44 protein-coding genes, 1 tRNA gene and 1 other RNA gene (1 of these 46 running past the window's edge) are annotated in these 57,671 nt (G+C 42.5%); 23 read left to right on the top strand and 23 right to left on the bottom strand.

All coding sequences use genetic code 11. The annotated features are described in order from the left end of the window. Positions 1–92 carry the beginning of a UPF0149 family protein gene (locus ACHUGF_RS13265; protein ID WP_394131867.1) on the bottom strand. The gene continues 478 nt to the left of window position 1, outside the view, so the window shows 92 of its 570 coding nt (coding positions 1–92); its start codon is at positions 90–92; the stop codon falls past the left edge of the window. 211 nt (positions 93–303) lie between these two features. Between ACHUGF_RS13265 and ACHUGF_RS13260 the strand changes: the two genes are divergently transcribed. The 3 genes from ACHUGF_RS13260 (at position 304) to ACHUGF_RS13250 (ending at position 1,546) form a co-directional block, all read left to right on the top strand. Further along, positions 304–612: a cell division protein ZapA gene (locus ACHUGF_RS13260; RefSeq protein WP_394131865.1), complete on the top strand. Its 309-nt coding sequence runs from the start codon at positions 304–306 to the stop codon at positions 610–612. A gap of 45 nt (positions 613–657) precedes the next feature. After that, a non-coding RNA gene (ssrS, locus tag ACHUGF_RS13255) (6S RNA) lies at positions 658–839 on the top strand. Between the two features lie 8 nt (positions 840–847). Continuing rightward, entirely contained in the window at positions 848–1,546 is a 699-nt protein-coding gene (locus tag ACHUGF_RS13250) for a 5-formyltetrahydrofolate cyclo-ligase (protein ID WP_394131863.1), read from the top strand. Here ACHUGF_RS13250 and ACHUGF_RS13245 read toward each other — a convergent pair. Both ACHUGF_RS13245 and folM read right to left on the bottom strand, forming a co-directional pair. Continuing rightward, positions 1,530–2,531 carry a hypothetical protein gene (locus ACHUGF_RS13245; protein WP_394131861.1) on the bottom strand — a complete coding sequence of 334 codons (1,002 nt, stop codon included), beginning with the start codon at positions 2,529–2,531 and terminating at the stop codon, positions 1,530–1,532. The genes ACHUGF_RS13250 and ACHUGF_RS13245 overlap by 17 nt on opposite strands. Positions 2,532–2,728: 197 nt before the next feature. Next, positions 2,729–3,454 (bottom strand): dihydromonapterin reductase, encoded by a 726-nt coding sequence (folM, locus tag ACHUGF_RS13240; RefSeq protein WP_394131859.1) that lies wholly within the window; start codon positions 3,452–3,454, stop codon positions 2,729–2,731. A 524-nt stretch (positions 3,455–3,978) separates the two neighbouring features. On the opposite strand from folM, the gene ACHUGF_RS13235 reads away from it, so the two are divergent. Next, positions 3,979–4,368, top strand: a complete 390-nt coding sequence (locus ACHUGF_RS13235) for a thiol-disulfide oxidoreductase DCC family protein (RefSeq protein WP_394131858.1) — start codon at positions 3,979–3,981, stop codon at positions 4,366–4,368. Positions 4,369–4,430: 62 nt separating this feature from the next. On the opposite strand, the gene ACHUGF_RS13230 is transcribed toward ACHUGF_RS13235, so the two are convergent. From ACHUGF_RS13230 to ACHUGF_RS13215, 4 genes are all read right to left on the bottom strand, one after another. Then, positions 4,431–7,571 (bottom strand): efflux RND transporter permease subunit, encoded by a 3,141-nt coding sequence (locus ACHUGF_RS13230; protein ID WP_394131856.1) that lies wholly within the window; start codon positions 7,569–7,571, stop codon positions 4,431–4,433. 13 nt (positions 7,572–7,584) lie between these two features. Further along, the gene (locus tag ACHUGF_RS13225; protein ID WP_394131854.1) at positions 7,585–8,760 is read right to left on the bottom strand and encodes an efflux RND transporter periplasmic adaptor subunit; all 1,176 of its coding nucleotides are present in this window, start codon (positions 8,758–8,760) and stop codon (positions 7,585–7,587) included. A 294-nt stretch (positions 8,761–9,054) separates the two neighbouring features. Further along, positions 9,055–9,990: a malate dehydrogenase gene (gene mdh / locus ACHUGF_RS13220; RefSeq protein WP_394131852.1), complete on the bottom strand. Its 936-nt coding sequence runs from the start codon at positions 9,988–9,990 to the stop codon at positions 9,055–9,057. Positions 9,991–10,191: 201 nt separating this feature from the next. Beyond that, positions 10,192–10,455, bottom strand: coding sequence for a hypothetical protein (locus ACHUGF_RS13215; protein WP_394131989.1), 264 nt, complete (start codon positions 10,453–10,455; stop codon positions 10,192–10,194). A gap of 466 nt (positions 10,456–10,921) precedes the next feature. On the opposite strand from ACHUGF_RS13215, the gene ACHUGF_RS13210 reads away from it, so the two are divergent. Both ACHUGF_RS13210 and ACHUGF_RS13205 read left to right on the top strand, forming a co-directional pair. Next, positions 10,922–11,362, top strand: coding sequence for a GNAT family N-acetyltransferase (locus tag ACHUGF_RS13210; RefSeq protein WP_394131850.1), 441 nt, complete (start codon positions 10,922–10,924; stop codon positions 11,360–11,362). 305 nt (positions 11,363–11,667) lie between these two features. Next, positions 11,668–12,426 carry a hypothetical protein gene (locus ACHUGF_RS13205; protein WP_394131848.1) on the top strand — a complete coding sequence of 253 codons (759 nt, stop codon included), beginning with the start codon at positions 11,668–11,670 and terminating at the stop codon, positions 12,424–12,426. Here ACHUGF_RS13205 and ACHUGF_RS13200 read toward each other — a convergent pair whose 3' ends face one another. Continuing rightward, complete coding sequence (locus ACHUGF_RS13200) at positions 12,427–13,200, bottom strand: ribonuclease H1 domain-containing protein (RefSeq protein WP_394131846.1); 774 nt, start codon at positions 13,198–13,200, stop codon at positions 12,427–12,429. A 235-nt stretch (positions 13,201–13,435) separates the two neighbouring features. Beyond that, positions 13,436–14,218: a DUF4097 family beta strand repeat-containing protein gene (locus ACHUGF_RS13195; protein WP_394131844.1), complete on the bottom strand. Its 783-nt coding sequence runs from the start codon at positions 14,216–14,218 to the stop codon at positions 13,436–13,438. Between the two features lie 369 nt (positions 14,219–14,587). On the opposite strand from ACHUGF_RS13195, the gene yjjX reads away from it, so the two are divergent. The 6 genes from yjjX (at position 14,588) to ACHUGF_RS13165 (ending at position 20,388) form a co-directional block, all read left to right on the top strand. Then, positions 14,588–15,154, top strand: a complete 567-nt coding sequence (yjjX, locus tag ACHUGF_RS13190) for an inosine/xanthosine triphosphatase (RefSeq protein ID WP_394131842.1) — start codon at positions 14,588–14,590, stop codon at positions 15,152–15,154. Positions 15,155–15,182: 28 nt separating this feature from the next. Continuing rightward, entirely contained in the window at positions 15,183–15,677 is a 495-nt protein-coding gene (locus ACHUGF_RS13185; protein ID WP_394131840.1) for a GNAT family N-acetyltransferase, read from the top strand. A 333-nt stretch (positions 15,678–16,010) separates the two neighbouring features. Further along, a complete protein-coding gene (locus ACHUGF_RS13180; protein ID WP_394131839.1) occupies positions 16,011–17,051 on the top strand; it encodes an NADP(H)-dependent aldo-keto reductase in 1,041 nt (346 codons plus the stop codon). A gap of 203 nt (positions 17,052–17,254) precedes the next feature. Further along, positions 17,255–18,523 carry an aminotransferase class V-fold PLP-dependent enzyme gene (locus ACHUGF_RS13175; RefSeq protein ID WP_394131838.1) on the top strand — a complete coding sequence of 423 codons (1,269 nt, stop codon included), beginning with the start codon at positions 17,255–17,257 and terminating at the stop codon, positions 18,521–18,523. A 209-nt stretch (positions 18,524–18,732) separates the two neighbouring features. Further along, positions 18,733–19,179, top strand: a complete 447-nt coding sequence (locus ACHUGF_RS13170) for a SufE family protein (protein WP_394131836.1) — start codon at positions 18,733–18,735, stop codon at positions 19,177–19,179. 45 nt (positions 19,180–19,224) lie between these two features. Further along, a complete protein-coding gene (locus ACHUGF_RS13165) occupies positions 19,225–20,388 on the top strand; it encodes a membrane dipeptidase (protein WP_394131834.1) in 1,164 nt (387 codons plus the stop codon). 131 nt (positions 20,389–20,519) lie between these two features. Here the strand turns inward: ACHUGF_RS13165 and cobA are convergent, their stop codons facing one another. Further along, entirely contained in the window at positions 20,520–21,329 is an 810-nt protein-coding gene (gene cobA / locus ACHUGF_RS13160; RefSeq protein WP_394131833.1) for a uroporphyrinogen-III C-methyltransferase, read from the bottom strand. Between the two features lie 278 nt (positions 21,330–21,607). On the opposite strand from cobA, the gene ACHUGF_RS13155 reads away from it, so the two are divergent. After that, complete coding sequence (locus ACHUGF_RS13155) at positions 21,608–22,432, top strand: phospholipase A (protein WP_394131987.1); 825 nt, start codon at positions 21,608–21,610, stop codon at positions 22,430–22,432. 81 nt (positions 22,433–22,513) lie between these two features. Here ACHUGF_RS13155 and ACHUGF_RS13150 read toward each other — a convergent pair whose 3' ends face one another. The 4 genes from ACHUGF_RS13150 to ACHUGF_RS13135 all read right to left on the bottom strand — a co-directional run bounded on the left by ACHUGF_RS13150 (position 22,514) and on the right by ACHUGF_RS13135 (position 29,201). Next, entirely contained in the window at positions 22,514–24,226 is a 1,713-nt protein-coding gene (locus ACHUGF_RS13150; RefSeq protein WP_394131831.1) for a hypothetical protein, read from the bottom strand. A gap of 626 nt (positions 24,227–24,852) precedes the next feature. After that, entirely contained in the window at positions 24,853–25,650 is a 798-nt protein-coding gene (locus ACHUGF_RS13145) for a phosphoadenylyl-sulfate reductase (RefSeq protein WP_394131830.1), read from the bottom strand. Continuing rightward, a complete protein-coding gene (cysI, locus tag ACHUGF_RS13140; RefSeq protein ID WP_394131829.1) occupies positions 25,643–27,334 on the bottom strand; it encodes an assimilatory sulfite reductase (NADPH) hemoprotein subunit in 1,692 nt (563 codons plus the stop codon). Before cysI ends, ACHUGF_RS13145 begins: the two co-directional genes overlap by 8 nt. A gap of 79 nt (positions 27,335–27,413) precedes the next feature. Beyond that, positions 27,414–29,201 (bottom strand): assimilatory sulfite reductase (NADPH) flavoprotein subunit, encoded by a 1,788-nt coding sequence (locus ACHUGF_RS13135; protein ID WP_394131828.1) that lies wholly within the window; start codon positions 29,199–29,201, stop codon positions 27,414–27,416. A gap of 435 nt (positions 29,202–29,636) precedes the next feature. Between ACHUGF_RS13135 and ACHUGF_RS13130 the strand changes: the two genes are divergently transcribed. The 3 genes from ACHUGF_RS13130 to ACHUGF_RS13120 all read left to right on the top strand — a co-directional run bounded on the left by ACHUGF_RS13130 (position 29,637) and on the right by ACHUGF_RS13120 (position 34,342). Further along, a complete protein-coding gene (locus ACHUGF_RS13130; protein ID WP_394131827.1) occupies positions 29,637–31,163 on the top strand; it encodes a Re/Si-specific NAD(P)(+) transhydrogenase subunit alpha in 1,527 nt (508 codons plus the stop codon). An 11-nt stretch (positions 31,164–31,174) separates the two neighbouring features. Continuing rightward, positions 31,175–32,662 (top strand): Re/Si-specific NAD(P)(+) transhydrogenase subunit beta, encoded by a 1,488-nt coding sequence (gene pntB / locus ACHUGF_RS13125; protein WP_394131826.1) that lies wholly within the window; start codon positions 31,175–31,177, stop codon positions 32,660–32,662. 294 nt (positions 32,663–32,956) lie between these two features. Further along, positions 32,957–34,342 (top strand): MipA/OmpV family protein, encoded by a 1,386-nt coding sequence (locus ACHUGF_RS13120; protein WP_394131825.1) that lies wholly within the window; start codon positions 32,957–32,959, stop codon positions 34,340–34,342. A gap of 101 nt (positions 34,343–34,443) precedes the next feature. Here ACHUGF_RS13120 and ACHUGF_RS13115 read toward each other — a convergent pair whose 3' ends face one another. Together ACHUGF_RS13115 and ACHUGF_RS13110 are read right to left on the bottom strand one after the other, a co-directional pair. Then, a complete protein-coding gene (locus tag ACHUGF_RS13115) occupies positions 34,444–34,923 on the bottom strand; it encodes a TetR/AcrR family transcriptional regulator (RefSeq protein WP_394131823.1) in 480 nt (159 codons plus the stop codon). A 275-nt stretch (positions 34,924–35,198) separates the two neighbouring features. After that, on the bottom strand, positions 35,199–36,248 hold the full coding sequence (locus ACHUGF_RS13110) for a hypothetical protein (RefSeq protein ID WP_394131821.1): 1,050 nt from the start codon (positions 36,246–36,248) through the stop codon (positions 35,199–35,201). Positions 36,249–36,390: 142 nt separating this feature from the next. Between ACHUGF_RS13110 and lpxL the strand changes: the two genes are divergently transcribed. From lpxL to ACHUGF_RS13090, 4 genes are all read left to right on the top strand, one after another. After that, positions 36,391–37,314: an LpxL/LpxP family Kdo(2)-lipid IV(A) lauroyl/palmitoleoyl acyltransferase gene (gene lpxL / locus ACHUGF_RS13105; RefSeq protein ID WP_394131986.1), complete on the top strand. Its 924-nt coding sequence runs from the start codon at positions 36,391–36,393 to the stop codon at positions 37,312–37,314. 193 nt (positions 37,315–37,507) lie between these two features. Next, complete coding sequence (locus tag ACHUGF_RS13100) at positions 37,508–38,425, top strand: L,D-transpeptidase family protein (RefSeq protein WP_394131820.1); 918 nt, start codon at positions 37,508–37,510, stop codon at positions 38,423–38,425. Between the two features lie 241 nt (positions 38,426–38,666). After that, a complete protein-coding gene (locus tag ACHUGF_RS13095) occupies positions 38,667–40,076 on the top strand; it encodes a M16 family metallopeptidase (RefSeq protein ID WP_394131818.1) in 1,410 nt (469 codons plus the stop codon). Beyond that, complete coding sequence (locus ACHUGF_RS13090) at positions 40,073–41,680, top strand: M16 family metallopeptidase (RefSeq protein ID WP_394131817.1); 1,608 nt, start codon at positions 40,073–40,075, stop codon at positions 41,678–41,680. The genes ACHUGF_RS13095 and ACHUGF_RS13090 overlap by 4 nt, the downstream gene beginning before the upstream one ends. 5 nt (positions 41,681–41,685) lie before the next feature. On the opposite strand, the gene ACHUGF_RS13085 is transcribed toward ACHUGF_RS13090, so the two are convergent. Together ACHUGF_RS13085 and ACHUGF_RS13080 are read right to left on the bottom strand one after the other, a co-directional pair. After that, the gene (locus ACHUGF_RS13085) at positions 41,686–42,825 is read right to left on the bottom strand and encodes a polymer-forming cytoskeletal protein (protein ID WP_394131816.1); all 1,140 of its coding nucleotides are present in this window, start codon (positions 42,823–42,825) and stop codon (positions 41,686–41,688) included. Positions 42,826–43,026: 201 nt separating this feature from the next. Further along, on the bottom strand, positions 43,027–43,941 hold the full coding sequence (locus ACHUGF_RS13080; protein WP_394131815.1) for a LysR family transcriptional regulator: 915 nt from the start codon (positions 43,939–43,941) through the stop codon (positions 43,027–43,029). 609 nt (positions 43,942–44,550) lie between these two features. Between ACHUGF_RS13080 and ACHUGF_RS13075 the strand changes: the two genes are divergently transcribed. From ACHUGF_RS13075 to ACHUGF_RS13065, 3 genes are all read left to right on the top strand, one after another. Continuing rightward, the gene (locus tag ACHUGF_RS13075) at positions 44,551–49,524 is read left to right on the top strand and encodes a S8 family serine peptidase (protein WP_394131813.1); all 4,974 of its coding nucleotides are present in this window, start codon (positions 44,551–44,553) and stop codon (positions 49,522–49,524) included. A 199-nt stretch (positions 49,525–49,723) separates the two neighbouring features. Further along, positions 49,724–50,149 (top strand): LexA family protein, encoded by a 426-nt coding sequence (locus ACHUGF_RS13070; RefSeq protein ID WP_394131985.1) that lies wholly within the window; start codon positions 49,724–49,726, stop codon positions 50,147–50,149. Next, positions 50,133–51,389, top strand: a complete 1,257-nt coding sequence (locus tag ACHUGF_RS13065; RefSeq protein ID WP_394131811.1) for a Y-family DNA polymerase — start codon at positions 50,133–50,135, stop codon at positions 51,387–51,389. Before ACHUGF_RS13070 ends, ACHUGF_RS13065 begins: the two co-directional genes overlap by 17 nt. A gap of 20 nt (positions 51,390–51,409) precedes the next feature. Here the strand turns inward: ACHUGF_RS13065 and ACHUGF_RS13060 are convergent, their stop codons facing one another. The 5 genes from ACHUGF_RS13060 to ACHUGF_RS13040 all read right to left on the bottom strand — a co-directional run bounded on the left by ACHUGF_RS13060 (position 51,410) and on the right by ACHUGF_RS13040 (position 56,632). Then, a complete protein-coding gene (locus tag ACHUGF_RS13060; RefSeq protein WP_394131810.1) occupies positions 51,410–53,074 on the bottom strand; it encodes an ABC1 kinase family protein in 1,665 nt (554 codons plus the stop codon). 75 nt (positions 53,075–53,149) lie between these two features. After that, the gene (locus ACHUGF_RS13055; protein ID WP_394131809.1) at positions 53,150–53,578 is read right to left on the bottom strand and encodes a DUF3127 domain-containing protein; all 429 of its coding nucleotides are present in this window, start codon (positions 53,576–53,578) and stop codon (positions 53,150–53,152) included. 191 nt (positions 53,579–53,769) lie between these two features. Next, entirely contained in the window at positions 53,770–54,690 is a 921-nt protein-coding gene (gene yegS, locus ACHUGF_RS13050) for a lipid kinase YegS (RefSeq protein WP_394131807.1), read from the bottom strand. A gap of 493 nt (positions 54,691–55,183) precedes the next feature. Then, positions 55,184–56,086, bottom strand: a complete 903-nt coding sequence (locus tag ACHUGF_RS13045; RefSeq protein WP_394131806.1) for a hypothetical protein — start codon at positions 56,084–56,086, stop codon at positions 55,184–55,186. A gap of 469 nt (positions 56,087–56,555) precedes the next feature. After that, positions 56,556–56,632 (bottom strand) — tRNA-Trp (locus ACHUGF_RS13040). Between the last annotated feature and the right edge of the window lie 1,039 nt (positions 56,633–57,671).

The raw sequence follows: 57,671 nt of genomic DNA, 5'->3' as shown, positions 1-57,671 counted from the left end.
GCGCCGTGAACTTCAACTGGATGTTGACCAATTTCCGCAGCATCTAAGGCCTGTTTTAGTTTTTCGATACAAAGTGAAGGTGGGGTTGCCATTGCCAATTTCCTACAAGGTATTAATGCCTTAATGCTACCAGAATTACTAAGGCTCACCAAACAATCCCCCGTTTGATGTCATATTAAAGTTGTGATTTGCTCAGACAAGCAGCAAATAGCCAAAAAGGCGTCACTGTACCTTGCTCTTTTAAATACAGCCCTATATAGTTCGCCAATATAGTGAATTAATTAAGGAACTCGTCGCTAGCTTATGAGTAACAGTGCAGTAGAAATTACCCTTCTCGGTCGCACCTACTCAATCGCTTGTCCTCAGGGACGCGAGGATGCTTTGCGCGCGGTTGCTGACAATGTTGAAGCTCAGCTAAACACCTTAAAAGCGCGAACTAATAATTTAAGCCGTGAAGAGTTAGCCATTATGGCGGCGCTCAACATTGGTAATGAACTGTTTGAAGAGAAACAGAAAAACAAACAGTATATGGCGCAAATGGACGAGCGTATTTCACTGCTTCAGTTAACACTTGAGAATTCGTTAATTGAACGTAGCCACAAGGACGACTAAAATAGAATTTCGGATGATTGCTTAGGCAATATCCAACCTTGTTTTTGCTCCCTGGGATATGCGTTAGTTGGTAATGTCCCTGTGCCGATATTTACAAACCCAGGGTGAACGCTTTTATTGACATTGTGCATGCTTGGCAAGTACCGAGAAGCCTTAGGATATAAACGTTTACCCGCCTTGAACCTACGGTTCAAGGGCTACACCGGCAGCGGTATCTTGGGGAGCATTCCAATTTATGTCCATCACTCGTTTCATGACTGAGCATTTACCTCACGCAAAACCTGACACTAAACCAACGCAAATTACGACTTTTTCGCATTCGACTGAACACGAAGCTGTATTTGACTGTTGTGATATGAGCCGTGACAGCATTCGTCGCCACATTCGCCAAGAACGCAATAGCCTTAGTCGTGAAGAGCAACTTCAACTTTCACTGATTGCCAGTCGGCATCTGCTGTCAGAAATTCAGCAAACGTCAGCCCAGCATGTCGCTTTATACCTTTCAAATGATGGTGAACTCGATACTAAACCAATTATCGAAGCGTTATGGAAGATTGGCGTAAAAACCTACTTACCCGTTATCCACCCATTCAGTAAAGGCAACTTACTGTTTCTGCGTTATGACAGTCACACTGACATGGTGAGCAATCGCTATGGCATCAAAGAGCCAAAGTTAGATGTCACCAGCGTGATGACAGCTGCGCAATTAGACATGATTGTGACACCGTTAGTGGCCTTTGATGATAAAGGTAATCGTATGGGCATGGGCGGCGGTTATTATGATCGCACCTTATCAAACCTCAGCCATTCAAAAACATTAGCCGTGGGGTTTGCTCACGATTGCCAACAAGCCAGTGAATTACCCGTGCAATATTGGGACATTCCTTTACCCGTCATCATCACCCCGACTCGTCGATTTACGCAGCCGGAGTAAGCTGCGTTTGTTGGTGATTAATCGCTTTGATCAATAACGCAGGTTGATCAACCCCTAAATACACATGGCAGCATCCATCTATTGGCGATGCAAGTGACAAGTGAACATTAGGGGCGCCAAAGCCATTAAAGCGTTTTACCCCACTACCTCTGTGGATAATATCTTGGTTTGGCAACGCAGCTTTAATCTGACTTATCGGCACAACCATGACATTCCACACGCCAAAGCGGATTAATAACGTCTGTTGATCAATCGATATCGGCCTGCGACTACACGCGCGATACTCGCCAATAAAAAACACCAGACTGATAATGGTCAATGCAGTGACGACATTGGCTGCCATTGGCGACCATAAAAAGTGTAGTAATAGGTGCGCTAATGGTACTTCAAAGGCAATAATGACAATAAAGCCAAGTAAATGACTTTGCATGCCATCTTTATGGTGATAAGTAAAATGTTGCTGACCTGCAAATGCTTGCATATTGATGCGATTAGCAAAGAGTGCATAGCTCCACACTCGGGTTTCGACGGCCATCACTTTGGCTATTATTCCTTGGCCAAAAAAGCGTGAAATAGGTTTTAGCATTGCTAAATCAGGGCAAATAGCTTGTTGTAGTGCACCTTTTACCGCCCATATCACCGAGCACATAGTGACCACTTCAAATGCCACAAAAGCCGCTAAAATGACATAACGCCCTTGGGTGAGATAATGCCAAATCAACTGCTCTTGCTGGGGAATAATCCAACTGCCCAGTAATACAATCAAACAAGAATAAGCAGCAATTTTGAGTATGGCTTGCTGACGGTCATCAATACATAACCAGCACACTAATGGCAGCACCAATAAACCATCGATTAACAAATATAGCTCTGACTTTACAGTGCCAAAGTCATTGTAGTAGTGATCACCGAGATAGTAATAGCTCCACCATACACTGATAATTACAAGCGCAATAAAGGGCAGTAGGGATTTAGTTAACCTCATTGCGACTCCTTGCAATGGTTGAACAAAACTCGCTACTGACTAGCATAACCAATATGGCGCCAACAATACATTAGCAATTGCTGAATAAACTTGAGATAAATGAGTGAATGCTTGGCAAGTTAAGCCAAGCTTTATGGGGGGTTAACTAAAAAGTGTGAGCTTACTTTAAAAGTGAATTTACTTAAGGCAGCGTGCGTTTAAACCAAGTGACGGCCACCATCAACGGCAAAACTTCTACCCGTCACATAATGGCTACTGAGAATGTATTCGATTAATGAAGTAATTTCTGCATTTCCAGCTTCTTTAGGCAATATCGCTTTTGACAATGCTTTTTGTTTGTAAGCATCATCATCGCCTTCATTAAACAGAATTAAGGCCGGTGCGATTGAATTAACCTTAACCTCAGGCGCTAACTTTGCAGCAAACGACAAGGTTAAGTTATGCAGTGCCGCTTTACTTGCAGCATAAGCAATGTGTTTTTTACTGCCCTTCTCTGCCACATAATCAGTGAAATGAATAATATTGCTCGCCCCAATCGTATCTGTTTTTGACTGGGCATTTACTTTAAGCAAATGGCTTAAACCTAAGTTAATTTGATACGGTGCATTCACATGGACTTGCATCATACGCTGCATCACTTCTGATGCCGGCATATCCGCATTATCAGGCAGCCAGTCTGAGGCATTATGGATAATGGTATCGAGCTTTTGATGCTGGCTGACTTGCTCAATCAACTGCGCGATAGCGCTGTCGTCATCTAAATCACATTGCAGTACGGTCGCGCCTAACTTGCTCAGCTGCTCAATGCTTTTATAGTGCGTTCTGTACGTGCCGATAACTTTATGGCCTTTGGCCAAGAAAAACTTTGCTAGGGCAAATCCAATACGCTTACCGACACCAGTAATTAACACTGTACGACTCATAATCCACTCTCACTTAAATCCATTAACTGTATGATGTCTGATCGCAACCAAATAAACCATTTCATTTTCATGAATTTATTCAATTTCTCGTTACTTTAAAGCATTCACCTTCACAAACTAAACAATTTGGTACGAATAAGGGATACAACAATACTTTTTATCGAAGCCACCGCTATTGAAGCAAGCTTTTTTGAATACGTCATCTTGCCCTTTGTTGTTCAAAAATCGTTCTTGGTTATTATGCTGAAAGCCGCTTGCTTGCATGGCATGAATACACCGGATAACGCAAGATTTTGACATCAATTAATCTAAATACCGTTTAGTAACGTATTATAGTAATCAAGCTCATAATCGATGAGTTATTTAGGTGAGCGAATTAAGTGATTAATAGGTCAGTGACTTTTAGATGATTAATTTATAGATAAATAATCTATAGGGGAATGATGTACCACTGCACATGCTAACGGTTACCACTAAGCACACCAGCGATAACAAAACCTTAAATCATCATCACAGGAGGCGGTATGACATTGACTATTTTTTATGACAGCGCATGCCCATTATGTAGCAGAGAAATGGCGCAGCTAAAGCATCATGATCGCTTCAACAAGATTCTGTTAGAAGATTTGAACGCCGAAGACATCAGTGAGCGTTATCCAATGTTAGATGTCGAAAGAGCCAATACGGTATTACACGGTATCACTGAGGATGGACAATGGTTGCTAGGGTTAGATGTGACCGCCCGAGCATGGGGATTAGTGGGCAAACACTGCTGGGTAAAACTATTGCGTTTGCCCTTAATAAAACCCATTGCTGACAAAGCTTACCTTTCTTTTGCCGCCAACCGTTATCAAATTTCTTATTGGCTTACTGGCCAAAAGCGCTGTGATAACGGTCAGTGCCAAATGAAATAGTCTATATACAACAATGCCCTGAACAATCAGGGCATTGGATATGCTAGTGTCACTCTGTATTGTTAGCCTTCAGCAGTCCCTGAGCTAGACTCAACTACTTTGCTTTTTACACGTTCACGCATCTTTTGCATAATCACGTAGAACACTGGCACCAGCAATGTCCCCACTAAGGTAGCAGCTAGCATGCCACCAAACACTGAGTAACCCAATGCTCGGCGACTACCTGAACCAGCACCAGATGCAATAACCAGAGGCAATACACCTAATAGGAATGAGAATGCTGTCATCAATACTGCGCGAAAACGTAGTCTAGCCGCCGTTTCTGCCGCCTCTAAAATACTCTTGCCTTCTTCACGAAGCTGCTTCGCAAATTCCACAATCAAAATCGCGTTCTTACATGCCAAACCAATCAGCAGTACTAGACCTATTTGCGCGTAGAGGTTTAAATCGCCTCCCATCGCGAGGGTATAGACAAACGCCCCTAATACCGCAATGGGGACCGCCAGCATGACGGAGAACGGGATAGTCCAGCTCTCATACTGAGCAACAAGGAATAAGTAGGTAAAGATTAGCGCCAGCGCAAAGATCACTGGCGCTAGGTTACCGGCTTTAATTTCTTGATATGTTTGTCCCGTCCATTCAAATGTATAGCCTGCTGGTAGCGACTCATTGGCAGCTCTTTCCATCGCAGTAATAGCGTCACCAGAACTAAACCCTGGTGCAGGGAAACCATTGATGGTTGTGGAGCTAAACATGTTGTATGAGTTCATCACATCAGGGCCAAGTATCGGCGTGACTCTAACCAAGGTACTCAAAGGCACCATTTCACCATCTGCTGAACGGACATAAAATTTTGCGATGTCTCTATCTGAGTTACGATACTCGCCTTCAGCTTGCAGCATCACCCTAAACACTTTACCGAAGCGGTTAAAGTCATTGACATACATTGAGCCAAGCATGGTTTGCATTGTGGTGAAAATCTCATTCAACGAAACTCCCATCGCTTTGGCTTTATCTCGGTCAACATGCACAAACATTTGCGGCACATCAGCACGGAAATTACTAAAGGAGAATGCAATTTCGGGCTGCTCATTAGCCTTCATGATCAAAGCGCGCATTACAGAAGATAACTCTTGTGGGGTTCGACCTTGTGTATCTTGCAGTACAAACTCAAAGCCACCGACACTACCAACGCCCGGAATAGGCGGCAATGAGAATGCCATCGCTTTCACCGAAGGGTTAGTTGCATATTTAGCTTGTAACTTAGCCACAATGGCAGACTCGGCCATTTCAGGGGCCGTACGTTCTTCCCAGTCAGATAGCGTCACAATCATCAAACCACCATTTGATGAAACGGAGCCAGTTAGAATACTGAAACCACTGGCGTGGATCACATTGTCGACGCCCGGCTCTTCAAGAGTAAGATTGACTAACTCACGCATCACATCTTCTGTACGGTTGAGTGATGCACCATCTGGTAATTGAATATCAACCATGAAGGCTTTCTTATCTTCCATTGGTACAAAACCAGAAGGTAAGATTTTCGCGATACCGCCAGTTAGACCAATCAAGACAATATACGCAACACCAACAATAGCCAATTTACGCACAAGACCTTTCACCAGCCCCATGTATTTGCCAGTGGCAATACCAAAATAATGGTTAAACTTTGCGTGAAAACCTTGAGTATGTTCCCTAGGAGGGCGGAGCACGGATGCACATAATGCTGGACTTAACGTCAGTGCGTTAATCGATGAAATCAATACCGAAATACAAATAGTGACCGAAAACTGTGCGTACATTTGTCCAGTAATACCTGGCATCACTGCGGTAGGCGCAAAGACGGCTAACAGCACCAAAGTTGTGGCAACAATCGGGCCTGTTACTTCTTTCATGGCCTTTGAAGTGGCTTCTTTGGGTGACAAGCCTTCTTCTTCCATTAAACGAGTAACGTTCTCCACCACTACAATGGCATCATCGACCACCACACCAATGGCTAAAATCAATGCAAATAGCGATACCGTATTGATACTCATACCAAATAGTAACAAGAACGCAAAAGTACCAATGAGTGACACAGGAATTGCAATCGCAGGTACCAATGTCGAGCGTACATCTTGCAAAAAGATGTATACCACAAATATCACTAACAAAATGGAGATAAATAACGTCTCAACGACTTCCTTAATAGACGTTTCAACGAATTCTGTCGTGTCGTATAACACGGCAAACTCTAGATCTTGTGGGAAGCGTTGTGACAGATTTTCCATTTCAGCTTTAATGGCATCGGCAACCTCCAATGCATTCGCATCAGGCGCCTGATAAATCGCAATAATGGCCGACGGTTTATTATTTAACTTACCTTGAGCATCATAGGTTTGTGAGCCTAGCTCAATACGTGCAACATCAGAGACAATGACTTTCGAACCATCGCTATTAGCTCTGATCATCACATTGCCAAACTCATCGACATCTGTGAGTCTACCTTTTGTTTGCAAGGTATATTGAAATTGCTGGTTAGGATCCACTGGCGCAGCACCAATACGACCTGCAGCAACCTGAATATTTTGCTCTTGTAAGGCGGCAATAACATCAGCAGCCGTGACACTAAAGCTAGCCATTTGATTGGGGTCTAACCAGATACGCATGGCGTAATCCATGCCACCAATAACCTGCACCTTAGATACCCCGCTCTGACGCGCTAGTGCATCTTTGATATTCAGACCGGCATAGTTGGTAATAAACAGTGAATCAAAGGTTTCTTTTGGCGAGTAAACATTCACCACCATTAGCATATTAGGGCTTTGTTTCTCAACCTTAACACCTTGACGGCTCACCTCTTCGGGCAAACGCGGCATGGCTTGTTGTACCCGGTTTTGTACTTTTACCTGAGCCATATCGGCATCAGTTCCCACTTCGAAGGTCACACTGAGTGAATATGAACCATCATTGGAGCTTTTAGACTCCATATAGATCATCCCTTCAACGCCATTTACTTCAGCTTCAATGGGTTGAGCAACGGTGTCTTTTACAATCGCGGCACTGGCACCTGAATAACTGGTGGAAACATTCACTTGTGGTGGTGCCATTTGTGGAAATTCTGCCACCGACAAAATCGGAATAGAAATCAGACCGACTAACGTCAATACTATGGAAATAACAAACGCAAATTTGGGTCTGTTAATAAAAAAATCACTAATCATAACAGTCCCCTACTTAGGCAGCTTCGGCGTTAGACTTATTCAGATCTTCGAACGGTTTCATGTCTTGTTCAACAGGGTTAACTTCGATGCCTGGACGAATTTTTTGTAGACCATCGACCACAATTTTTTCACCTTGCTCAAGCCCACTTAGCACTCGCCAGTCCACCCCAAATCGCTCACCTAACTCAATGACGCGCTTCTCAACCTGATTATTCTGATTGACCACCATAACAAACCGACCTTGCTGATCTTCTTGAACCGAGGCTTGTGGGATTAATATCGCCTGCTCAACGACTGGAGACTCAACTATCAATGTCACAAATAACCCCGGTAACATTAGACTTTCTGCGTTAGCGAACGCCGCGCGCAGCGTCAATGTACCGGTGGCAGCGTCCACACGGTTACTGATAAAGTCAATTGAACCGGTCTCATTAAATATCGTATCGTTAGGTAGGCGAAGCTTGATTAATACATCGCGCACCTTAATATTGGTTTCAGGATGTTTATCTAGTTCCTGCTGAAACGAAATTAATGCTCTTTCAGCTACTTGGAAGTTAACCCACATAGGCTGTAACTGAACCAAGCTCGCCATATCTGTCTGCGGAGTAATGATGTCACCGATACTGACTTTAGAGCGACTAATACGACCTGAAATTGGTGCATAAACTTTGGTATAACTTAACTGAAGTTTTGAAGATTCCACTGCAGCTTCCGCCTCCACAACGCCAGCTTCTGTAGTCAATTTGCGGCTAGTGAGTTCATCCATGTCTTGGGCACTGATCATGCCATCAGGTAATAATCGCTTGCCTCTTTCCCAATTCATAATTGCCACATCTCGCGAGGCGATCGCTTGCTTTAATACTGCTTGTTGCTGTGCAAGGTTTGCTTCATAGGTTGAAGGGTCAATTTCAAATAATAAATCCCCTGCCTCAACATCTTGCCCTTCTCGAAATACACGTTTGAGCAACTGGCCTTGAATTTGAGACTTAATCACGACATCTTCTGACGCTTGGGTTCTGCCCACTATTTCAGACATAGGCTTTATTTCCTGCAATGTTGCAGTATTCACCACTACACTAGGTAACTCAGCTGGAGCCTGCTGCACTGGAGCATCAGAACAAGCGGTTAGCATTATCAAACTAGCAAGTAATACACTCGTGCTCACACTCACATGGCGAAAAAGCGACATAAAAGCCTCCAAAGACTTCAAGTTAAATCAATACGATAAGATTAGAACAATTGAACCACTATTACACACCAATAACAATATATCTAACAGGGATAACATACTTTACACACCTTACTATCTGCCTATGAGGGTTTTGCTATCAAGAAAGATGAACAATAGCCTCTTATAAGCTTGCAGTTTCAGCGTTTAGCGCTAACAACATTTACCGCTAGAAAGTGTTAAGTAGTAGGTCTTTCAGGCATAAAAAAACGCGAAGTCTAGGACTTCGCGTTATTCATCATTCGGTGTAATGTATTATTTTACAAACTCAACACCGATTTTGATATCACCATTTAAGGTGTCTAGCATGGCATCACGAGCGTTAGCTTCAAACGCGCTCACATCACCATATGATAGTACTTCTTCAACACCATTTTTACCTAGAAGCACTGGTTGAGCGAAGAACTCAGCATGTTCGCTACCACCATCAACATAAGCACACTCAACTACATTCGCTTCACCTTGTAGACCACGAACAAGTGATAGACCAAAACGACAAGCTGCCTGACCCATTGATAATGTTGCGCTACCGCCACCGGCTTTAGCTTCTACTACTTCAGTACCTGCGTTTTGGATACGAGTCGTTAATGCAGCAACCTCTTCATCTGTGAAGCTAACACCTTCAACTTGAGAAAGTAATGGCAGAATAGTCACACCGCTGTGACCACCAATAACATTGATGTTGACGTCAGCAACGTTTAAGCCCTTTAATTCAGCAATGAAGGTTTCACTGCGGATAACGTCTAGTGTAGTTACACCGAATAAACGGTTCTTGTCGTAAACACCTGCTTTTTTCAGCACTTCTGCAGCAATAGCAACAGTCGTATTTACCGGGTTAGTGATAATCCCCACTAACGCTTTAGGACAAGCTGAAGCCACTTTTTCCATTAAGTTACGCACGATACCGGCGTTGATGTTGAATAGATCTGAACGATCCATACCAGGCTTACGCGCAACACCAGCAGAAATAAGTACCACGTCAGCAGCTTCTAGTGCAGGAGTTGGGTCTTCGCCAGCAAAACCTTTTACTTCAACAGCAGTAGGGATGTGGCTTAAGTCGACAGCAACACCTGGGGTGACTGGCGCGATGTCATATAGAGACAACTGTGAGCCCGCAGGCAATTGAGTTTTTAACAATAAAGCTAGAGCCTGGCCAATACCACCAGCAGCACCAAGTACAGCAACTTTCATAATTATCTCCATCAATTAAGGCAGTTTGTGACATAGATCTGATTTCTATGGGCGTCACATTACTTTAATGTCACACTAATTTCAATTATCCATTAGTGGAGTAGGCATAATTAAGTGTTTGCAATATTAGCTTTGCATAGAAGGCGTGAACAGCATATAACATGAGACGTTAACCCTGATTGATATCTTGATGAAATATTTTCACGCGTCTAGGTATTCACGTTGGCTTTCCTCTTTCGCTATTTTTATGGGATATAAAGCTGCAGGCGGTTGTTCACGCTCGATTAAATAGCTCCAGTAATCGTCATCTAGTGCACTAATAAAGCCATCATGACCGCGTGACTTCAAAATAATATACCACCAACAAACACCCCATAGGCCAAAGGTCACTAGGGTTAACAAAAAATGCATAGGATGATTGATTGAATTTCTCTCCCTTAATTGAGGAGGTTGTGATTTATTCACTGACTGAGTATGTGATTGACTTACACATTTACGCTGCTGATTTTGCAAAGAAGCTGATATCGAGTTACTGAGCTTACCAGCCCTAGTCTGACGAACACCGACTAAACGATGTACACGGAATCTATATTTGCGACTCGGTTTAATATGGCGTAAAAAGGACGCAAGTTGTTGGCTAGTTCGACTTGATTGCGTACTTGAATGGCGTGCATCTTGAGAATGACGATTTTCAAACGATTTTTGTTCAGACATCGCTGGCCTCACTTGGGTCTATGACCTTTTACTTTTACCTTTACATTGAGATTGTGCATGAAGCGCTTTTGACTAGCCCTATAACTCTCAAGCGTTCAAGGACTCGTGGTGAATCATTAACGCTCACAGCCTCACTTTCAGCACCGATTACAATAATAAGCATAGTAGACTTTAGTCTAATACCAAGGTCTATTTAACAACAAAATAGTGAACACATATGCAAATAAGACAAGCTAAACTTGCTGATAGCCATTGCCTGATTAACTTCAACCAAGCAATGGCACAAGAAACCGAAAATTTAACTTTAGATGGCGATACGCTTGAGAAAGGCGTTTTAGGCATGTTGCAGCATCCCGAGCGCGGCTTTTACCTAGTTGCCGAAATAGATGGTCAAGTGGTTGGCTCTTTGATGGTGACCTTTGAATGGAGTGATTGGCGCGCTCAACAATATTACTGGATCCAAAGTGTCTACATTTTGCCAGCGTTTCGCCGTCAAGGCATCTACTCAGCTTTATATAAACAAGTAAAAATCATCGCTGCTGAAAAAAGTGATGGCGACTGCTTTAGGCTATATGTTGAGCATGACAACCAGCGTGCACAGCGCACTTATGAAGCGTTAGGTATGAAGCAAAGTCATTACTTAATGTACGAAGAGTAAATGTACGAAGAGTGATAACCATAATTACGATGCTAAGAGAGTTGTTCACTGTCATTTTTTAAATGATAACTTATCAATTTATTTCTAGTTGAGCGTCTCTCCCAATTCAGGGCAAAGGTCATCCTGCGCCCTACAAATCACTTCCATACCAACAACAAACACACACATTCCCAACACCAAAACAACAACTATCACGGCAAATTATACATAATGTAATTTGTTACCTAGAACACTTCATTTTCACTGTTTTGTCAGTTAGATTGACCCTAATTGCATGCTAAATTTTGTTGTATTAGGTCGTGAATATGTCGTCGCCAACTAAGTCTTCTCATCAGGTTCAGGTTGAAACTGAAAACGCTCAATCACGAGCCAGCTCAGCATCAACCCAAATTAAACACAATGAGTACACTGCAACTGGCGCAACTCAGACACCGAATAAAAGCTTGAGACAGCGCAAAGCTGAAATACGCGAAGCTTCAGAACAAAAACGATATAGCGTAGGGACAACCCCAACGGTAACCGACACGCATCAAAATCAACAACAAACACAGCCGCTGGATGATGTTGAGCAGTTAATCCTTCATCAAGAAATTGAAGAACAAGAAGAAAAGCAAAATGTTCGTCGCGATCATATTACGCGGCTAGCCATACAAGGTTTCGATTTCATTAATTCAAACCAATTATCAAAAAAGTTAGCCATACAGCACAAATGCTCGGTTCAACAAATTCAAGATGATCTACAACAACTGACTGATCCCAAAGTATGGAAAAAGCACAAGCTGCGACTTAAACATTCAATACAGCAGCAACAGCTGCGTAAAGAAAAGTTGAAGCAGCACCGTAAATCTCAAGTCAGTGATTTCATGAATCAGTCTGTGGTATTTAGTACAGATTTACTGATCACCATGGCTAAACAGTTTGAGTGTCAACCCAGAAATATTGTTGAAGACATGATGCATTACAAAACCTTTGATAATTTGCACAAAACCTTTAAACAAGCAAACAGTAAGATGCCTGCAATAAGGGCGATCACCCGCTATACCAAACTAAATTTACGTTACTAATCAACCCGCTCTTAAACTGAGGATATCTTCTAGAATAATTGGGTCAGTGTATTTACAAAATGCAGTTTGTTGCTGATCAACCGCATAAATTGACATCCTATCAGCCAGCTCATTACCTTCAATGCCAATGTGAGCAGCTACATGTTCTAAGGTGATTTTCGAGCTAAGGTCATCAAATAATGTATGTGCTTGCTGGATCAAACTTAAGTTAGCAATCTCACCCGACTTTTTTGTCCAACCTTTGGCTTTCCAACCATAAGCCCACTGACTTATACAATTAATTGAATACTGTGAGTCGCTGAGAATATGTACCGACATGCCTCTCTCTATCGCTTGTTTTGCCATGAGTAACGCTTGATGAAGTGCATTAAGCTCCGCAGTATTGTTAGTACCATTAGCATCATAAAGCCCGTACCAGAGGCTAGTGAGTTTACCTTGCCGATAAACTGCGATACCAGAGCCAGCTTTACCCGGGTTAGGTTCGCAGCCACCATCAGTGAAAATCACCACATCTTTATTAGGTAGTTCAAAATCAGTGGCTTTGGGTTTTGCTTTTTTATTAGGGCTGGCTTTTGCCTTATTAGCAGCCGCAGAGCTAGTTTGACCTATGATTTTGTCAGCACTTTGACTAAATGCAGCTTTGGCTTCAGCTAAGGAAGGAAATGATTTGTACTTTGCTCCGGCAAACTTATCAACCTGCAGCTTTGCCTCATTCCAATTATCAAACACGCCGGGTTTTCTGCCTTGCCAAACCACATAATACTTTTTTGCCATAATCCCATTACTGCCTTAATAAATGTCTGATGAATAACCAATAGCCAACACCTTTGCAGAGCCAACAGATGCAGATGAAGCAGATCATGCCATGAAGTCGATAAAAGTGAAATCTCCCAATACCTTGCTCGGGGCTTTCTTTAATGGATTGCTTAAATATGAAACAACAAAAACGGCTATCTAATGATAGCCGTTGATGACACCTTTCGCTGGTTACCAGCTTATTGCTAGCAGCTTAATCTTTATTCATGCTAACAGGCCCATTGATATGTTCAAAATCAACACTACCTGAGCCATCAGAACCAATAGTAAGCCCTTGAGTATGAGCCACTTCAATACTGCCCGAACCATCGTTAATTGATACCATACCAGCAATATGCTCAATTACGATGCTGCCAGAACCGTCATTTACAGACACATTACCTTTTACGTGCTCAATTTCGATACCACCAGATCCATCAGCCACATTCACATTCCCCATGGCATGTTCAACTGTAATTGAACCAGAGCCATCGTTGATCGTGATGTCTTTACCGCCATGAATATCGATACTGCCAGAGCCGTCTTTGATATCAATCTGCCCCACCATTTTCTCAATATCTATTGAACCCGAACCATCTTCAATCTCCAGTGCCATATCCGCTGGCACTTTAAGCGTCACATCAATATAAGATGAATCAGAAGACATAGATAAAAGAGGACGGTCAATTTTGGCGACAAGACGAGCTTCATCTCCGTGAGACTTAAGCGATAAGTCAACGTCTACATTTTCAGTTTTATAAATATCTGCGACCAAAGTAATCTGTTCAACTTGTGCACCTTGCACTTTCAGTTTGCCAGCACCTGTTTCAGCAACCAAGGTATCCATCTGCGCTCGGTTAAGGGTGAGCTGTTGCTGATGATGATCTAATGAGTCGGCATGACTCGCTGGAATGTTAACGACACAACCTGTCGTAATTAATAGCACTGAAATGAGTGAAGTTGCGGTGAGGGTACGGCTTAAATGCAAAGCTGACATGTTTCTTTCCTTAATATTTTCAGCAATAAACGCCAAAAGTTCCTGTTAATAACTTTGCCATATTATTCATCAATGGCAAAGTGGTATGCCAAGTTAAAGCAAAAACTTTGCCAACAATTTTATGCTTTAAATACAATAGATTAAGTTAATTCGCAAAAATAGTACACACACATTGATAACACATATTGAGTCTTCTCACTCATATTTAATGAATTTAACCACCACTATATAAGCGAACCAATGCAACCCACAAAACCGCCATTAAAAGGATTCATTCCGGTCAATATATTGATATGCTTTTGTTAGGGTGCACTGACTCAGTGTACTGCAATATCCATTTCGAAATGCATGACAAATTGAGTATAAAGTATGACATCTGACACACAGCAACCGACTCTCACTATCATTGTTGGATCAAACAACCCTGTCAAAATCAATGCTGCCAAAGAAGCATTAAGTTTATATTATCCAAACCATGCTATTTTTTGCTCAGGCATGCATGCTCCGTCAGGAGTTGCAGATCAACCAATGGATGAGCAACAAACAAAATTAGGCGCAATTAACCGAGCTAAATATTGCCAGCAACAAGCAAAAATAGCCGATTACTACATCGCGATGGAAGGCGGCGTTGAAAAGTTTGAGCATGGCGCCGCCACATTTGCTTATATGGCCATCATTCATCAAGGGCAACTTTCGGTCGGCCGGAGTGCAGCTCTGCCTTTACCTGAGAAGGTATATGCAGCACTTGAAGCAGGAGATGAACTAGGAAATGTGATGGATGCGCTATTTAATACTGAAAATATTAAACAAAAAGGTGGGGCTATTGGCTTGCTAACCCAAGGCTTAGCCACACGTACAAGCATCTATACACAGGCAATTGTTTTAGCCATGGCCCCTTTTATTAACCCTAGCCTTTTTGAATCTCACCAGGTTTAACCCAACCGCTTATCGTGTAAGGAACGCCATGACGCCTATACCTGCAGACTTTACAATTCGCCTGATCCAGCGACAAGACAACCCGCAAGTTGCCAAAATTATAAGGCAAGTATCTGCTGAATATGGCCTCACGCCTGATAAAGGCTACGGGGTTAGCGATCCAACACTGGACAAGATGGCGCAAACCTACGCCGATGCAGGTGCAAATTACTGGGTCGTTTGCCAAGGTGATACCATATTGGGCGGTGCTGGCATCGCGCCACTGACACAACACAGTGACGTCGCCGAATTACAGAAAATGTACTTCAGCAAAACACTTCGCGGCAAAAAGATGGCATTACCGTTATACCAAATCTGTCAGCAATTTGCTCAGGACTATGGCTATCACACCCTCTACCTTGAAACCACAGCGATTCTGGTTGAAGCACTTGAGTTTTATACCCAGCTTGGATTTAAAACATGCCAACATCTGGGCGACACAGGACACGATGCATGTGAAATTGCAATGAAAAAAACCTTATAACAGAAAGGACTAGGCTTTTTATATAAAGCTTGTTAGCCTCAAGTTAGGGCCTGTTTATCTTTGTTGATTAGATTTTGTTCGAATTAAAAGCACTTTAATCGAGGCGTGAGCGATGACGTTTAGTCATCTAAACAAGTTCGCTCACAACAAAGAGTAAAGTGCTTTTAAACGAACCTTACAGGCACCACTTGTTGTCATTTCTACTGCGTTAACGACTCATCATGTGGAATTACCACACATCAAAGTCGTTGCCTTGTATAAACTTCCAACAAGTTGCTGCAAAAACAATCTTGAAAGGTCAACAGGCCCTAATCATTATTCTAGGAGGTCGCAATGAAATATCACCGACTTGGCCATTCCACATTAGAGGTCAGCGAGATCTGTCTCGGCACGATGACATGGGGCGAGCAAAACACACAAGCCCAAGCGTTTGAACAACTAGACTATGCTATTGGTCGTGGCGTTAACTTTATTGATACCGCTGAGATGTACCCGGTTCCCCCTCAAGCGACGACTCAGGGAGAAACAGAGCGGATCATTGGTCATTATCTGAAGGCGATGGGCAATCGCGATAATTTGATTATTGCCAGTAAAGTGGCACCAACAGTGATCAATGGCGATGCTATTCGTCCTGAAATGAAGCTGGACTGGCGTAATATCCACCAAGCTATTGATGCCTCACTGTCACGCCTACAAACAGATTATATCGATTTATATCAAGTTCATTGGCCTGAACGACAAACCAATTTTTTTGGGCAATTAATGTATGAACATGATGAAGATGACCACAGTACGCCAATTTTAGATACCCTAGAAGCGCTCGCTGAAATAGTGAAAAGTGGCAAAGTGCGTTATATCGGTATTTCTAATGAGACACCTTGGGGGATCATGAAATACCTCAAACTGGCGGAAAAACATGACTTACCCCGTATCGCCAGCGTACAAAATCCCTATAACCTACTTAATCGCAGTTTTGAGCTGGCATCTTCTGAGGTGTGTTTACGAGAGAATGTTTCATTACTGCCCTACTCGCCTTTAGCATTCGGGACTCTCACCGGTAAGTATTGCGATGATCAATGGCCAGCAAACGCAAGGTTAACACTATACAAACGCTTTAGCCGCTACAATGGCACTGATATGGCCAAAGCAGCTACGCAGGCCTATGTGGATTTAGCCAAAGAGTTCGGTCTAAGCCCTGCACAAATGGCGCTGGCATTTGTTAATTCACGCCAATTTGTGGCATCCAATATTATTGGTGCAACCAACCTTGAGCAGCTAAAAGAAAATATTGATAGCCATCAAGTCACCTTAAGTGATGAATTAATATTACGCATTAACGAGTTAGCTTTAGAATATCGCATTCCTTGCCCTTAACGCAGCGAATCTAAATACCGATTAATCATCTTTCAGTAATATCGCCATCTCACCTTATGTGGTGGCGATAAACTCACTGAATCAGCAAACCAATCGCTAATCTTCAGAGTTAGCAAGGTAAAATCATCGCAAAGGTTGCAAAGCGTCACTTTTTATCTGAAGATCTTATTTAACATGATTGCTTGCCACCGACTCTTCAAAATATGACACACGCTGACAATAGCTCATTAAAGCCAACATTTGACCATGACCTTATTCGTGCTCAATTCCCTGCATTGCATCAAATATTTGAATCAACACCACTGTGTTATTTAGACACGGCGGCGACCAGTCAAAAACCGCAGTCTGTGATTGATGCAATGAATGCTTATTATCAGTTGGACAATGCTAATGTGCACCGAGCGGCGCATCAGTTATCAGCAAGAGCGACTGTGCAATATGAAAAAGTACGTGAACAAGTCCAAGGCTTTATTAACGCCAAGCGAAGTCAGGAAGTTATCTTTACTCAAGGCACTACCAGCGCAATCAATATGATTGCACATGGCCTGCATGCGCAAGTAAATAAAGATGATGTGATACTGATAGATACCGCAGCACATCATGCCAACATCGTTCCTTGGCAGCAGTTGGCAACACGCGTGGGCGCAATCATAAAGGCGATTCCTTTAGATCAGCAACAACAAATAGATGTGGCTAGTTTTCAGCAATTAGTTAACCAACACCGCCCTAAGCTAGTGGCGCTTGCCCATGTCACCAACGCATTAGGTAGCCATAACCCAGTTGAACAACTCATTGAGATAGCAAAAGCAGCTGATGCAATAACCGTTGTCGACGGCGCTCAAGCTGTAGCGCACTTACCTGTAGATGTACAACAACTTGATTGTGACTTTTATGCTTTTTCAGGCCACAAAATGTACGGACCTACAGGCATTGGCGTGTTATATGGTCGCTTTCAAATACTCGATACATTAGTGCCCATGCTTACTGGCGGTGAAATGATTAAAACCGTGAGCTTTGAGCATACCGAGTTCGGTGACTTACCGAACCGATTAGAAGCAGGCACACCACCGATTGCTGAGGTTATTGGCTTAGGCGCTGCCATCAGCTTTTTGCAAAGTTTACCCAAACAGCAAATACGTGAGCACGAACAAGCTTTAATGCAATATCTTCAGCAACAATTAATAGAACTAGGCGATATTGAGTTATACGGTATAGTAAGTACAGCAGACGTAAGCAAAAGCAATATTGGTGCTGTTGCGTTTAATATCAAAGGTGAGCACCATCAGGATGTTGGCATCTTGCTCGATCAGCAAGGTATTGCAATTCGTTGTGGTCACCATTGTGCAATGCCCTTAATGCAACATTTAGCCATAAAAGGCTGCTGCAGGGTATCTATTGGGGTTTATACTAACAAGCAAGATATCGATTGTTTTATCAATGCGTTAAAAGAAGTTAAATCTATCTTGCTATAACGCTAACTTTCACCTTGAATAACTTATACCAATTAGGATAAATAAGTGATCAAATATTGCGTAGGAAAAATCGCTTAGAACAAGGCAGAAATTGCAGCTAGCTAGTTGCTCTAACTACAAAATTTTTAACGAAGTTATAAGCGATTTTAACCAGCAGGAATGATCACATACTTGTGCTAAAAGGTATTAACCCCTGAATAGAGAACACCATGCTCAAAACTGTCACACCACCTGCTACACTTTTTTGTGATTTAGCGGATGAGATCCACCAGGCGGTTACTTTGATTGAACAAGCCCCTAACTGGCAAGAAAAATACCGCCAAATTATGCTTGTTGGCAAAAAACTACCTAGCTTGCCAACAGAGTTTCAACTCGAACAAGCACAAGTTAAGGGATGTGAAAGTCAGGCATGGCTATATCACCATCAACATGACAAGCAGCATTATTTTCTCGCCTCGAGTGATGCCCGTATCGTAAAGGGCTTAATCGCGTTATTACTCGCAGCAACCCAAGGGAAAACTTCTGAAGAACTTGGGCGGTTTAATATAGAGCAATACTTTACACAGCTAGGATTAGATGGCCAATTAAGTCCATCGAGAACCAATGGGATTAACGCTCTCAACCAAGCCATTATCGACTTGAGTTCGGCAAACTAATCAGCACGCTCAAGCGACATAACCTTCTATGAATTAGGAAAGCAAATGACCCAAAAGCACTGCAACCACACACGCAGAAAATTGATAAAAGGTATTGGCGCAGCTACATTACTCAGCCCCTTTGCTTCCATGCCTGCATTTGCTCGTGCACGTAACTTGTATATCGATGGTTTATCTTTCCTTCCTGAAGATATCAATGATGTCCGCGCTTCAAAGTTAGACGCATTTATCGCTGATATCTCTGATATTGAGTCCATTACACAACCTGATGGCACCACCAATTACAAACGTACCTACAATGCTTGTATTAAGAGTATTGCGAAAGCCAATGCGACTGTAGAAGCCCATCCAGATGTGTATGTAAAAGGCCTATCAGGGTTAGATATTACTAAGGCTAAAGACAGTGACCGTACGGCAGTTTTTTTTCAAATTCAAGGCGCTGACTGTGTAGAAGGCGATAGTGATGCGAATAACTGGCAGCAACTTGAACAATTTAGACAACATGGTCTGCGCGTCTTACAGATGACACACCATTATGGCAATGAGTTTGCTGGCGGGGCATTAGATAACGATGGTATGCAGGGTCTCAACCTACCGCTTACTGATAAAGGCCACCAGCTGATAGCCGCGCTCAATCAAAAGAATATGCTGATTGATGTGAGCCACTCAAGCCCACAAACTGCGCTCGATATCGCTAAAATAACGCAGGCACCTATCGTTCAAAGCCATGGTGCAGCCCGCGGGATCGTCAATCATGCAAGGTGCTCTCCCGATGAAGTTATCCGCGCCATTGCCGATACAGGCGGCGTATTTGGTATTTTCATGATGAGCTTCTGGCTCACCAATAACCCAACGCCTAGTATTGATGATTTGATCCGCCAAATAGAGTATGTCAGTCGGATTGGTGGAGTACGCAGTGTGGCTATAGCTAATGACTACCCACTTCGAGGTCAAGAAAACTTACTCGCTCTGGATAACGATAACCAAGAAGGGGTAAAACAATACCTAGACTGGTGGTATAGCCTTCGGGCGAAAAACGTGTTGGGATTTGAGGCAGAACCGCGTCACGTGGTGATCCCAGAGCTGAATCATATTGACCGCATGAGCCGCATTGATGATGCCCTTCGTAAAGCCCGTTTTAAATCATCTGATAGGGATAGATTCCTTGGCGGTAATATGGCTAGGGTACTTCAGCGTGTTATTGTGTAAAGGCGGCTTAAATTAATCTCAATATCAAAACATTACACTCAGTAAAATTACCTATTTGATTGAGTACTTCATAAAAAATGCGACCATTTGGTCGCATTTTTCATTACAGGCTGAGTATCTCATCGGTCATATTATCTGATCGCAGAATGTGCAGTCACATCTTCAAAGGCTTGCTGTTTAAACCAATGTAAGCTATCAGCTAATTTAACTACTTCACCAATGATCATCAAGGCTGGCATTTGTAATTTGGCATCATTGGCAAGTTTATCTAGCCCATCAAGCTGCCCAATGAAACGTTGTTGCTCAGAGCTTGTCGCTTTAGAAATAATGGCTACAGGCGTGTTTGGTGAACGACCTGCATCAATAAGACCTTGGCTGATAATATTGGCATTTAAAATGCCCATATACACAACTAAGGTATTGTTAGGGTTAGCATAACTTTGCCAATTCACGAAACGATCTTCTAATTTACAATGGCCGGTTATAAAACTCACCCCTTGTGCATAATCACGATGAGTTAACGGAATACCTGCATAAGCTGAAGCGCCACTTGCAGCAGTGATCCCCGGTACCACTTCAAATTCGACCTCGGCTTCAACTAAAGTCTGTAATTCCTCTCCACCGCGACCAAATATAAAAGGATCGCCACCTTTTAATCGCACCACATTCTTGCGAGTGAAAGCTTTAGTGACTAATAGCTGATTAATTTCACTCTGACTCGCACTGTGTTTGCCAGCGCGTTTACCCACAGCAATCAGTTCAGCATCATCATTAATCAATGCAAGAATATCATCACTGACTAAGGCGTCATATAACACAACATCAGCTGATTTCAGCAAACGATAGGCTTTCATGGTTAATAGATCAGCATCCCCAGGACCAGCACCAACCAGCCAAACTTTACCTTTAGCGTGCTGTGTGGGGATAGTAACTAATTCCATAACATGTACTCATCGACTGTGATTTTGATTCAATATACCGCCATATATATTCCAAATATAATAGTTAATAGTTAGTTTTTATTACCTTTAGGAATAAGTATTAGCTCAATAGTTAAATTAGACAATTCTGCCATCGACAACCGGATACTTTTTGATAACAATAAACACATATTCTTCAAAAGGATGCGAATATGTCTCAGCTTCTAGGAATCGGTGTAAAAAATCGACTCATCACTCACCTACTATTGCTTTCCACGGCCTTGTTTAGTCATACCCTCATGGCTGATTCGTTAGTAGAGGAGCGTGTAAAAGATGAATTAGAAACGTCTGAAAAACCATTTGTGATCACCCCACATAAAGCTAATTATTTATTGCCTGTCACTTATCAAACACGCCCTAATTCTCACCCATTTGAAATCAAATACCCCGATGAAGACATTGCTGTAGATGAGATGGAAGCCAAGTTCCAGATCAGTTTCAAATTCCCACTTTGGTACAATGTGTTTGGTGATAACGGTCATTTGTTTTTTGCTTATACCAATCAGTCCTATTGGCAGGTATACAACAAAGATGCTTCTTCACCGTTTCGAGAAACCAACCACGAACCTGAAATGTTTATGTTATTTAACAATGACTGGGAAGTGGCAGGTTTGACAAATTCATTTTGGGGATTTGGTATTGTGCATCAATCGAATGGCCAATCCCAAATATTGTCACGTAGCTGGAACCGCATATATGGCACCATGGTTTTTGACCGAGGACCTTTCGCATTAGCACTAAAAGCTTGGTGGCGGATCCCTGAAGATGAAAAAGAAGACCCAACAGATCCCAGAGGGGATGATAACCCTGATATAGGCGACTACATGGGTAATTTTGAGTTAACCGGGGTTTATGGTTTAGGTGATCACCGCTTCACAATGCTTTTACGAAATAACCTATCAAGTGATAACCGCGGTGCAGTTGAGGTAACTTGGAGCTATCCAATCATAGGTAACTTACGCCTCTATACCCAATATTTTAATGGCTATGGGGAAAGCTTAATTGATTATAATCATCACAACCAACGCATTGGTATTGGTGTGGCACTAAACGATATTTTGTAACTAACACCCACTTTAGCCCGTCTGGTTTTAAACTGGAAATAAAAAGGTGAGCCTAGGCTCACCTTTTTTGTCTAAACAAGATTACTTTGTTGGCGCTTGGTTGATCACACCAAAATCAAACACGATACCTTGATCAGTCACATCTAATGATGTGTTAAGCCTCATGTCATAGCCTTGCATCATTTTCAGCTCTTCTGGCATTGCTTCACCACTTTGTTCAATAGCTTCAATCAAAGGCGTGAGTGCTTGAGCATAATCGACCGATGCGCTTAACATACCATTGGCTACAAGTGCTTCACTGGCTAATTTATCTGCCTGTTGCTGCGCTTTAGCGCCATTAAACAGCACTAGATGTTGACCTTTTAAAGCTAGCTTTGCTTTAACACCAAACTCTGGTGGTAGCATAAGCAATGAGCTGACATCAACAGCTTCACCGTTAGGGCTTAACTGAAGATTCGCTAATGGTGGATAAAATGGTTTCACCATGTTCAGCAACATCATTGGGTCATCAGCACTCAATGTCACCAGCGCATCTAACTCATCGACCTTGGGCTCACCATATTGCTCTGATAACTTATAGCCATTAACGCTAAAACTAACACCTTTCAGTCCATTCGCCATCCCTGTCATCATTCCCAGCATCATCGGGTTTTGCTGTTGAATTTCGCCTTGAATTTCAGCCAGCATTTCACATTGATAGCTAGGTGTAAGTAAGTCATTCCATACTTCAGAAAGCGCTGGTGCTAACTGATTCACATCAAAACCAAGCCCAAATGACATCACAGGCGCATCATTTACCACTGAAGGAATAAAGCCGCGCATTTTTTGCAATGCCGTTAATATTACTTGGTTTTTCGACTCAATAATAAGTTGGCTATCTAGCTCAACACGACTATCGGTCACATCAAGTTTACGTAACCCCATTATCGTCTTAGGCCAGTTACTCGCGATAGATTGTAGCTCACTACTGCAGGCTGGCGATTTAAGCATGCTTAACTCATCTGCGCCCATCTGTTGTGCGATATGACTTAAGTGCTTAGCAATCAAATTACCATCTTGTGTGGTGATGCCTTTCACTATCTCTTCATGGTTGATATAACTCACACCGTCATTGGTAAAGTTATATTGTTTGATGATATCGGCAATGATTGTGGTGTTAGCTATTGGGTTATCCACAGGCGCTAAACCAAGTGCTTGCGATAATAATACCGGCTCATTTAATGAAGAGTTCATGGTGACAGTCAGCCAACCTTGATGCTCAGCCACAACCACATCAATAAAATCTGAATCTTCGGCGACAATTGAGTACGCACGGTAATTGATACCTTCATGCTGTTTCATTTGGTGAGAAAAACCACTTTCAGCCTCGGCGCGATCTAATTCAGCCCACAATGCTGCTGCATCAGCTAATTCAATTTTCATCACAGGCAATAGACCGAGGTTATAAAAGTAACTTCTTCCAGAGTCTGGTAAACCATAAAGCGACAGTAATGATTTAGGATCTGACATTTTAACGGTATATTGCTTCATTAAGCTCATGAAAAAGCGCATATGAGCTTCTGAAAGCTGATCCATACCATCAAATGCTGAGTCATCAAAGCTTTGATAATTGCCTGCCGTGGCAGAGATATAATCTTTATATGGGAAAGGCTTCATTTGCGCAGATAGCAAGGCTGTGTCTGCTGGAATATATTTAAGCATTTCGTCATCAACCGATGCGCTATCTTGCTGAGTTAGGTAATAGCCACTTACTCCTGCTACAAGTACCACTGAGGCCGCTAAAAACTTTTTCATTTATCTCTCCGCTTTGGTATTTATCATCCATGACATTTTTACCACTTGTAAAAATGTGACAACATTATGGCAAATCAATTAAAAAGAAGATATTAAATTCAGCAAGTTAGTTATAAAGCCAGACTAGAAAATCATTATTGATGGTGAATTTTGAAATTGATGAGCAACCTGCTTCGTTTGAGAATCAGTCAAGTAATGATTTTGCAAAAGAGATTGGAATGAAACAGGTTACAGGTTTTACGGCATGTAAAAAAAACAAATCCCCAGCTGGCAAGCATTGCCAACTGGGGATTATCAATTTGATGACTCTTACGCTAACAAGTCAATCAATGTGCTCAAAGGAGCTGATCTTTGGAGGTACTGGGCAGTGCATTCACACGCCTAAAGTGTCAACAAAAACCGTCTACGGGAACCTATAAAGCTAGTCTAAAATTTTCAGTTTTGCATGTTTTTTAAACTTAAATTTATCAAAAATTTTTCACCTCAATTATCTGGGAACATGATGTGAAGTAAAAACATACAAAACCTATTTAAATTCTTAGGCTTACCAATTTATTGTGCGATAACTTTATCTAACATTTATAACGATAATCCATACTCAGCATTAAAATCATTCAAAAGTTTTATTAAATTTCGTAGTGCAAACCACACTCACGCTTCACCCCATTAAAGCGGGTATCTTCGTCACTCATACCTACCTCTAACGGCTTAGTTGAATGAGTATCTCCAACAGACACATAGCCTTGCTCCCATAAAGGATGGTAAGGCAATTGGTGCTGAGTTAAATACTCGTGTACATCCTTATTACTCCAATCAATGATAGGCAATATTTTAAAGCGGTTACCATGTATCGCTAAAATGGGTAGCGCTTCGCGGGTACTCGCCTGACTGCGGCGCAGACCGGCAAACCAAGTACCGACATTAAGCTCGTTTAGCGCCCGTTGCATAGGTTCAACTTTATTGATGCGGTTGTATTGATCTAATGCATCTAAACCTTTCTGCCATAACTTGCCATATATCGCTTCCTGCCATGCCGTACTCTGCACAGCTTGAAATACTTTCAAATTCAGTGATAAACGCTCTTTCAACTCTTCAATAAACAGGTATGTCTCTTTAAATAGATATCCGGTGTCAGTTAATATCACCGGAATATCCGCTTGCTCCTGCGTCAGCATATGCAGCATCACGGCCGCTTGAATACCAAAGCTTGAAGACAAAGCTGGTTGACAAGGCAAACACCGTAATGCCCAAGCAACACGTTGTTGTGCAGTGAGTTTTTCTAAGTATAGGTTTATCTGCTCAAGCTTAGCTTGCTGCACTGCTTTATCAGCCGTCAGCAAGTGTTGTAACTGCTCAGCAGTCACATCTATCAGTCCTTGTTCAGATAACGCTGCATTAGCAACATCACTGGCTAAATTATCCATGAAAATCCTTAGCGGCATCTATCACAGCCTTCACAACGCCTATGCGTACAGTGAAGTTGCCGAACGTTTCACCTGCATCTCGCTCTGCAGCATAACGCTCAAATAGACCATCCAGCTCTGATAAAATTTCAGCTTCTTGAATGTTTTCTCTGTGCATCTTATTTAGGCGGGTACCTTCAAAACTTGCTCCTAGATATAAGTTATATCGGCCAGGTGCTTTACCGACTAAACCAATCTCTGCAGCAAAGGGTCTTGCACAACCATTCGGGCAGCCCGTCATACGCACCACGATAGCTTGCTCACCAATGCCATGCTTTTGCTGCAGCGCATCAATATGGTCAATGAACTCAGGGAAATAGCGCTCAGCTTCAGCCATGGCTAAAGGACAAGTTGGCAGTGCAACACAGGCAATTGAGTGTCCACGCGTATTACTCAGTACCTCACCTAACAAACCATGTTTACGTGCAAGCCCTTCAATTTCAGTTTTATCATCTGCGGCTACACCAGCAATAATCATGTTTTGATTCGACGTCATGCGGAAATCACCTTTATGGATTTTCGCTATTTCACGCAAGCCCGTTTGCAGCATTTTGCCAGGTATATCTTTAATGCGACCATTCTCAATAAATAGGGTTAGATGCCATTTGCCATCAATGCCTTCTACCCAGCCGTAACGATCACCACGATCACCGATGATCACTTCGCGCTTAGGTTCAAATCTCACCCCTGCACGTTTCTCAACCTCAGCTTTGAACGCATCAACACCATGATCCACAATGGTATATTTTAAACGCGCACGCTTACGTACAACTCGGTTACCCCAATCACGCTGAACAGTCATTACCGCTTCTGCAAATTTGATCACGTCATCGGTTTTAATAAAGCCAAAGTCATCCGCTAAACGTGGGAAGGTTTCCACTTCACCATGAGTTGAGCCCATGCCGCCGCCTGCAACAAGGTTAAAACCAACTAGCTCACCTTCTTCCGCAATGGCAATAAAACCTAAATCATTAGTGTATACATCAACATCGTTATCTGGTGGCACCGACACAGCCATTTTAAACTTACGTGGTAAGTAAGTTTTGCCATATACCGGCTCATGGGTTTCTGTATCCAGTAATTTTTCTTTATCTAGCCAGATCTCAGCATAAGCATTGGTGTGCGGCAGTAGGTGATCAGATAACTCTTTCGCGACCGCATATGCTTGCTCATGAAGCTTTGACTCAATCGGATTTGGGTTACACATCACGTTACGGTTTACGTCACCACACGCAGCAATGGAATCCAATGCGGCCCTATCCAAACCTTGAATCAAGGTTTTCAGGTTACGTTTTGGAATGCCGTGATATTGGAATGTCTGGCGCGTCGTTAGCCTAATACTGTTTGAAGTTGTTAAGGTTGATGAAATTCTATCCACATCTAACCACTGCTCAGGAGAACAAATTCCCCCCGGCACACGCGCACGCAGCATAAAGCTGTATAAAGGTTCAAGCTTTTGCGCTTTACGTTCATTACGTAAATCACGATCATCTTGCTGATAAAAACCATGGAATTTGATTAATTGCTGATCGCCATCACTAAAAGATCCCGTCACCTGCGTATCTAGGCCTTGCTGGATACTGCCGCGTAGGTAATCACTGTCTGTTTTTAAATATTCGTTTACTGCTAATTTTTGCTCACTCATGTGGCAACCTCTTAAAACTGATTTGGCAAACCTGCACTGCGTGCGATGACGCACAAACAGTGCAAATTGCTAGAAATGATTAGTACACGTCTTTTTGGTAGCGTTTATCTGAACGCAATTGCTCAAAGTAAGCAGTTGCATCGGCTTCACTGAGCCCACCTTGCTCTTGTGCCACTTCAATTAATGCTTGATGAACATCTTTAGCCATACGTTCTGCATCACCACAGATGTATAGATGTGCACCTTGTTGTAACCACTGCCACACTTGCTGTGCTTGTTGTTTGATGCGGTGCTGGACATACACTTTGTCAGCTTGGTCACGAGAGAAAGCTACATCCAATTGCGTCAGCTCACCTTGTTTTAAATACTGCTGCCATTCAGTTTGATATAAAAAGTCTTGCTCAAAATGTGGATTACCAAAGAACAGCCAGCTGTTACCTTTCACACCATCTGCACTTCGCTGCTGCATAAAGGCTCTGAAAGGCGCAACGCCGGTACCTGGGCCAACCATAATCACTGGGGTGTCAGGGTTTTCAGGTAAACGGAAATGCTTGTTAGGCTCGACATACACTTTTACGGTTTGGCCTTCTTCAGCAGACGCTAAGAAGTGTGACGCGCCGCCAAATCGGGCTTGACCTTGACGCTCATCTTCAACTAAAGCAACGGTTAGGTGCACTTCTGTCTCGACCTCTGCTTGGCTTGATGCAATGGAATATAAACGCGGTGTCAGTGGTCTGAGTAAATCGGCAAATGCTTGAGCATCAATCGTCGCAGGATAAGCTTTAATTAAATCAGCCACTTGCTGTTGTAGCATAAACTCGCGAGTTTGCGCTTTATCGGCAGCAATGGAGATTAACGATGCATCACCATTGAGCTCTGCCCATTGTTGAATAAAACCAGGATAGAGTTGCGTCAGTTCTTTATGTTCAATCAATGCTTGCTTCAAGTTGACGCTTTGCTTGGCGCTGTTTACTTGCTCATCACCACTAAAACCAAGGCTCGCTAATACTTCATCAACTAATGGCTCATTATTGGTAAACCAGATACCCAGTGCGTCCCCCACTTGATATTCGATACCTGACTCACCTAAATCAATTTCAACATGGCGCACGTCTCGGTCTGAATCTCGGCCAGTTAACTTCTGGCTCACTAATATTTCAGCTATATAGGGTGATTTTTTGCTGTACTGAGCACTGCCTGTTTGAGCTTGAGTAATTGGCACAACACTCGCTGTATTGGCTTTTAAATGAGGCTCAACAGCATCTAATACACTTTGCTGCCATTGCTCAGCGGCATCTTCATAATCAACGTCACACTCAACCATAGGGCTAAGTGCTTTGGCACCTAATGCAGATAACCTTATATCAAAGTCTTTACCCGTTTGGCAGAAGAACTCATAGCTTGAATCTCCCAACGCTAACACTGAGTAATGTAAATTTTCCAACTTTGGAGCCCGCTTTGAGTTTAAGAACTGGTGCAACTCCATCGCATCATCGGGGGCTTCACCTTCACCATGGGTGCTTACGACCAGAAGCAGCAAGGTTTCTTGCTTTAACTGGCGGGATTTGTAATCGCCCATTGAGCTTAAATTAACGCTGTAACCTTTATTTTGAGCTTGCTCGGCCAATGCCTCGGCGACACCGCGGCCATTGCCGGTTTGGCTACCATATAAAATGGTGATGACTTGTTCAGGCGCTGCAGATGTTGATGCCACATCAACGCCACTAGTTTGACTTGCACTGGCAGCAAGGTATCCACTCACCCAAGCAAGTTGCACAGCATTTAATTCAGTAGTGAGTTGCTTTAGCTTGTCTACCTGTCCTTGAGACAAAGGTGAGGCTAAAGCTGAAAGTTCTTTTAACAACATAGGGCGGCCTTATAACAATTTAATAACTGTATCTTACCCGTGCCCTTAAAACACAAAAAAGAATAAAAGATAATTCTTTATTCCTTTATGGAATATGCAAAGGCGTTTTTTTGAGCTACAAAAGTGTGGCTTAGTTAAAAGTTTTTATAAAACCTAGACAAAAACAGTCCTATTTCAGGTTAAAGGTCTTGTCACATTTGTGGCTGATGCTTCAAGCTAAGGGGCTAATTTGATAATTAATTACTTATCAACACCGTCGTTCTCAAAACAGAACAACAATCACATAAAAACGGTTAACTTAGCAGCAAACCCAACTTCAAATGTTATGAATTGATGTTGGTCACATTTACTTTTCACGACCTAGAAGTCGATGTGCAAATTGGATCTGAAATTAATTCAGATATGGCCTTTTTCATTAACCATCAGGAAACAGTCATGCAGATTGGAATACCGAGAGAAAGTATCGAGGGTGAAACGCGCGTCGCAGCTACGCCAGCCACCGTGGTACAACTACAAAAGCTCGGCTTTAGTGTGGCCATTGAGGCCCAAGCAGGCAATTTATCTAGCTTTGATGATGCGGCATTTACACAAGCAGGAGCAGAAGTTGTCGAGTCAGTATATGGTGCAGAGCTTATCTTCAAAGTGAACGCACCAAGCGACAGCGAAATTGAACAAATGAAAGCGGGCACAATTTTAGTCAGCTTTATCTGGCCTGCTCAAAATCCTGAACTGGTTGAAAAGCTAGCCCAAAAGAACATTACCGTTATGGCAATGGACATGGTGCCACGTATTTCACGTGCTCAGTCTTTGGATGCTCTATCATCAATGGCCAACATTGGTGGTTATCGTGCTGTCGTCGAAGCAGCCCATGAATTTGGTCGCTTCTTTACCGGACAAATTACTGCCGCAGGTAAAGTTCCACCAGCAAAAGTACTGGTTATTGGTGCGGGTGTCGCGGGTCTTGCAGCCATAGGCGCAGCAGGTTCATTGGGTGCCATAGTGCGCGCATTTGATACTCGCTTAGAAGTTGCTGAGCAGATTGAATCTATGGGCGGCGAGTTTTTAAAACTTGAATTTGATGATGAAGAAGGCGGATCTTCTGACGGCTATGCCAAAGTCATGTCAGATGAGTTTATTGCCGCTGAAATGGCCTTATTTGCAGAACAAGCAAAAGAAGTCGATATCATCATCACCACAGCGCTAATCCCTGGGCGTCCGGCTCCAAAGCTTATCACCAAAGAAATGGTAGATAGCATGAAGTCAGGCTCGGTGATTGTTGATTTAGCAGCCGCCACAGGTGGTAACTGTGAATACACGGTATCAGGTGAGAAAACCGTGACTGAATCAGGCGTAACCGTACTAGGTTACACTGATTTACCCGGTCGCTTACCAGCACAATCATCACAACTTTATGGCACAAACTTAGTTAACTTAATGAAGTTAATGTGCAAAGAAAAAGACGGTAATGCGTTATTAGACTTTGATGATGTAGTGATGCGCAATATGACCGTCACACGTGATGGTGAAATTACCTTCCCACCACCAGCAATTTCAGTCTCTGCTGCACCGCAGAAACCCGCAGCGAAAGTTGAAGTACCCGTGGCTGTTGAGAAAAAACCTTCTAAATTGAAGTACATTCTTGGCGCAGCTGGTCTGACTGCATTTGGCTTGTTAGCGCAAGTGGCTCCGGCTGAGTTCTTATCTCACATCACAGTATTTGTACTGTCATGTGTTGTGGGCTACTACGTGGTTTGGAATGTATCACACTCACTACACACGCCACTGATGTCTGTAACCAATGCGATTTCAGGCATTATTGTTGTCGGTGCTTTGGTGCAAATAGGCCAAGGTTCTGCCATTGTCACGGCGCTGTCGTTTATCGCGGTGCTTATCGCCAGTATTAACATCTTCGGTGGTTTCACCGTCACTCAGCGTATGCTGAAGATGTTCCGTAAAGATTAAGGGGTATTATTGTGTCTCAAGGACTGGTAACAGCATCATATATCGTTGCCGCGGTATTCTTCATTCTCAGCCTAGCTGGGTTATCGAAGCAAGAAACGGCCAAAAACGGTAACTTATTCGGCATCATTGGTATGACGATCGCGCTTGGCGCAACCATTCTAAACCCAGAAACCAGCGGTGTTCACTGGATCATCCTTGCAATGGTCATTGGTGGCGCGATTGGTGTTCGCTTTGCATTAAAAGTTGAAATGACTGAAATGCCAGAGCTAGTCGCCATTTTGCACAGCTTTGTTGGTATGGCTGCTGTGTTAGTTGGCTTTAATAGCTTTATTGACATTCACCCACAAGCGATCAATGAAATTGTCGTCACCTTAGGCGATGACGTGAATACAACACTGGAATCCGCGAAGGCTGCGATTGTCGAGGCGAGTCAAGCTGCGTCTCACGATCCTCACCTTGAAGGGGCCATGCTCAATATTCACCTAGTAGAAGTCTTCCTAGGGATATTTATTGGTGCGGTCACTTTCACAGGGTCAGTAGTTGCTTTTGGTAAGTTACGTGGTCTAATTCCTTCAAAGGCGTTAACCCTGCCCCATCGTCATAAACTCAACCTTTTAGCTGTTGTTGTATCACTCATCCTAATGGTGATGTTCGTGCAGTCAGGTGGCACGATTACGCCGCTGATTATCATGACACTGATTGCGTTTGCTTTTGGTTGGCATCTTGTCGCATCTATTGGTGGCGCCGACATGCCAGTTGTGGTTTCAATGCTGAACTCGTACTCAGGTTGGGCTGCGGCAGCGGCGGGCTTCATGTTATCAAACGACTTGTTGATCGTTGTAGGTGCGCTGGTTGGTTCATCAGGTGCCATCTTGTCATACATCATGTGTAAGGCAATGAACCGCTCATTCATTTCAGTTATCGCTGGCGGTTTTGGTAGCGATGGTACAAGTACTGGTACTGAAGAAGAAATGGGCGAGTTCCGCGAAACAAACGCCGAAGATGTTGCTGATATGCTAAAAGCTTCTCGCTCAGTTATTATCACTCCAGGCTATGGTATGGCTGTTGCTCAAGCACAGTATCCGGTTGCTGAAATAACTAAGAAACTGCGTGACTTAGGTATTAACGTTCGCTTTGGTATTCACCCAGTAGCGGGCCGTTTACCTGGCCACATGAACGTATTACTGGCAGAAGCCAAACTACCTTACGATGTCGTATTAGAAATGGATGAAATCAATGATGACTTCTCTGATACTGATACTGTTCTGGTGATTGGTGCGAACGATACGGTTAACCCTGGCGCAATGGAAGATCCTAATAGTCCAATCGCAGGTATGCCAGTATTGGAAGTGTGGAACGCAGATAACGTGATTGCGTTTAAACGCTCAATGAATACTGGTTATGCTGGCGTGCAAAACCCACTATTCTTTAAAGACAATACACAAATGTTATTTGGCGATGCTAAAGATAGCGTAGAAGCGATTCTTAAAGCACTGTAACCACCATGTTTTAACTAATGTTGTGTAGAAAACACCCGCTAACTCGCGGGTGTTTTTTGCTTATACACCTACAAGCCATTACACTATCATGTTAATAAAAGGTTGGTTTTTAAAAGCTAAGCAGCTTATCCTTACAACGAGTATGGATACGCCAACAATAACAACCAGCATAAAAACATCAGATAACCAATGACTAACACAAGATGCAAACTGTAGGACTAACGAGTCCCATTTCTCCTTGCATCACCGTCATTTTATCTAACGTTGACACCAACTAAAGGTAGGAAATCAACAGTGACTCTCAGCCATTCTTTACGCCTTGCAGTGACAATATATGGATGCACCTTAATTGCTTCACAAGCTACTCACGCTAACGAGCCAACTGAGCCGACACAAATAAATGACAAACCTGAGTTCGTATTTGAAGCAAAAGATAATATTGAATACACAGACAATTACTATGCTGATAATTGGGGTTTAGGCATAGGTTTGAGGCGTGCAGACATAGCATTTGATGTTGAAGACACTGAAGTTTATGACATCATGCCGCTATTTTACTTTGAGGGAGAAAACTTCTTTCTTAGGGGAACTGAAGGCGGTGTGCATTTATGGAAAAACGAGCAGCACGAAGTCAATATTTATAGCCGTTTCCGTTTCGTAGATATCCCTAAAGAGTTGCAAAACGATATTCAGGCAGCGGCCTATGATTTTGGTGTTCAATACCAATTTAATCACGGTAACTGGCAAGCTGACATTGCATTGTTAAGCGACACAAGTAAGCGTGGCTATGCCTACAGTAGAGCCAAGTATTACTGGGAAGCCAATGATTGGGAGCTGATCCCGTATGCAGAATTAAAGTGGAAAAGTGCCGATTTTAATGAATATTACTATGGTATTGCGCAGTTTGATCCTAGCGCAGGTGTCTCTTTAAATTTAGGTACCAATATTAAATACCATGTGGCTAGTAATTTATATTTACTCGGACGAATTGGTGTGACTCGATTAGAAGATACTATCTATGATCTGCCAAGTGTAGATAGTCGATTTCAAGCAGAGAGTTTCTTAGGGTTTGGCTTTTTCCCCGATAAAAAGAACTCTCAAGCTAACCGCCCAGTTAGAAAAGAAACCGGTGAATATTTGCGTCTTGCACATGGTTGGGCTACGCCCTCTAACTTAGGTGATATCTTAACCGGCAACACCCAAAAGGATAAATATAATAACCAGTTAACCTCACTATTTTATGGTTATCCGGTCACAGATAGCTTATTTACATTACCTATTGAACTCTACTTAACATTAGGTGGTGTTTGGCACCACGATTCGGAAGTTCAAGATAATATTGCTGAAGGGGTACTCGGGTTTAAAGCCTACTATACCTTTACATTCGGCCCTCGCTGGCGCTTAGGTGTCGCAGAGGGATTATCTTATGTTTCAAAAGCCACTTACATTGAAGAGAATGACTTGCAGGATAAAGAGTTCGAGGCGTCCAAACTACTTAACTACCTCGACTTTTCTTTAGATGTCAATTTGGGTGATATTTTTAACCAACACAGTATGCGAAACTTGTGGTTAGGTGCCAGTATTCACCATCGTTCTGGCATTTTTGAAACCAGTTCTGCTTTTGGGCGAATTAAAGGCGGCAGTAACTACAATTCAGTTTACTTGCAATGGCACTTTTAAATGAAAGGTTTTAACAGTAATCGTTGCCTGTAATGAACACTCAGCAAGGTTGCTAAGTTAAACTAGAGTAAAGCAAGGCACATCGTTAAAGCCAAAGCTGCTTATGCGGCTTTGGCTTCACTATTTTTACTCAATAACACAACCGCGCTTTTACCAATTAAATGGTTGATACAACGCTCGCCTTCATCACCTAACTCAATACCGGCAAGCTCTTTTGCGTGCTCAATCGCAGTAAAAAAGCCAATACTTTTTTGGTTGGCACCACACAGGCTGAAAAATAAACGTAACACCGCACTGTGTTGTGGTTTAGCCATCGCTAAATCCCAAGATTGCTCTAACTTGGCAATACTGCTGAAATTGAGTTCATCGACAAACAACTGACCAATTCGCATATCAAGCTTAGTTAAAAACTCAGTTTTACGAGGAAAGTGATGGCTAATCCCCGTGCGACTAATGCCTGTTGCATTTGACAGCGTAGTATAAGACATCGCTTCAAATCCAATAGTAAGCAATTGCTTTAAAGCTTCGTCTAAGATGAAATTAACTGTGCGTTCTGTTTCCGCTCTAGAACGTTTGGCCATATTCGGTTATCTCTGGTTACATTTTGGCAAGAGCTTACCAAAGTGCCACAGGAATTTCTGCTACAATTAACCATTAATACAACATATTTAACCGAACATCATCCTAGTTAACCGCACAATTTAGAACAAAAAATTAACAAGAGCAAAAATTACACTTATAAATCAAAGGCTAGTTTTTAAGTAATATGTATCAAGAACTGCTAGAAATAGTTACAAACTGCTGAATAAAATTTGTGCAAACGGTTTTTTAAAAGTGTAAAAATGTATTTTTCTCATCAAAATACCAAGTTCACCTCAACAAATTGAGTGCTAAGCCAAGCCTTCGCATACTCCTCTCCCATGACGATTTGCAATGTCGGTTGAAGAATGTCACTCAACTCAGCTTGACGCCAAAAAAGATAATGGGGTAAATGTTGGGTTACACCAGAGTCAAATGTTTGTTTGAGTAAACTCGCCATCTCATCAATATCCTTTTGTTGCCATTTCGGCATATCAGCTAATACCAGCTGTAAAAACCTAGAGTATTCATGGGTAGACTTCGCCAACATAAAGGTCTGCTCGTTTAGCAAAGGTAACAAATATGGAGAGCTCCAATGTTGCAAGTTTCTTCGATTATCCATCACAGCAAGATTGCGGCGATGAAATTGCTGCCATATCAGCTTCATTTCTACTTGTGACTGGGCCACTAACCAATAAACATAAATGTCGGCTAACCATTCATGCTCATACTGAGTCAGTGTGTCTGATAATAAACTGCCCTGCATGGAAATATTGTGCAAATGACCCAATTCGTGCCAGATAGACAGTAGCAATTGTTGTTTTAACTCAAGCTTATAGACTTCATTCGCCACCGTCGCTGTTTGTACTGCATTATGTTGATGATCGCTATAGACCACGATACCAGCCACGTTTTCATGGTTGATTGAAAGCACCATAGCGGTTTTCATACCCAATTGATTTTTAATAACATCGGGCTGCAAACTGGCAAGCTGCTGCAGCGAGAAAGGCAATTGGCTAATACAATCATTCAGTTGTTGTACCGCACATAGAAGTGCTTGCTGATGTTTTACCGCTACCCAACGTCCATGAAGGAAATCTTGTTGTTTATCATTAGCGAGATGGTACAAGTCAGGAGCCTGTTGGGGAACGATATGACGCACCAACAAGGTTTGTACTGGGGGAGTTGACGGTGTGTGACTGGGGAACTCACTTGCCCCCCCAGCGTTGGATACAAGAAGCAGCATAAAGAATAATGAAAAAGCATTAAAATAATGCACTACTGTTTTTTCAATTAATCCTGTTAGCAAGTGACTCATCCAATGCATTAGTGTCTGCCTTTGTTACTTATTTTTCTCTGCAATTTTATGCGCATGGTCACTTGCAACTAGCAACCTCTGCAAAAAGTAACAGTTTTTGCGTTTAAATGAGTTAGAATATCAAAAAATCAGATTGCTAACAGAGTCTTTTGTGGTCGAGAAAGCTGAATTTACATCAAAGTTATACCATCCTAAATACTGGTTAATGTGGCTCGGCGCATTGTTAATGCGGCTGACATTATTTCTGCCTTTACGTTGGCAGATGAAATTGGGCAGCGCACTGGGTCGACTGACCATGCGTTTTGCTGGTAGTCGTACAACAACGGCTAAAACCAATATTCGCTTATGTTTTCCTGAATTATCAGCGCAGCAACAACAAACGCTTCTGCAACAGAACTTTGAAGAAACAGGTAAAGCCATCTTTGATACGGTTAATGCTTGGTGGTGGTCTGATGAAAAAATTCAGCAACACATGACCATTAAGGGTGAAGAGCATGTCTCGCAAACCCTTGAAAATGGTCAAGGTGTCATCTTATTTGCAGTACATTGCTTACCACTAGAAATGGGCGCACGCATTTTTGGCCAGTTTAATCCTGGCATCGGTGTATATCGTCCCCATAACAACCCTGTCATGGAATACCTTCAGGTTAAAGGTCGCCTTCGTTCTAACAAAGGCTTAGTACCTAAGCGTGACTTACGCAAGATGGTTAAAAGCCTAAGAAACCCAGACGTTATTTGGTATACGGCAGATCAAGACTTTGGCCCTAACACCGCAGTATTTATCCCATTTTTTGGCGTTGAGCAGGCTGCAACTATTACAGGTGCAACCACGTTAGCAAAGCTTGGTAAAGCAAAGGTGTTACCGTTTTTTGTTGAGCGAAATGATCAAGACACTGGCTACAATATTGAAATTCTACCAGCACTGGATAACTTCCCCGGTGAAAATGAGTTAGAGGATGCCATTCGAGGTAATCAGATTATTGAAGAGTTAATCAATCGAAACCGCAAACAATATATGTGGTTACACCGAAGATTTAAGACCCGACCTAAAGACAATCCTGAGTCTCTGTATTAACCCAAGCGATTCTTTATTCTTAACCCTAGCTTAAGCATCCCAATGAAAATGCGTGTTTCTTGAGTAATTTCACTAAATTGGTTGAATTTTAATACTGGATCAGTGAGGATGCGGTTAATGCTCAGCTTAATGCGTAGATATAACAATTGCGTATGACTGAGCCGCCCAGTGTTTAGCTTTATCGAGAGAATTGATGTTGACGTCTTTTACCAAATACCTTTTTCTTAGTCTTTGTTTAGTCCTAAGTTTTTCAGCAACTTCAGTAGAATATCGCCTACCGCCTAAAGGTAGTTCTGTTATCGGTGAGAACCAATACTTTGTTGTACCAGAAGGCAAGCAAACGCTGGAAGAAATTGCTGCACAGTTTCAATTAGGCTTGACCAATTTAATGCAAGCAAACCCAGGCGTAGATCCATTTTTACCTACGCCGGGCAGCACATTAATCATTCCACACAAATTGATTTTACCTGATACTAAACGTCAGGGGATCGTTATCAACCTTGCTGAGATGCGTCTTTATTATTACCCCAAAGGCACCAATACAGTACAAGTATTGCCCATTGGCATTGGCCAAGTTGGCCGTGACACGCCTGAAAACTGGGTAACTCAAGTTTACCGTAAGCGTGCAAACCCGACCTGGACACCAACCAAGAAAACACGCGAGATCTATGCTGCCAAAGGTGAAATACTGCCAGATGTGTGGCCAGCAGGTCCTGATAATCCAATGGGATTATTCGCGATATATATCGGTAACCTATACGCCATTCACGGCACCAACGCTTCATTTGGTATTGGCTTGCGTGTCAGCCAAGGCTGTGTGCGTTTACGTGATGATGACATAGAACATTTATTTAACTCTGTCCCTGTGGGAACCCGTGTTGAGTTTATTAATCAACCGATCAAAGTGGCTGAAGAAAGCAGCGGAGGTCGCTACATGGAGGTCCATGAGCCATTATCTCGCACCCAAGAAGAGTTTGAATCAACCGCACCAGTTGCGTTATCACTAGAAAAAAATGTCACACGTTTTATTGCCCATGAGCAAACTGACTCGTTTGTCATTAAGCGCTTATTAGAGCAACGCACTGGCATACCGACGCGCATTAATCCATAAATATTAGCGTTCAATTATCCCCACCAAGCCCAAACTCAGTTTGGGCTTTTTGTTATTTGCTGCATTAACAACCATTTTCATGAAGCACTTTTCACTCACTAAAGCCGTAACTGCCCCATTCGGATAAATAGCTACAAGCTATTTATTGGCCATCTTTGTTCAAGCCTAATCACAAAAGCCTATTGAGAAACATCCCTATTCTAGTTAGGCTAAATTCAATAATTACCTATATTAACTACTTATGTATAAAGCGCTTTTTGTTGCTGCTATATTGATTTCCCCTACAGCTAACGCAATGCAGTGCGATATCAGTGAAGCTTTGCATACTGCTCAGCAGCTAGAACTGCAAATTCAAAGCCAGCATCTCGATAATGGCATACAGCTATACTGGCTACCCATGGCTAACAAGCAAACGGTTACCATTGCGAGCCAGTTCAATGTAGGCTCTCGCAATGAGGGAAAGGGGCAAACGGGTTATGCTCATTTATTTGAACATCTGCTTTTTAAAGGCAGTGATAATGCCCCCGAGAATACTTATCCCAACACGATGAATGGCATCGGTGCTCGTTTTAATGCCAGCACCCACTTTGATTACACCAATTATTACGCCACCATACCAAGTCATGCTATTGAGTTAGCCTTATTTCTAGAAAGCGACAGATTCAGACGACCTATCATCACTCCCGCTTCAGTAGAAAATCAACAAGGTGCTGTGATAGAGGAAATGGCCAGTACCATTGATAGCCAGCCCTTTTTTCGTGTCGCAATGGAGTTCTTATTAGCGCAAGTATCTGATACGCCTTATGGTCACGCCATTATTGGCAATAAGCAGGATGTATTGGGGGCAACGGCGTCGAGTTTGCAGGCTTTCCATCAACAGTATTATCAACCCAACAAGATGACAATGGCTGTTGTTGGTGACGTACCCAGTGATATCTATTCCAAGGTTGAAGCCCACTTTGGAGATTGGCAAGCTCAAACTACACTGGCACATACATTTGCCCCTATAGACATTCAAGCAAAGCCTGTACATGGAAAAGTGTATGATAATCGTGGACCATGGCCAGCGCTGTTACTGGCTTGGCATACCCGAGGGCGTTCTCATCCAGATGCAGCAGCGTTAGCACTGCTAAATCAATATTTATTTAGTCACAATACCAGCTTAATGCAGCATACTCAGCGTAATGAGGCGCAAGCACTATTCAATTACTCATTCCCAATGGCGATGGACAACCATGGTGTAGCCAATATTGTGCTCGTGCCACGGGCCAAGGTGTCATTGGATGATTTGTTTGACTTGGTGACAAAGCAAATCGAACAGGTTATCTCGGAAGGCATTGATGCTAATAGCTTATGCCGTATTAAACACTCATCAACTAGTACACTCATTACCCAATTTCACCAGCCGCAAACGGTAGCAAAACGATTAATCAATATTGCGCAGCAAGATCTCGATCAACCTCTTTCAGGGCCGATTAGCCGCATTGATGCCGTGACTAATGAAGACATACAACGTGTGGCTCAACAGTACTTTCAGCATAAAACCATTCGGCTAGATCTATTTCCACCATGGTACATACGCACAGGAAAAACCGTTTTAGAGTGGCTGCCTGAAAGCTTAACTCATTCACTTGAGGACAAAGCCTTATGATGCCGGCATATTTCAAATGTTTTCGAAAAATGTGTATGTTACTCGTGGCTACCCTCGGACTAGCAGCTTGCCAACATCAGCAACTCACCTTTACCGATACAGCACCTGTGACGTTGGCAAATTATCAAGCGCCAAATTCAGCCCTGCAATCACTGACAGATGCACTCGACGTTGCACCACCGACTATCGAATTGCCGTATACGTTACAAATAAATGGGTTGTATTGGCATCAGTGGCTAGCTTTAGATGACTGGCAACATCAGCGCCTTAAACTCAGCGCGTTAATCCACCAGCAGGTCATTTCAAACCCGGATATACTGCAAGCTGCACTTAACCAGAGACTGGCATTACTGAGCCAATCAAGCACATATGAAAACGCATTGTGTTTCGACGCAACCAAGGTACGAGCCAGGCTACATAGCATTAGCATTGAGATGCATTGCAATGCATCATTTACCGAAAAAAGCACATTACTTGGCCAATTGCTTTCCCCTGAGATGCAATTATCGGCGACGCAACAAGCCAATTTAACTCGACAGTTAAAACTCAATAAACATATCAACGCGTTTACCGGAAGCGAAGTAAACCAGCATTATTTTTCAAAATTACTCGGCAAGCAGCACCCTTACCAACAAAATACCAATAACGCAGATGCTATAAACCAACTTGATTCAGCAGCAATCAATCACACGTTAAAGCAAGTATTTCAGTATGGTCAATGGCATGTGTTTAGCGCAAAGCCTGCTCACGCGTTAAATACGCTGTCTTCTGATCTAGACATAAAACCAACGCTGACATCATCTGAGCAGATTGATGTGTTTGGTTATATCGCACAATATCACAATAACGAAAAGCATCTTAATAGCGAAAAGTATCGCAATAACGAAAAGCATCGCAATAACCAAAAGCATGAACATCATAATCAAGATAAAGCCCAATCAAATCCAACTTCAGAAACAGCACCGCAATTAAGCATCGGTATACTGAATGCCGATGATGCGCCGCAAACTCAAGTGAGATATGGCTATTTATTGGCGGCAGAACCACTCAACCTCAATTCAGAGCAAGCACTTGAAAACCGTGTCGCCTGTGAAGCCTTATCGGCCATTCTTGGGCGTGGTTTTTCGGGAAGGTTATTTTATGATTTACGAGAGACGCGTGGTTTAACCTACGGTATTTATGGTTATTGCCATACCGCACCTCTGGGGCAGTTTATCACTTTCTATGGCAGTACAGCCCTCACCCATTCTGGGGCGTTTATTGACGGTATCACTCAGCACATCAAAACATTACAGACACAAACTATGGCACCTGAAGAATTAACGGCCGTCAAAAGACACCTTGCAGGTAAACAAATTATTGCATTGGATAGTTTATCGGGAAAAGAGTCTGAAATATTAACCAGCCGATTACTGGGGCAGAATGCGGCACAAACAAATGCATTTTATCAAGCAATAGCGGCGCTCTCGCCGCAAGATATTCAAATACTCGCCAACAAATATTTGCAAAAACCGGTGATAGTCGTCCGAGGCGATCAACAAAAAATAACCCCAGACTTATCGAATAAGTTGCCACAACTTAGCATTGAGCAACTTAAACGCTGATAAGATTATAAACTTTGCGTGCCGGACTCTGCTGCTGCAGAGTCTTGTGTGTTCTGCTCAGTTTGTGTTTCCACCGCCTCTGTTAGCACCGAAACAGCTTGTTGAGTGGCGGGTTTAGCTACTGAAGTGCTCGCGGCTTCAAGCTCTTCAGCCACATCATTTAAGTCAGCCTCAGTATTGACGATCTCAGTAATCCCAGAATCACTTGTTACAAGCTTATTCGCCGCTTCTTCACTGGTTTCATTAGCAGCATCAGTAGTGGGGGCAGCATTAATATCATCATTATCCAAATTTACGATATCTTGCTGTAATGCGGATAAATGCTTTGTAGATACCTGAGATTGCGCCGCAGCTTGGCTATTTTGCTCATGCTCTTTTGCCTGTTGAGCAGCTTTCGCTTTCTGAGCTTGATAGGCTTGCAAAGCCGCTTGGCGTTCCACCTCATCCATTTGCCCAGTCGATGAGCTATCAACATCATTAAATAATGTCGGCTCTTCTGGTTGCGGTTCAGGTTCGCTGACCATAGAGTCAAAATCGACGTTGAAGATCAGCAGGATGAGAATCACGATAACCACAATTAACCACAGTGATTTTTTGGATGACTGTTGCGAATTGACGTTGGTTTTAGCGACTGCTTCTGAGCTTGTTGAAGGCGTTTCGACTACAGATGAAGGTTTAGCTTTGCTTGTAGACGAAGTTTGTTTAGTCGGTTGCGGTGAAGTCGCCGTTTTATTGCTCTGCTCAGCGCTATCAGTTTGACCATTATAAGTTGCACTTTTAGCCACATTTTTCTTCACAATTTGCGGCAATACCGTGTCACTTGGGCCTTTTTTACGCATACCAATAAACTGACCACCGTCATGGATTTCCATATGATGACAAGAAACCTCGCCATCGACAGTACCACCAGCAACGATGATCAACTTATCGCAATAAGCTTTACCTTTTACAACGCCACTAACATGTAATTCTTGGCAGAATAATTCACCGTCAAAGTCGCCACCTTGTTCGATGGTAATGATTTCAGTGGAGCGAATGACACCTCGGGTTTTCCCTGCTATCGAGGCTGCGCCTTGAATTTGCATTTCACCTTCAAGATGCATTTGAGCATTAATATATGTCACTTGTTTCGTTTTCTGGCTCATCATCATTCCTTGTGAGGCTCTATTAACAGAAATGCTAATACAAATTCAATCACATAGAAAGAGTTCAACCGATTGAGATCAGCTCAATAAACCAATTAATGACGACTCATTTGCGAAACAATCACTAAAATATGCAAATAGCGAGATTGACTAATTTAATCTGAATTACTGATAGGGGAGCGTGTATATACTGGATTGTGACTACGCGAGCCTTTGCTGTATTTCCGAGTTCAAAAACGCAATAAATTCTTGGCTTGTTCTAGTGAGACGACGCTTTTTGGAATAGACAATACTAAAGCTCGCTGAAACATCGGGCATGTTGAGGATATCCAGCGCCACGAGGCTCCCTTGATTTAACTCTTTTTGAATAGCAATTTTGGGGGTGATCACTAACATGTCGCAGTTCTGCAATGACTCTTTAATTGGATGAAATTGATCAAATCTAATCATGCCTGAAAAATCTTCTCTGTCAGCGTCGAATAAATCATCAAATTGCCTCGCTAGTTTAGTGGGTAAAGAGCGAGGTACCGCAATCGGGAAATCTTTCAATTGGGGTAAATACACTCTTTGCTCTTTAGTTAATGGATGATCCTTGCGACAGCAAAATACTGCAGGAGATTTAGGCAGTGGAATGACTTCCAAATCTTGTTGGTTTTCAACATCAATACCGCCTGTCTCGGCAACAAAGATATGCACGCTACCCTGATTTAAAGCACGATAAAGCTTATCCCAGCTGTTTACCTTTAGCTCCACACTGGTATTAGGGTGATCCATTAAAAATAGTCCAACAATTGGACCGATAAAGCTATTTGATGGAATAGGACTCGCACCTACCACTAATTTTGCTCGCTCAATACCTCTCATGGTATCAATTTCGGACTTTAAATGATTAACCTCACTGACAATAAGTTCTCCTTGCTTGAAAACTAACTCTCCATACTCTGTCAGAGTAAAACCTTTAGCTCCGCGATCCAGTAATGTTACCCCCAGCAGGTCCTCCATTTTTTGAATGCTTCTAGAAAGTGAAGGCTGCGCTAAATTCAGTTTTGTTGCTGCTCGACTAAAACTTTTTTGCTGCGCGAGCACTATAAAATGCCTTAAGTGCTTGAGTTCCATATTACTATTCTCGGTAATCTCACTATGATGGGCTATCAAAAAGTTAACTAAACCCTTTTGCGCTCATATCATTCTGACTAACATCATCTATTGGGGTACCTAGGCTGCTACGATAAAAATCAGTGTTTACAAACTCATGCTCTAAGCATAAACAAAGCAAATAAACTCTCACACAAGCCATTTTAAGTTACGCACAGTTCACGCATAACCATTCAGAAACACCCTATTTGTACGACGTTCTGCTATAGAGTCATCTTAACCAAGCTTTGATTAACAATCGCGTAACAAATTGTATCCTGCACAACATTTATGGATGCAAAGTGGCTACAAATCATTAACCATAATTGTATATGCAACCCATTGCCCAATAATCAATCACCTCCTAACACCAAATAAAAACCAAATACAAAACAACACCTTATAAACAAATGAGCTTTTCTGAAAATACAATAGCGCCAGAGTAACAACTGGATACGAATGTTAACCGATATGCATACCATGAATACAAATATACACAATACGCATTAGCGACCATCCACCAAGACCTGCAGGATTGTTAATGGTTTGTAGCAAAAAACAATAAAAACCATCAAGGAAGCAGGAATAAATATGAAATTAAATAAAATAAGCTTGATGACCATGGCGGCATTGTACGCCGCAGGTGCTGGCGCTGCCGCATCTTCAGGGTCAGGTACCTTAGAAGGTGCGCGAAGTATCGAAATAACCGATGCTATCATCAAATATAATGAACAACTCAACAGTGGCAAAGATAGAGCTGGTCGCTCAATCAATGGCTCGACTGTTCAGGGTAAAAACAATCACCGTGCAATTACAACCAACACCAATTACAAGGTCCCCTTTCAACACCAACAAGGCTTGCAAGGTGAACAAACTTACATCATTGAGTTAAATGATAAGCCAGTGTCACTTTATACAGGTGGCATCCAAGATCTAGCGGCTACGTCACCTAAGCTATCAACGGTACCGACTATGTTGAACCCACGAGGTTACAATAAGTTAGACGTTAATAGCCAAGCTGTTAGACAGTACACGAATTACTTGGCAGAGAAACAAAACCAAGCACTTGCAGATATCTCAAGTGTGGCAGGTTCTTCAGCACAAGTTACTGAACAATATGCGCTTGCCTTTAATGGTATGGCTATGCGTATGACGCAAGATCAGGCAGCCAGAGTATCTGAACTACCCGGTATTCGTAATGTAACATTAGAAAAGAACTACGAGTTACATTCAGACACTGGCCCAATTCATATTGGCGCTGATGGCCTATGGAGCGGAACTCAGGCTAGCGATAATTTCAAAGGTGAAGGGATTGTTGTCGGTGTACTCGACACCGGTATTAATTCTGATCATCCATCATTTGCTGCAGTAGCTGGCGACGGTTATGAACATACTATGCCTGCTCGCTATGACGGTTACATTGGTGACTGTGAGATGGAAGAGTTCGCTGATATGTGTAACGACAAGCTTATCGGTATTCGTTCATATGCTGCGATCACTGACTCCTATAAAGATTGGGCCTTTAATAAAGGCCAACCTTATGGTGAACCATTACGCCCACAAAATGGTGAAGACTATAATGGTCATGGTTCACATACTGCTTCTACCGCTGCTGGTAATGAGCTTTTTGATGTGCCTTATGTAGTTGCTGAAGTGGCTGAAACGAGCGACGGTATTGCCACAGATCTCGTGTTCCCTAAAATCTCTGGTGTTGCACCACGTGCGAACATTATTTCATATCAAGTCTGTTTCCCTGGTGATGGCTCATTAAGTGCTGATTTTGCAGGTTGTCCAGGCTCTGCGCTACTTGCTGGTATTGAAGATGCCATTGCTGATGGCGTCGATGTGATTAACTACTCTATTGGTACAACTTTCGGTAGTTTCCCTTGGGATGACCCAATGGAATTAGGTTTCCTAGCGGCACGTGAGGCGGGCATTTCTGTCGCGGCTTCAGCCGGTAATGCGTATGATCCTAATTACGCTTCACAAGCGCGAGGTGCTATTGATCATTTATCGCCTTGGTTAACGTCAGTTGCCGCTACCACTCACGGAAGAACCATTGAAGTTGAAGGCAAAATGCTAACCAACTCATCTGGTGGTGATCAACCTCTACCTGAATTGCAAGGTGGCGGTATTACTGGTGAATACACAGGTCCAGTTGTCAGCGCAGCATCTTACGGCTATGAATATGAAATGTGTAATGATCCATTCCCAGCTGACTTCTTCAGTGTCGACCCTAACGGTATTCCGTTTGATGTCGCGCCTATTGTGGTCTGTAAACGAGGTGATATCCCTCGCGTTGAAAAAGCAACTAACATTGAAGCAGGTGGTGCTGGTGCACTTATTCTATGGAACCCTGGTTATAGTGATCCAGCTGTTAATGATCCTTATTCTATTCCTGGCATTAATATCACCTATTCATCTTTCTGGGGTGGAGCTGAGAATAACTGGTACGGACTTAACCAATGGTTAAGTAGTGGTAGTGATCATCGCGCTACCATCACGGCATCAACTGTGGTTGCAAACCAAGGCACAGCTGATTATGTTGCAGACTTCTCATCTCGCGGTCCAAACTTGGAAGTACCGGATGTCATGACACCAAGCCTTGCTGCCCCTGGTGTTGATGTTTATGCAGCTTACGCAGATGATATGCCATTTAATGCCATTGGCACCCCAGCTGATTACGCTGCGATTAGCGGTACTTCAATGGCTTCGCCACATGTTGCTGGTGCAATGGCACTGCTTAGCCAATCTCACCCTGATTGGACGCCAGCGCAAATTCAATCAGCATTAATGACTACAGCATCATTAGACGGTGTCACTCGTAATCGTGATGATTATCCATGGGATGCGGTAGCGGCTGGCTTCAGCGATGCAGGTAGTGGTGTCATCAACGTATCTCGTGCTAACAATGCCGGATTACTACTTGATGAAACAGCCGATAACTACCGTGCAGCTAACCCTAAAAATGGCGGTAATATTCATACGTTAAACCTACCTTACTTCTACAATGACAGCTGTAAAACAAGCTGTACTTGGATGAGAACGGTTACAGCAACCCAAGATGGTACTTGGACGGTTGATGCAACGCCACAAGAAATGGACGGTGCGCAAATGCTCACCTTGGAAGCGCATCCGAAAACCTTCACCCTAAAAGCGGGTGAAACACAAGCGATTATGCTTTCTGCCACTATCCTAGATGTTGAAGCTATCGGCGCGGATTCTTCACAAATCCAATTGATGGGTTCAGTAACCTTGTCACCAGAAGATACAAGCATGCCATCTCAGCATATGCCTGTAGCGGTTCGTTACACTGCTGACAAGTTACCTGTGTCTGTCGCTGGGCAAATACATCGTGAAACAGGTCATACGCTAACACCAATGTTGGAAACTGAAGAAATTCAGTCGCTTAATCCTTCAGTGTATGGCTTAACTAAAGCCCAACAGTTCACCTTTAATTTAAAACGTGCTAATCAAGATAAGCGTTTATATTCAGAAGGTTATACTGTTGAAGAGATTGAAGCCGATGGCGGCGCTAAAGTGACGTTCTTTGACGTACCTGAAGGCACAAAACGCTTAGTATGGGAAGTATTATCTGTTGACAAACAAGCCTACTCAGCCATTGATTTGGGTATGGATGTCAATGAAGATGGTGAAGTGCAATGGTTGGATGAAGCGATTTGTTTCTCTTTCACTGACAGTGGTGACTATTGTGCCATCAACAACCCAACACCGGGTAAGTACTGGGCAATTGCAGCCAACTGGAAATGGGAATATGAAGACCCATCTAATGCAGCTGACGAATTTGTCTTAAGCTTAGCTATGGTGGGTGATACAGATTCAGCTAACCTAACCGTTGAAGGTCCAGCATCGACTAATGGTACTGAGCCATATCAACTGCAGCTGAACTATGATTTACCTGGCGCTGTAGAAGGTGATGTCTATTATGGTGTTGTTGGTTTAGGGACTGATGATTACAACCAAGGTAACCTTGGTGAATTTGCTGTGAAACTGCAACACCTTGGTTCCGATACACACATATCAGCAAGCCAAACTGCTGCTAAAGCGGGTGATATTGTTGACTTCAGTATTGAATTAGCCCCTAACTTACTTGGAGGTGAACGCGACTTTACCTTTAAGACTATGATACCTGAGCACCTTCAACTGCTGGAAGATTCTATTTCTGTCGGTGGTGTAGGTAACTACAGTGATAACCTAATGGTAGAAGGTAATACAATTAATATTAGCGCGACTCAGCCTTCATCAGCTGATACTAAGCGCCACTATGTATTTACTACAAGCCTTGAAGATGAGATGTGTAAATTGCCTTATGGTGATGGCACTTATGTTGACCTACCCTCTCACGGCTATGCGCCTATGGGGATGTCTGGCTACTCTAACCAGGTTTTACGTATCCCATTAAGCAGCAATGGACTTCCGCATGCACCGTTATACGGTAACCCGGAAATGTATGGTCAAGATACACTTGCTATTTCACCATTTGGTTATGTGCAGTTTGACCCATTAAATGAGTTCTGGAATAACCACATTCCATTTAATGAAGTGTTCCAAAACTTCCCTGACACCATGGTTGCTCCGCTTTGGCGTGGTGATGTGATGATGCCTGAGACAAGTTTTGACTGGAGTAGTGCGCAATATGTTGATGATGTGTACGCTATCGTCACTGGCGATCACTATGTATTCCAGTGGGTTGGTGGTGAAGAGTGGTTTAACTTCTTTGTTGGTAATACCAACCCAGATCTAAGCTCAAACTTTAACCTACAAACTGTGATTGCGACTGATATTAGCTTTGAAGCTAACACTCCTGAAGTGATGTTTGCTTATAAAGAGTTAACCACTAGCAATCCTCACTTCGGTACGATTGGCCTGCACGGCTATTGGGGTGAGCGTGGCACATTTGGTCCAGCAAACGGTTGGTACAACGATGGCTTCGCCTACAACGATGTTGATCAAAAAATCGCTGAAGGCATGGTTATCTGCGCTGATTACCGCGGCCCAGAGCAAACTGCAGTAACGTTAAACTTCTCTGCGCGTGTTTCTGGTCATGCTATTGGCAGTGACAACACTATCACAGTCGAAACGCAGTACGCTGACTCAGAGCTTGTTACTGAAACATACACTGTTGCGACTAACTCGAATATCAGTGTGATCGATATTGCCGATATGACAATCGAAGAAAACACCACTTCAAGTGCCATTACTGTGACCTACCATGATGTGAAAGGTACCACAAACGGCATTCAGGTGAGCGGTGAAAACATCACTGCGACGGTTGAAGGTGACTCATTCACTATCACACCTGATGCTGATTGGCACGGTATGACCGAAGTGACTGTCACAGTTCACGATATGGCTTACCCATCAGACCAAGCCAGCACTAGCTTCATGCTAACCGTAAACTCTGACGGTGTTGAGCCTGTTGTCCCAGCTACTCCTGATCCAGAGCCTGAGCCAGAATCAGACTCTAGCGGTGGTAGCTTAGGCTTCCTGGCATTAACGCTACTAGGTTTACTAGCAGGAGGACGTAGAAAGTTAACTAAGTAATTTAGTTTAATATCTACCTTATCAGTTTGGCCCTCGAAAGAGGGCCTTTTTTGTTGGGTTTGCTAATGACGTAACTCCAGCTACATCAAGCCTTTCAAGCCAATGTTAAAGCCACATACTTTCACTTGCGCTCTTCTCCAAAATAAACCGTATACTTTTGATACGTGCACTGTATGAATATACAGTGTATAATTTTTATATGAACATCATTCCAATTTTAGCCAGCGCTGGGATCACCGGTTTTGAATCACCAGCGGCTGATTACAAACAACTGCCACTGAGCCTTGATGAATTACTCATTGAGCACCCAAGTGCCACTTTTATCGGTCAGGCAATGGGCGATTCAATGCAAGGAGTCGGTATTTATGATGGCGACATACTAATTGTTGATAGACATGTTGATATGCGAAATTTAGATGTGATTGTTGCTAACTATAACGGCACTTTTGTCTGCAAAATTATCGACAAAGTTAACCGGCAATTGCTATCTGCCAATGAAAATCACATGAGTACAGCGATTACTGAGCATGACACATTCAGTGTGGAAGGCGTGGTGGTGCGTTCTATTCGTTGTCACCGCAAAAGCCCTGTATTAGAGAGAGCCGCCAATGTACGCCCTGGTTGATGCTAATGCATTTTATTGTAGCGCCGAACAAGTGTTTCGCCCTGAATGGCGCAATCGCCCTATCATAGTACTGAGTAACAATGATGGTTGTATTGTGGCGGCAAACAAACAGGCCAAACTCGCAGGAATTGTTAAGTTTAAACCTTATTTCGAAGTGAAATCGCTGTGCCAACAAAAAGGGGTGATTGCCCTGTCCTCAAATTATGAGCTGTATGGTTCATTATCATCAGCCATGATGGAAGTGATTGGCCGCTTTGCACCTGAACAACATATTTACTCTATCGATGAGTCATTTTTGTCATTTAAGCACTGCGCAAAAGCCATACCCTGTTTAGAACAACACGCTCAGAAAATCAGAAAGGCAGTCTGGAAAGAAACTCGATTACCCGTATGTGTCGGCATCGGCAACACTCTCACACTGTCAAAGGTGGCCAACCACGCAGCAAAACACCTCGAGGGCTATGGCGGTGTATGCACCATTAATAACACGCAACAACGCATCGACATACTCAAACACATGCATACCACAGATGTTTGGGGTGTCGGCAGTCGCATAGGCAAACGGCTCGCACAGATGAATATTAATAATGCCTATGCTTTGGCTTGTATGAAACCGGAGTTAGCTAAGAGGCAATTTAACATCGAGCTTGAACGTACCGTAAGAGAGCTTAATGGCGAAGAATGTAAAGGTTGGGATGAAGCTCGTGCAGACAAAAAGCAAATCTTTTCAACTCGTAGTGTTGGTCAACGTATCACCACATTAGCGCAGTTATGCCAAGCTCTGAGTAAACACGCGAGCATTGCCGCTGCCAAGGCAAGAAAACAAGGCTCTCTATGCCATAGCATGCTTATTTTTGCACATAACTCACCTTACGATGAACGCCCAACAGGGTTTAAATATACGCATCATTTCGCTTATGGCACAAACGACACATTTGACCTTATCCAAGTCACACATCAAGTCGCTAATGCCAGGTTTGCTGAGGGTGTACGCTATTACAAAATTGGGATTGGACTCGTTAATCTCAGTAGTGAAAGCTATCGACAACAAGACTTGTTTGAACCAGTCAAAAATACACAATTAATGCCGACCTTAGACAATATCAATGCCATATATGGCTCAGGTACCTTGTTTGTTGCCGCTCAAGGAATTAACCCCAAATGGCATATGCGCCGCGAGCTACTCACACCACAATACACCACACGCTGGCAGGATATCCCTTGCATTGATTGCAACTAAGGCTATTGCAGTTAAACGAGTTAATCTTTGTTAGACAGGTTACCTGAGCGATTAATAGCGAATAATAACCGCCCCACTAAAAAGCTCCCTAAACCTGTAATCCCCAACCCAATAATAGACACTCCATGATACAAGGGCGGCACACCACTGCTGAGTATCATACAACCGCCGACAAACACCGCGCCGCCTAACACACCGTACACTAGGCGATTAATAATACTGTCTAAATGACGATGATTAAGATTGATGTCAAACTGGCCATTGGTGATTTGATCCGTCACTTGTTCAATTTGATCTGGCAGTTGATTGACCACACGCTGCCAACGGGTAGAGGATGCAACGGCTTGTTTAAACACTTGCTGCGGAGAAAGCTGAGCAAGCTTCATTTTCATCGCATAAGGTTGGATTGCATCAATCACACTAATCTGGTTGTCGAGCTGCTTAGAGGTCCCTTCTAGCATGATCAGCACCCTAAGCAACATGGAGACTTCAGTAGGGATTAACAATTTATGGTGGTGAATAATACGAATAAACTCATTGAGTACATCCACTAACACCATTTCGTTAATATCAATGTCCAAGTAATCTTGCACAAAGTCAGTCACATCCTGCTCAAGCAGTGTCTTATCAAGATGGGCAGGTGTTTGGCATAGCTGAATAATTTGGTAGGTTAATTCTGCTGCATCTTTCTCAGCCAGTGCCATAAGCAAATGTTGGAAACGCAATTGTATAGCCTGAGTGAGCTTAGCTGTCATTCCCCAGTCTAAAATACCGAGTTGCTTAGACTCTAAAATCCAGATATTGCCAGGATGAGGGTCTGCATGGAAAAAGCCAAGATCAAAAATCATGTCTAAGTAAACTTTAATACCAAGCTCTGCAATCTGCTGAGTGTCAATATTATTGGCGGTTAACTGCTCTATATCAGCAATATGCGTGCCTTTAAGGCGCTCCATCACTAATACATGCTTACCAGAAAGATCACGATAAACCTCAGGAATATGCACTTGGGTATTAGAGGCAAAATACACACTCGCACGCTGCATACTGCGTGCTTCTTTAACGTAATCAAGCTCATTCATCAATGACTTGGTGAATTCAACTATCAGCTTCGAGGGTTGGTATAGCTTTAAGTCTTTATGGTATTGCTCTACCAAAGTGGCCAACATTTTTAAGATTTCCACATCAGCGGTTATCTTTCGCTCAATGCCGCTATGTTGCACCTTTACAACCACATCTAAGCCATCAAGTGTTACAGCGCGATGCACCTGCCCCACTGAGGCCGACGCTAAAGGGATGAAATCAAACTCAGAAAAGAGTGCGTCAAATGGCTGACCAAACTCCGCTTCGATGGTCGAGATAACTTGCGCTTGAGTATCAGCGGGCGTATCAGCCTGAAGCTTTGCCAGCTCATCTGCTATTTCTTGACCAACAAGGTCGGCACGGGTACTGAGTATTTGCCCAAGTTTAATAAAAGCAGTACCCAGTTCTGAAAATGCTAAACGTAAGCGAATGGCCAACGACAATGAAGCTAGTTGCTGACCAGAATCATCAACAAATACACTCTTGATAAACTCAGGGTCAGTATTCTTAATCCAATTTGCTAACCCATATTTTACCAGTACAGTTAGAATCTGCCGCGAGCGGGCTGAGTGGTTCATAAACTGTTTTAAGGTTGTCAGCATCATCTATTCCTTGAATAACATACCCGTGAGGTAGCCATTAATTGGTGCTTATATTTACACCTTTAAATCTAGCATGATCTAGAACGGGATATCATCATCCCACACATCAACAACTGGCTTTTGGGTTGGCTGGGAAGTCTGTGCTTTAGGTGGCGTGGCAGGCATATCTGGTTGCACATGTTCGTTCTGCTGATTGTCAGACTGCTGGGCACTGGCCATTTTCCAAACTTGTAAACTAGTAAAGCAGCGCTCAGGTTTATCTTGTGCTTGCCAAAGACGGCCGCTGATATTGAAAGTAACCTGCACTTCATCACCGACACGGTATTGGTCAAGTAAACTGCATTTATCTTTAATTAATTCCAATGCGATATAATTAGGGTAACTAGTATTCTCATCAGGTCCAGTAGCCTTAATCACAAACTCGCGCTTGGTGAAACCATTATTTCCAAACGTCATGGTGTCACCCATGCTATGAATGATACCCGTCATTTCAAAACTTTTAGACATATTTGTTACTCTCAATAAAAACGACTTAATGAGTGTTTATTACTAATAATAAACACAAAAAACAACTGTTACTCGCACTCTTAGGAGGACATAATTGTGGTGAGCACAGCCATAAACGAAACGTCACCTAAAACAATAGTGACTAGCCTAACAGGCAACGAATATAAACGATTTAGAGATTAAGCCCCAACCTACAAAATTGTGGCTCTTATGGCATTTTTCAAAACAGGACATCGATCCGGTAATACCAATGCGACTGCCTGAGGTAAAACAGATATCGTTATCTGGGTACTCGTTATTGGCTCACCATCTAAGTTGACTGGCATTATCGACTCAGAGATCCACTCGACTTGTTTTACTTGCTCACGGTAGACAAAGTTGCCAGACGAAATGTTTTTCTGCTGCAGTTCTTCAATCACCGTTGCCATATCTGAAGGCATAAAAGACTCAAGTGAAACAGCGTCAAGTAAACCATCATCTATATAAGCCTCTGGTGCTAATAACTGTCCGCCACCTGCCATTCGACCATTACATATAGCACCAACAACCACATTACTTTCTCGAGTTTTACCATCAAGTTTAACAGTACCTTGGAAAGGTAGAAAATTGAGAGCTTGAACTAAGCCAGATAAGGTATACGCGCCGCCACCTAAGAAGTTTTTCAAGGCGACTGGAGTATTAGCAGTAACCTGCGCACCAAAACCAGCTGTGGCAATATTGATGAAATACCTTTCATTAACGCTTGCCGCATCGACTAGATAACTATGCCCAGTTACAGCAAGGCTCAAGGCTTGATAAGCATCATTAGTAGGAATTTCACAAGCAGACGCAAAGTCATTGGCTGTCCCCAAAGGTAAAACGGCTAACTCAATTGAGGTAATATTATGTCTTAAAAACGTATCTACTATTTCATTAACCGTACCATCGCCACCACCGGCAATAATACGCGTTACCTTCTGCTGCGCAGCGTCTAATACTAAGCGCTCAAAATCTCCTGCTTCCCAGGTCGGACGGACTTCAAGCTCGTATCCTTCCGCTCTTAATTTATAAACAGCTTCACGTATATCTTCTTGAGAGGCTTTTTTACCATTTAATAATAAACGAGCGCGCATGCCTATTTTCCCTAATGATTTAGTAACAAAACCAATAACTCTAACCTTGGTGATTACTCAAAAACTATAATGAAAGAGAAATGAACAAAATACCAGTTATCCGATGCTTTTAAACTAATATTTAACAGTCGAAAATGGAGAGATACGATCCATCTATGGGGTTTAAGAAGATTGCTATGATTTTATAAAACAGAACACTTTAATAATGGAATAGAATCTAGTTATTGAGGTGTAAAGTGACTAAACGAACAAGTAGAAGTTACACTGCTTAATTCAAGTAGGAAGTCGTAGCATTGGTAATCGAGCAAGATTACAGCGTACCATAGGTACGCAGCCTCTCTAGCTACCATAGATAAACTACTTTATAACAGGAAAGCCAAGTTTGAAGCTAAGCATTCTGGGTTCTAAATATACAAAATAGGCTCAAATGAAGGCTAAAAAAGTAATTCATGTTAATTAAAACATGAATTACTGCGAGCCCCGATACTAACGCTTATTCACAGGTATATGTATAAATATATCTGTCACCAACCTGCTTGGAAGCAACAACCTGCAAAGTGCAGCCGCCACTACCACTAGTTGATCCGCCAACTAAAGTTGAAGAGTATTTTTCAAACTTAGCTTTATCCTCACCTGAGGTAAATTGGAAATCTTTACCTAAGACGTCACTAGAAGATAAAGGCACTGTATTCTTATCACCATCTCTACCGCCAATTACATCAAACGTCTGAGTTACTACATCAAATGTGACAGATAAGAAGCCATTTGGGCCGGTTCCATCCGAATTAGAAACAAAAATAATTCGTAAATAGGCTCCCATTTCCTTCATATCAGGAATGTTTACTTTATCCAGAGTATCAGAAATTATATGGGATAACTGAGCATCTGGTCCTTCAAAGTAAAAATCATAAATTCCATTTTGATAATAGCTGGCAGTCATAAAATCGTATGGACTTCCTTTAGCTTTAACTTCACCAGCATAAAGCAATTCTGTACTATTAGAGCTAGTAGTTGAATGTTGTTGTGGTGAGAAAACAGGAAAACTTATCTGACTTTTGGCCTCAGCAAGCTTAATTACTCTTATTAATTCTTTTCTGTAGCTAAATATCAAATCAATATCATGCTGTTCCCCTGAAGTGATATAAGACTCATTTGAAGTCATAATTGGTTTACCAAAGCGACCGTCACTTGGAACTAAGCTGTATTTTCTTGCTGTTTCATCCACAAAATCAAGCACGACCACATGGGATTGCTTATAACGGTTCGAGCTACGCTCGGCCTGTATTTGCATTTCTTCGGAGGAACAGCCATTACAAACTATTGATTTCGTTTCAGCGTTGACTAAAAACGAGATAAATGGAATAAACATAATTAACAGAGAGAGTACTAGTCTCATTTCAAATCCTTTTGAAGGTAGGTAAAAAATAATGCTTTCTTATTTAGATATTTGCCTTGATAGTAACTGGGTGCATATCCAAACAAACTCTTCTTTAAGGTAACAAAAACCAAGCCTCACACCAACAATTCAGTAATTCAGCAACTCGTCTTAAATCTATTAACATCAAGTAAGGCAATTTCTACCTCAAATCTTATTACCATTAAATAGTAAAGCCCTATTCACAATTCTACTGTCTGAAAAGGTATGAATTAAAGCAAAATAATAATGCTAGTTTTAAGTGCAAATTAACAATCTGTTTCATATGATTGCCATCATAATGAGAGATCCATCTAGTAAAGCCTAGTGGTCACCGATTTGAATTTTGGACTTATTTAGGCATGAAGAAGCATACTGCGATTAGACTAAAATAAGAAAATAAATGCTAGAAAAGACAAAGGCCTAGCATTTCTGCTAGGCCTTCTAAATTTGGCAGGGGTAGCAAGACTCGAACTCGCAACCATCGGTTTTGGAGACCGCTGTTCTACCAATTGGAACTATACCCCTGTTGACGAAGTGCATTATGCTTAAACAGACCGAAAAGGTAAAGCACTTTTTCGGTAAAACCTACTAACTGCGGCTTTTTCAAGCAAATTAAGTGCATTTGAATTTAGTTACGATATAACGGTGTAAAAGGATCAAACAAACTGAAATAGTTCTAGCAAAACCGTGAATATATGAGACTGATCAAATACAAAACTCAAGACACCCATAATTAAGTTTCAGCGAAGTATGTGGTTTGCTCTAGTAAATACATCACCTGGTGATGCGTATAAGCCTACTTAAAGTGATGCTTTGTTATGTTTTCAACTAAACTATTCATTCAGAAATAATTGATAATTAGCAGTAAATTGTAAAAGTAATTCTTAGAGGAACCAAACAGAAACTAATACTAGGTCTAGGGGTTTATTAGATAGATTTCGAGATAAGTCAGGCTTCTAGAAATGCCCAATGACCCAGGTGGATGTGAGAAGTGTCGACTATGCAGTTGCATATAATCGCCTCAGGTTCGTGCAGCGAACACATTGAGGCTGTAAGCCCTGCTATGAATGAAAAGCATTCAAGAGCTTTGAATTGTTTGTGAAGCTGGAGAGCCTACTTCGCTGGCGATTTGACCTTGGGAGTAGGTAATCATGAGCAGCCTATGTGAAAAGCATCTGATCTGAATACTGGTTCATTCTAGCCGTTAGTAAAATATTTTATTCTCCCCCAAACGCAAAGATCTTTAATAAGGTGGCTTCTTCATTACTATTTAATAAACCAAAGTCTTGTCAGCAAATATCCAGCGAACATGCCGGCGTGGATGGCGGCAATTAGAGTAACGCAGGAGCAGTTATCGAAGTTCTTCGCGTTCAACTCTTCTATAAAGCTTCGCTTTATAAGCGCAAGCATTTCATCCTACGGCCACCAAGGATAGCTGGAGTGTCGGTTAGGCAGGATGCAATTATCGACTTATCACATGGTGATGATGCATGCTGCGCATGCGCTGTTTACTTCCCATGTTCGAGTAATCTTCCAAAAGCTGAACAGACAAAAAAGCCCGTTG

The organism is Shewanella maritima (assembly GCF_043643735.1).
Taxonomy (GTDB): Bacteria; Pseudomonadota; Gammaproteobacteria; order Enterobacterales; family Shewanellaceae; genus Shewanella; species Shewanella maritima_A.
Note: the sequence above shows the minus strand (reverse complement) of the source record. Positions and strands in the feature narration are given on the sequence as shown.

Bases quoted from the DNA above. Each gene is read 5' to 3' on its own strand.
- ACHUGF_RS13260 (WP_394131865.1), top strand. From the start codon at position 304: ATGAGTAACAGTGCAGTAGAAATTACCCTTCTCGGTCGCACCTACTCA.
- ACHUGF_RS13250 (WP_394131863.1), top strand. From the start codon at position 848: ATGTCCATCACTCGTTTCATGACTGAGCATTTACCTCACGCAAAACCT.
- ACHUGF_RS13245 (WP_394131861.1), bottom strand. From the start codon at position 2,531: ATGAGGTTAACTAAATCCCTACTGCCCTTTATTGCGCTTGTAATTATC.
- folM (WP_394131859.1), bottom strand. From the start codon at position 3,454: ATGAGTCGTACAGTGTTAATTACTGGTGTCGGTAAGCGTATTGGATTT.
- ACHUGF_RS13235 (WP_394131858.1), top strand. From the start codon at position 3,979: ATGACATTGACTATTTTTTATGACAGCGCATGCCCATTATGTAGCAGA.
- ACHUGF_RS13230 (WP_394131856.1), bottom strand. From the start codon at position 7,571: ATGATTAGTGATTTTTTTATTAACAGACCCAAATTTGCGTTTGTTATT.
- ACHUGF_RS13225 (WP_394131854.1), bottom strand. From the start codon at position 8,760: ATGTCGCTTTTTCGCCATGTGAGTGTGAGCACGAGTGTATTACTTGCT.
- mdh (WP_394131852.1), bottom strand. From the start codon at position 9,990: ATGAAAGTTGCTGTACTTGGTGCTGCTGGTGGTATTGGCCAGGCTCTA.
- ACHUGF_RS13210 (WP_394131850.1), top strand. From the start codon at position 10,922: ATGCAAATAAGACAAGCTAAACTTGCTGATAGCCATTGCCTGATTAAC.
- ACHUGF_RS13205 (WP_394131848.1), top strand. From the start codon at position 11,668: ATGTCGTCGCCAACTAAGTCTTCTCATCAGGTTCAGGTTGAAACTGAA.
- ACHUGF_RS13200 (WP_394131846.1), bottom strand. From the start codon at position 13,200: ATGGCAAAAAAGTATTATGTGGTTTGGCAAGGCAGAAAACCCGGCGTG.
- ACHUGF_RS13195 (WP_394131844.1), bottom strand. From the start codon at position 14,218: ATGTCAGCTTTGCATTTAAGCCGTACCCTCACCGCAACTTCACTCATT.
- yjjX (WP_394131842.1), top strand. From the start codon at position 14,588: ATGACATCTGACACACAGCAACCGACTCTCACTATCATTGTTGGATCA.
- ACHUGF_RS13185 (WP_394131840.1), top strand. From the start codon at position 15,183: ATGACGCCTATACCTGCAGACTTTACAATTCGCCTGATCCAGCGACAA.
- ACHUGF_RS13180 (WP_394131839.1), top strand. From the start codon at position 16,011: ATGAAATATCACCGACTTGGCCATTCCACATTAGAGGTCAGCGAGATC.
- ACHUGF_RS13175 (WP_394131838.1), top strand. From the start codon at position 17,255: ATGACACACGCTGACAATAGCTCATTAAAGCCAACATTTGACCATGAC.
- ACHUGF_RS13170 (WP_394131836.1), top strand. From the start codon at position 18,733: ATGCTCAAAACTGTCACACCACCTGCTACACTTTTTTGTGATTTAGCG.
- ACHUGF_RS13165 (WP_394131834.1), top strand. From the start codon at position 19,225: ATGACCCAAAAGCACTGCAACCACACACGCAGAAAATTGATAAAAGGT.
- cobA (WP_394131833.1), bottom strand. From the start codon at position 21,329: ATGGAATTAGTTACTATCCCCACACAGCACGCTAAAGGTAAAGTTTGG.
- ACHUGF_RS13155 (WP_394131987.1), top strand. From the start codon at position 21,608: ATGGCTGATTCGTTAGTAGAGGAGCGTGTAAAAGATGAATTAGAAACG.
- ACHUGF_RS13150 (WP_394131831.1), bottom strand. From the start codon at position 24,226: ATGAAAAAGTTTTTAGCGGCCTCAGTGGTACTTGTAGCAGGAGTAAGT.
- ACHUGF_RS13145 (WP_394131830.1), bottom strand. From the start codon at position 25,650: ATGGATAATTTAGCCAGTGATGTTGCTAATGCAGCGTTATCTGAACAA.
- cysI (WP_394131829.1), bottom strand. From the start codon at position 27,334: ATGAGTGAGCAAAAATTAGCAGTAAACGAATATTTAAAAACAGACAGT.
- ACHUGF_RS13135 (WP_394131828.1), bottom strand. From the start codon at position 29,201: ATGTTGTTAAAAGAACTTTCAGCTTTAGCCTCACCTTTGTCTCAAGGA.
- ACHUGF_RS13130 (WP_394131827.1), top strand. From the start codon at position 29,637: ATGCAGATTGGAATACCGAGAGAAAGTATCGAGGGTGAAACGCGCGTC.
- ACHUGF_RS13115 (WP_394131823.1), bottom strand. From the start codon at position 34,923: ATGGCCAAACGTTCTAGAGCGGAAACAGAACGCACAGTTAATTTCATC.
- ACHUGF_RS13110 (WP_394131821.1), bottom strand. From the start codon at position 36,248: ATGCATTGGATGAGTCACTTGCTAACAGGATTAATTGAAAAAACAGTA.
- ACHUGF_RS13100 (WP_394131820.1), top strand. From the start codon at position 37,508: ATGTTGACGTCTTTTACCAAATACCTTTTTCTTAGTCTTTGTTTAGTC.
- ACHUGF_RS13095 (WP_394131818.1), top strand. From the start codon at position 38,667: ATGTATAAAGCGCTTTTTGTTGCTGCTATATTGATTTCCCCTACAGCT.
- ACHUGF_RS13090 (WP_394131817.1), top strand. From the start codon at position 40,073: ATGATGCCGGCATATTTCAAATGTTTTCGAAAAATGTGTATGTTACTC.
- ACHUGF_RS13085 (WP_394131816.1), bottom strand. From the start codon at position 42,825: ATGAGCCAGAAAACGAAACAAGTGACATATATTAATGCTCAAATGCAT.
- ACHUGF_RS13080 (WP_394131815.1), bottom strand. From the start codon at position 43,941: ATGGAACTCAAGCACTTAAGGCATTTTATAGTGCTCGCGCAGCAAAAA.
- ACHUGF_RS13075 (WP_394131813.1), top strand. From the start codon at position 44,551: ATGAAATTAAATAAAATAAGCTTGATGACCATGGCGGCATTGTACGCC.
- ACHUGF_RS13070 (WP_394131985.1), top strand. From the start codon at position 49,724: ATGAACATCATTCCAATTTTAGCCAGCGCTGGGATCACCGGTTTTGAA.
- ACHUGF_RS13065 (WP_394131811.1), top strand. From the start codon at position 50,133: ATGTACGCCCTGGTTGATGCTAATGCATTTTATTGTAGCGCCGAACAA.
- ACHUGF_RS13060 (WP_394131810.1), bottom strand. From the start codon at position 53,074: ATGATGCTGACAACCTTAAAACAGTTTATGAACCACTCAGCCCGCTCG.
- ACHUGF_RS13055 (WP_394131809.1), bottom strand. From the start codon at position 53,578: ATGTCTAAAAGTTTTGAAATGACGGGTATCATTCATAGCATGGGTGAC.
- yegS (WP_394131807.1), bottom strand. From the start codon at position 54,690: ATGCGCGCTCGTTTATTATTAAATGGTAAAAAAGCCTCTCAAGAAGAT.
- ACHUGF_RS13045 (WP_394131806.1), bottom strand. From the start codon at position 56,086: ATGAGACTAGTACTCTCTCTGTTAATTATGTTTATTCCATTTATCTCG.